The sequence below is a fragment of the Acinetobacter sp. ANC 4558 genome (genome assembly GCF_002135375.1).
Classification (GTDB): Bacteria; Pseudomonadota; Gammaproteobacteria; order Pseudomonadales; family Moraxellaceae; genus Acinetobacter.
Genome location: NZ_NEGH01000003.1, coordinates 1 through 57,671, shown reverse-complemented (window position 1 = coordinate 57,671; position 57,671 = coordinate 1). Strand labels below are relative to the sequence as shown.

Here is a 57,671-nt window from a genome sequence, read left to right as displayed (position 1 = left end):
AATGGGATAATTTCGAATAAGTTCTGCAATTGGAGATTCAACTGCAGACTGATTGTCTACAAATAATCGACATGCCTTATCTTCAAAAAAAGCAATACCAAAGCCATCTGAATGATCCGAAGTAATACCTGCACGCTGTGAAAACCCACGAAATGAAAACGTGATGTCTGTTGGCGTCGCACAATTCATTCCAAGAAGCTGGCACATAAAATTCAATCAAACATAATTATTTATAGGAATATTCTGCATGAGATCACATCTCTTTTGCAAATCACAACGCTAAATAAATAAAGATATCTATATTTCTATATCTGTTAACTCTCAATTCTAAAAGTTTTTCGCATTTTTTTTACGTCCATTAATACAAAATAATCTAAACAATTAAAATCTCGATCATAAAATGCTTGTTTGGATAACCGTCCATTCATTTTTAAATAGACATCAAATAACTTAGGTATCTTTTTTTCTTTTTGTGAAAATGAATCTGTTGAATAGGCAAGTTCAAAAGTATTTTTAGCATGTATATCACAGCTTTGTTCAGGTGGTAGTGCTTGTATCGCGTGGTGGGTATAGTAGGCTTTTGCCTCATTACCCAACATTTTTATACTCACACAACCTATTAAATAATCTGCTTTCACTTTTGTAATAAATTGATCAAAAATATGAGACCATAAAATGGATAATGCCCGACTAAAACGATATTTCGAATGTACGCAAGTTCTCCCCATTTCTACAATCCGATCTGAGCTCAAAAAAATTTGATCTATCTTAAATTCTTGCTGACTATAGCTCTGTGCAACTTCAAAACCATGAAAAAAACGAACTCGCGTATATGCAACAATTTCATTGGTCCAAGCATTCCTTAAAATGGCATGTTGACAATTGAAGTCATAATCATCTTGATCTAAATCATTTGGAAACTGAATATTAAACTGCTCTGAAAATTGAATTGCTCTAAATTTTTGAATCTCATTTAATGTATGGCGTTCATTTGCCCATTCAAAACGATATTTTATTGTTGGATGATTTCTTTTAGGAAAAGGAATATTTGAAGGTGGACGAAATGTATCTAAATCATTCAGCATCATAAAAACACCCTAAGTTTTTTATAAAACATTAGGTGAATACAATGTCAAAATGATGACAAATATAATTTAATCGATCATAAAAAAGAGCCCTATTCGGGCTCTAATACGCTCATACTCTACTATGTTTTTTTAATTTTCGCTTGATTGGTAATTAATGTTCCAACACCGTGATCTGTAAAAATCTCTAATAGTGATGCATGCGGTACACGACCATCAACAATATGAGCACTTACAACACCGCCTTTAACTGCATCTAGAGCACATCCAACTTTGGGAATCATTCCACCATAGATCACCCCAGTTTCAATTAAACGATCAACCTCTTGCGTACTCAATCCTGTTAGCAAATTTTTATTTTCGTCTAATACACCCGTAATATTGGTTAATAAAATAAGCTTTTCAGCACCCAAGGCTTCAGCAACTTTACCAGCCACTAGGTCAGCATTAATATTATACGTATTACCCTCATCATCTACACCTAAAGGCGCAATAACTGGAATAAAATCACTTTGGGTGAACATTTCAAGCACATCAGTTTTAACACTAACAACCTCACCAACCAAACCTAAATCGATTTGCTGGACTGTACCGTCTTCAGTCGTTTTTTCCATTAATAACTTTTGGGCACGAATTAAATTACCATCTTTACCTGTTAAACCAATGGCACGTCCACCATGTTGATTGATCAAGTTAACGATTGACTTATTCACGCTTCCGCCTAAAACCATTTCAACAACTTCCATTGTTGCTGCATCGGTTACTCGCATGCCATCAATTCGTTCAGATTCTCGACCCAATTGTTTTAAAAATGAATCAACTTGTGGACCACCACCATGTACAACAATAGGATTAATGCCTACGGTTTTTAATAAAACAATATCTCGAGCAAATGAACTTTCCAATGCTGGATCTGTCATGGCATTACCGCCATATTTTACAACAAGCGTTTTACCTGAAAAACGTTGAATATACGGCAAAGCTTCTGTCAAAATTTGTGCTTTGTCGACACCATGTTGCTGATGTGGCATTCACCTCTCCTTATTGAGCATCTAATATATCTAGGGCAATTTGAGGATAATCATCGCTTAACATCGCAGCAAATGCTCCTCGAATATCATTTAAACGTGCAGGATTATCCGCATCAAATCGAACAGTAAAATATTCACCCGTATTCGATGCTCGAATGATGCCAAATCCATCTTTAAAATCAAGTCGTATACCGTCTATTTTACTCATTTGTGCATCAAATGCCTGAGACTTTAAAGCGACATTATCTAAAACCAGCTGTGGCGTTATTGTATAGGTACTAATATAAGTGTCTTCTGTGCTACACCGTTCAGGGTATTGACGAAATAGTGCTGAAAGCGTTGTATGAGAAGAACAGCTTAAATATTCTAAAATTCTTAATGCTGCATATAAGCCATCATCATATCCATGACCACGGCCGTCATTAAAGACATAATGACCTGCATATTCGCCACCAAAAACAGCTTTCCCGTTTGAATGAGCTAAATATTTCCGTAAAAAAGTGCTTCCCGTTCGAATCATTTTAGGTATTCCTCCTAAATTCTGAATCGTATTTCGAACCATCGACGAACATTTTACATCGTATACAATTTCTGCATGTGGATGCTGTTCTAAACATATTTGAGCACAGAGTGACAAAACACGATCGGCCGTTATTAACTGCGCATTTTCATCAAATATAACTAGTCGATCACCATCACCATCAAGCGCAATGCCTATATCGGCATGCTGTTCTTTAATTGCGTATTTTAATTGAGTTAAATGTTGTTCTTTTGAAGGGTCTGGCGCATTATCAGGAAAATTCCCATCAATATTACATCTTAGTGAAATTACAGTGCAGCCCAACTTTTTTAGTACAGATTCAGCTAAAAAACCTGCCGAGCCATGCATCCCATCCAATACAATTTTAAATGATCGCTTTAAATGAATATCTGACAATAATGCCTGTTGATACTGTAAACACAATTCTTGATTAATTTGGTGAGAAATCGATGCATTCGTGATTTGTAACTTAGCATCATAATATTGATGAGCTATTAATGCGACCTGCTGAATCATTTCTGGCGTTGGAGGCAATCCTTTCCTCATCCATTTTAAGCCATTATCTGATTTTGGATTATGACTTGCGGTCACCATAATGCCATTTCCACCTGTTTGACGGGCAAAAAAATACATCATTGGACTAGAGCAGCATCCAATTTCAATCACTTTAAAATTCTCAGATTTAAACATATCTGCAATGATTGCAGCATAACTTGGACTTGTTAATCTTGCATCATAGCCCAATACGATTTCATATTGATTGATACTTTCAAATTGTTCAATTAACCCATATGCAATCGCCTGAACAACTTGAGCTGTGAGCACATTTATTTTTCCCCGAATGTCATAGGCTCTAAATATATGATAAGGGAAAATGGCATGTAAGGTCGTCATAGGCTGAACAATACGTAAAATGAATGGGCTTTTTGTAATTCAAAAATCAAGTACTATAAAAATATATATTTAGTTAAACTAAATATATATTTAATAATGCATTTTTAGTTACATTTCAATTAAAATCCGACAAAATTACAAAAACATATTTGTCGCACATCATCATGTAATCCTTAAATAGAATTAATTTTTACCTGTATGGCCAAATCCACCTGCACCACGCTCAGTTGCAACAAACTCTTTTACTTGCTCAAATTCAGCTTGAATCACAGGTACAAGAACATATTGCGCTAAACGCTCACCAGGTTCTAAACTAAATGCAGTTTCGCTACGGTTCCATACAGACACCATTAATTCACCTTGATAATCTGAATCTATTAAGCCCACTAAATTGCCTAAAACAATGCCATGTTTATGACCTAAACCTGAACGAGGTAAAATAAGACCGGCAAAATTGTGATCTTGAATATAAATCGCTAGACCTGTTTTGACTAAAACTGTTTGTCCAGGTTGAATCACCGTTGTTTCATCTACACATGCACGTAAATCTAACCCTGCTGAGCCTGTTGTCGCATAAGTAGGTAATGGCCATTCTGCACCTAAACGCTGATCTAATACTTTTACTTGAACTTTCATATACTCAATTCCTATTCTTTAATGGATAATTAACGTTTAATAAGCGCACGTAAGTTTTCTAAATAGTGCTGAGCTTGCAACTTAGGATCAATATTCCCTGCAAGTTTTTTCTTTCGCCCAAGCCACTCTAATTCATCTTGTGGGAGCTCATCTAAGAACCTACTTGGTGTCATTTGCTTCATTTGACCACCGGCTTTACGCTGTTCTGCCAATGTAATGGTTAAACCTTGACGGGCGCGAGTAATGCCGACATACATTAAACGGCGTTCCTCTTCTACTGTATCTGCGACAATTGAGTTTTTATGTGGCAGAATTTCTTCTTCCAACCCAATCAAATAAACATAAGGAAATTCTAACCCTTTCGATGCATGTAGGGTCAATAAATTCACTTTATCTGTATCTTCTTCTTCTTGTTGCTGCTCTAACATATCAAGCAACACCATTTTACGAATAACGCTTTCAATGTTTTTCTCATCGACATCTTCAGCTCGATTAATCAAACTTTGAATACTGCTATATAAAATTTCGATGTTATCGAGCTTGGTTTTTTCCTGTGCAGGGGTAGCAGCACTTTCTTTGATATAATCAATATACCCTGCCTCCAACATCATTTGACGGATAATTGGTACAGGCTCATCATCTTCAAGTAAATTACGGGTAAATCCTGCAATGAAATCAGAAAACTCAGCCAGTTGTGTCATGGCTTTCTTAGGTAGAACCATCGTTAACCGTTGATCACCTGCCGCAGCTAACAATGAAAGATTATTTTCCTGTGCAAATAAACCTAATTTTTCTAAAGTGACAGGGCCTATGGCACGCTTAGGTGTATTTATAATACGTAAAAATGCACTATCATCTTCTGGGTTAATAATCAGCCTTAAATAACTCATAATGTCTTTAATTTCAGAACGCGCAAAGAATGATTGTCCGCCTGATAACTTATATGGGATTTGCATTTGACGTAATTGTGTTTCCAAAATACGTGCTTGGAAATTACCACGATATAAAATCGCATAATCTTTCCAGTTTTTTCCATTCATTAATTTATGGGTGATTAAATCTTTAACAACACGCTCAGCTTCATCATCATCATTACGACAAGTGATCACGCGAATCACTTCACCATGCCCTTTATCTGACCAAAGCTTCTTATCAAAAATATGAGGATTATTCCCAATAACCGTATTCGCGGCTTTTAAAATACGACTAGTAGAACGATAATTTTGTTCTAATTTAATTACTTTCAGATTTCTAAAATCATCTTTAAGTAAGGCCATATTTTCGGGTTTTGCACCACGCCATGCATAAATAGATTGATCATCATCACCCACAGCCGTGAATTGCCCCATCACGCCAACAAGCAATTTCACCAAAATATACTGTGCTGTATTGGTATCTTGATACTCATCAACCAATAAATAGCGAACACGATTTTGCCAACGATCACGCACTTCCGCATTTTCTTGTAATAAGCGTGTTGGCATCACAATCAAATCATCAAAGTCTACCGCGTTATATGCACGTAAATTACGTTCGTACAATTGATACAAATGCGCCATTTGAATATCTTCTGGCGTCTCACATGTAGTATGCGCTTGCTCTGGTGGAATCAGATCATTTTTCCAATCTGAAATCATCTTCATCGCTCTAGCAATGAGTTCTTTACTTTCTGCACCTGATAAATTATCACGATGCATCAAATCCATTAAAATACGTTTACAATCATCTGCATCTAAAATTGAAAAATTGGCTTTTAATGGCGTATTCTTAAGTTCGATCCGCAATAAATTTAAACCAAAGGTATGAAATGTTGAAACCGACAATCCTTTCGATTCTTCTCTAGAAAGTAATTTTGTCACACGCTCTTTCATTTCACGTGCTGCTTTATTGGTAAAAGTCATTGCCGTAATTCTATGCGCAGGAATACCACAATTTTTTACTAAATAAGCAATTTTACGAGTAATCACCGATGTTTTACCCGACCCCGCGCCAGCAAGTACTAACAAGGGTCCTTGAGTATGTTTCATGGCTTCAAGTTGCTTGTCATTTAGTTGACTTGCAAGTGACATACGCTTTCCTCTTTTTTATTCGGGTTCGATTATAGACATCTCGTGACAACTTTCATAATGTAAAATCATCTTTTAATTTTCAAAAAAAAACCACCCGTAGGTGGTTCTTTAATTTAAAGCCTAATTCAAATTATTGAATCGCATAAACACTAATTTCTACACGACGGTTTTGTTCGCGACCAGCTGCAGTACTATTACTTGCAATTGGATTTGCTGAACCCATTCCTTTTACATTCACACGTGATGCAGAAACACCACGACTTTCAATATAGCTTGCAACTGCTTGTGCACGTGCTTGAGAAAGTGGAATATTGATTGAATCATTTCCAGTATTATCTGTATAACCAGTCACCAAAATACCACTCTTATTATCTTCAGCAAGTACTTGAGCAACTTTGTCTAAAGTTGAATAGAAGTTTGGCTTGATGTTTGACTTATTGGTATCAAAGGTAATATTACCTGGCATAATTAAGCCAACTGAACCATCTGGATTACGATTAACTTCAACGCCAGTACCAGCCATTTGTTGACGAAGTTTTTTCTCTTTATTATCTAAATAAAGACCTGCAGCACCACCAACGATAGCACCAATAGCCGCTGCGCGATTATTTTGACTTGACGTATTATTCGTTCCTTTCGAAACACCATAACCAGCAGCAGCACCAATTACGGCACCAAGTGCAGTTTTGTCATATTCAAAACCGCCAATGTTATTACCAGTGGTTTGGCAACCTGAAAGAATCATCGCCCCAGCTATTGCTGAAATTGCAAGTGCACGCATTGCATGCCTCCTTTTTGTGTTTTTGTCTGTAAAGTATGAACTATAATCGTGTACAGAACATAGACTTTTTGTAAAAAAGTCGTAATATTTTTATACTGTACAACACAATCTCTCCTTTATTTTCCATAGTTAACATATTTTTATTACTATAGATATCCATTAATTGCTTTTTAAAACAGCAAACAACATTTAAAATTAAATATTAAATTCAATGTATGAACAGGAAAAATATGGCAAATGTCTTACACAAACAGTCATTGTTAAAAAAAATTTCTACTGGATTTACGGTCGGCACAATTATAACGGGAAGTACTTTTATTCATGGTCCAGCTGTGGTTGCGCTCGGTTTAACCAAGCTTATTAAAAAATCTAAAAAAGTTGATGAAACTAATATTCAGATTACCAATAGCTGGTTAGGTGTTAATAACTGGCTGATAGATCATGTATTACCCAATACACAGTGGGATATTACGATCGATCCTAATTTGGACTTAAGCTTAACAGGTCGATATTTAATGACCTGTAATCACCAAAGTTGGGTAGATACAACGGTTAATCAATATTTTGGTTTAACGCGTATGCCGTTGACACGTTTTTTTACGAAATGGGAGCTAATCTTTATTCCATTCATTGGTCAAGCATTTAAAATTTTAGGTTTCCCGATGATGAAACGTCATAGTAAAACTCAAATTGCGAAAAATCCTGATTTAAAAATGCGTGACATGGATGAAGCCCGTAAAGCATGCGAACAATTACTCAGTCAACCTTTTACCTTGCTTAATTATTTGGAAGGAACCCGTTTTACTCAAGAAAAACATGCTCAACAAAAATCACCCTATCAAAATTTATTAAAACCCAAAGCTGGTGGTTTAGCACTTGCACTCAACATTTTAGGTGATCAAGTAGATGCCTTAGTCGATATGACAATTGTCTACCCTGACGGTGTTCCTGGTTATGGTGAATTTTGGTTAGGCGAAGTTCCTAGAATTGCCGTAAACTTACGTAAAATTGAAATTCCAGCATGGATTTTAAAAGGAGATTATGAAGATGATGCTGGTTTTAAAGAACGTTTTCAAATTTGGGTAGATGAACAATGGAAAGTTAAAGATCAACTCATCAGTGATATGAAACAAAAATTAAAGACCAGTATCAATTAATTAGAGTACAGCATGAGTACAAATAAGCCTCGCATCACCCCTACGTTCAATTTTGTTACAGAAGGCTCTTGGGGGTGGAAAATTGCATTAATTTATGATGTGTTCATGATATTTCTCATCATTATTAACTTATTTTGCTTAAGTTCAAATGCCATTTTAATGAGCGACTTTGCAACTTGGATCTTTGACCTATTTCGTATCTCTGACATTTTGTATTTCTATCGCGGGGAATTACATCCGTGGGTGGTCATTACCGAAAGTTGGTTTACCAGCTTATTGATTATCGAATTAATTATGCGCTGGATCATTGCAATTATTTTTAAGCAGCATCAACGTTGGTTCTTTTTTCCATTTGTACATTGGTATGAGGTCTTAGCCGTGATTCCTCAATTACGTTTTCTGCGTTTATTACGTGCTGGGGTTATCGCATACCAACTTCATGAACATGGTTATCAAATTTTCCCTAAAAGTTGGTATAAACAAGTTAACTTTTATTACAACCTCTTAATGGAGGAGCTATCTAGTCGTATTGTACTGACCGTCCTCTCTGGCATACGTACAGAACTTACGACCAGTACAACCCACAAACAACTGATTACCAATATTATTAATCAACATCGTCAGTTATTAGCATTGACTTTAACCGACATTTTACAAGAAACTTTAGGTCGAGAATTACAGCAACAGCGCAGAATGATTGCGCAAGATGTTGGTTTAATTGTCAACAAAGCGATTGAAGATACGCCTGAACTCACTCAACTATTACGTCTAATCCCGATTGTGGGTAGTCGTATTGAACAGCAAATTCAAAGTATTGGACAAAGATTAGGAGAAAATATCACCCAAGGATTACTACAGCCCTTTACAAATAATACGCAGCAAAATAATAAAAATTACCAATACATTTCAGATAAAATTAGTCAAATTCCAATTGAAAATAACCCACATCTTGAAGAACTGGTAGAATCTGTTGTATTCCAAAGTTTAGATGCGATACAACAGCAAGTGAAAATAAAACACTGGCAACAAATATTGGATGAAAGTAAAAATGAATCGAGACAAAACAAAGAGTGAACAAACGCAAAATTATTTAATCATGATGCTAGAGAATTAATTCAATTTGCTCTAGCATTTGCTCTTATTGACAACTCAACTTCGACATTAATCCAATTGTCAGAAGTCTAAAGGAATAATTATGGCTGATATCCGGATAAAGGGCAGAATGGTCAATGCTATTCGCATTAGCCTAGATACGAATGATCATAATGCAATCCGACAACAATTAGCCCCTTTGCTTGAAAAAACAGCACCACAGGGTACCTTAGCGGTCATTGAAAGTACTGTTGAGCAAGAACTCATAGCACTGATTCAATTATTAATTGATCTTGACTTACAACCAATGGCTGTCACGGAAGGTTTATTAGCAGATCAAGCGCGCGCTATTCAATTTCCTGTTATTCCACCAGAACGGAACCTTCAACAGATTAAAGCGAAAAAAGAACAGGTTGTTGAAATTAAAAATGAAGAAACAGTAAAATCTGATAACAACCCAATAGCAATAGCCACACCAAAACTATCTCATATCACCTCCTATCATGATGAAATTTTACGTACAGGTCAGTGTCTTGTACAAAATCAAGGTGATATTATTATAAATGCTGGTATTAACAGCGGTTCTGAAGTTATTGCTTCTGGAAACATACATATATATGGTAGTGTACGAGGAAGAGTTATTGCTGGTGTAGGTGGAAATACTTCTGCCAGAATATTTTGCCATTCACTCGAAGCTGAATTAGTATCCATTGCGGGGACGTATTGTGTTGCAGATGACATTCCACCAGAAGTCATAAAAAAGTCTGTACACATCTATCTCAATGATCATCAAGAGCTCATGTTCGATACTCTTCAATATTAATGTACAAATAAGCACCAACAACCCCTAATAATAAGGGGATTTCAACCATAACAGGAGTGGATTCGGTGGCGAAAATTGTTGTCGTAACATCAGGCAAAGGCGGCGTAGGTAAAACTACAACAAGTGCATCTTTTGCAACAGGTTTAGCCCAACGTGGTCACAAAACTGTTGTTATTGATTTTGACGTTGGGTTACGTAATTTAGACCTTATTATGGGCTGTGAGCGTAGAGTCGTCTATGACTTTGTCAATGTATTAAATAATGAAGCTAGATTACAACAAGCATTAATACGCGATAAAGATCTGGAAAACCTTTATATTTTACCTGCGTCACAAACACGTGATAAAGATGCGCTTACAGATGAAGGCGTTGCACGTGTTATGGATGAGCTTTCTCAGGAATTTGATTATATTATTTGTGACTCACCTGCAGGTATTGAACGTGGTGCGATCTTAGCCATGTATCATGCAGATGAAGCGATAATTGTTACAAACCCTGAAATTTCTTCTGTACGTGACTCAGATCGCATTATTGGAATGCTTGATAGTAAAACTAAAAAAGTAGAACAAAACGAAGGACGTATTCGTAAACATCTATGTATCACACGTTTTAACCCTGAACGTGCGGATAAACAAGAAATGTTAACCATTGATGATATTTCTAAAGATATTTTACGTATCCCAACCTTAGGCGTTATTCCTGAGTGCCAAAGTGTATTACAGGCATCTAACGAAGGTAAACCTGTCATTCTTTATAGTGATGCTGATGCAGGGCAAGCCTACGATGATCTCGTTGCACGTTTTCTTGGTGAAGACCGTGAATATCGCCATATTACGGCGAAACCCAAAGGTTGGTTAGCACGATTATTTGGAGCTTAAAATGGCAGGATTTTGGAGTAAACTTTTCAGTAGCGATGAGAAACCATCAAGCGCAAAAATGGCAAAAGACCGTTTAAAAGTGATTGTTGCATCAGAGCAAGGTCTAGGGCGTCGTTTAAGCCAAGACAAAATTGACCAAATGAAAAAAGAAATTATGCAAGTGGTTAACCGCTATGTACGTGGTGTGGATGAACAACATATACAAATGTCTGTTCGTTCAGAAGCAAATATTGAAATGCTTGAAATGAATATCAATTTACCTGAAGAGCGATAATTTGATTTTTGATTAGTCAAGTGCATTGAATCAAGGCAAAATATACGACAAATTTAAAGAAATATTATATTTCTTTAGTTCACAGATATTTTGCCTTTTTTAATTTTAAAAAATCTATTTGGGAGATTACGATGGCATTATCACAACCAGCAACGTTCAATGAAGAATGGTCAGATGAGCGTGTATTTGCCTATCTTAATCAACTTCCTCCTGAAGGCGTAAATGCAGATTTCCATGTACTTTATCATGCATATAAGCACATGCGCCCAACAGATTATGAGCGTTTATTGACACAATTCATTGCAGATCATCGTGACATAAATTCAGTCAATCCAGAAGGTCTAAAAATTCATGACGTGATTGCTCAATTTCCACGTCATGCTCAACCTTTTTTAGAAGTACTTGCTAAATTTTCCTAAAGCAACGTTAAAAAAAAGCCTGCTTATTGCAGGCTTTTTTATATTTAAATTAGAATAAAATTTCCATTAATAACGGATATGTCAAAATAAAGAAAATCGTCTGTAAACTAATGACTGCTGCCATTAATCGATCATCACCTTGATATACCTTGGTTAAAATATAAGATGCTGATGCAGTCGGCAATGCAAAATAGGTGATTAATACAGTCGTTTCAAACTGAGTTAATCCAAATAACAAACAAATCGCATAAGTGAATAATGGCATGAATAATAAACGTGCAAATACATTAATACTTAAACGCGTAATATCAGTTTTAATTTGATTGAACTGCAAGGCTGCCCCAACAGATAACAATCCTAAAGGTAAACTCATCGCAGCAAAAAGCTTTAATAAATTATCTAGACCTAAAAAAAGATTAATATTTAAAACATTAAATAACACACCAACAATGCAAGCTAAAATAAGTGGGTTTTTAATAATAGCAATGAAGGTTTTTCTTAAGGTCGCAATACTTACAGTAGAAAATGATAAAACTGAAATAATATTGACCAATGGAATTGCTACTGCAATCACCATTGAAAACATTTGCATACCTGGAGATCCAAATAGCATTGCAAGCAGTGAAAGACCAATATAGGTATTAAAACGAAGTTGGCTTTGAACATATACCCCAAATCGTTCAGTTGGGATATGATAAATTCTTTTTAAAATCCATAAAAATACAGCAACAACAAGAGTGACTACGATCAATACAGTTAAAAGGCTAGATACCGTCTCTAAATTTAATTCGACTTTAGAAATATTTAAAAATAAGAGTACAGGAAACAAAATATAATAGTTTAATTTTTCAGAATTCCCCCAAAAACCTTCACTTAAAAACTCAGTTCGTTTTAACGCAAATCCCACTACAATTAATGCAATAAGTGGGAATAAGGCCATTAAAATATCCATATCCTATCCATATCCTGTCTTTTGTAAAAAAGCCTGCAAGTGCAGGCTTTTTTCTTACACAATTGTACTAAACCAAAATTTCTCGTTTACCATTTGCGCCCATTGCACTCACAATACCACTTTCTTCCATTTGATCAATAATACGAGCAGCACGGTTATAGCCTAAACTGAACTTACGTTGAAGAGATGAAGTGGATGCTTTGCGAGTTTCCAAAACAAAAGCAACGCACTGATCATAAAGTGCATCTCGATCTGAAGCACCATCTCCATCTTCGAAACCACGTGAACTTGGTTCCTCATCATAGGGTGTTAAAATTTCATCAATATAATTTGGATCACCACGCTCACGCCAAGCATCACAAATACGATTTACTTCATCATCAGAAATAAATGCACCATGAACACGCTCAGGCTCAATTTTACCTGGCCCAAGAAACAACATATCCCCATGACCAAGTAAATCCTCAGCACCACCAGCATCTAAAATGGTACGTGAATCTAACTTACTGTTTACCCTTAAAGCTGCACGTGTGGGAATATTTGCCTTAATTAAACCTGTAACCACATCGACTGTAGGTCGCTGTGTTGCTAATAGTAAGTGAATACCTGCAGCACGTGATTTTTGTGCCAATCGGGTAATCATTTCTTCTGCTTTTTTGCCCACTTGCATAATCATATCTGCAAATTCGTCGGCAATAATGACAATAATCGGTAAAGGTTCTAAACGTGGCGCACGTTCTCTCATCACTGAATCACTTGGTTTCCACGTCGGATCAATAAGATCTTCACCATTTGCAATTGCTTCTTCAATTTTACGATTATAATCAGATAATTTACGAATTTTCATTAAAGACATCAATTTATAACGTCTTTCCATTTCATTCACACACCAGTTTAATGCGCTAACAGCATCTTTCATGTCTGTCACAACGGGCGTTAATAAGTGTGGAATATCATTATAATTCGCTAATTCTAATTGTTTAGGATCAATCATAATCAGACGCAGTTGTTCAGGCGTATATTTCAAAAGCATAGATAAAATCATTGCATTAACTGCAACAGATTTACCTGAACCAGTTGTTCCAGCCACTAACATATGTGGTGCTTTTGCCAAATCGGTTAATACTGGATTACCTGAAATATCTTTCCCCATTGCCATGGTAATCAGTGCATTTGGATCGCGATATGCTGGAGTATCTAACAATTCAATTAAACGAACCATTTCACGTGAACTATTTGGAACTTCAATGCCAATATATGGTTTTCCAGGAATCACCTCTACAACACGGACAGAAGCCATTGACATAGAACGTGCTAAATCACGTGAAATATTTGTTACCTTTGATGCTTTAACCCCAGGTGCTAAATCTAACTCAAAACGAGTCACTACCGGTCCTGGTTGAGCCTCAATTACCTTGGCTTTAACATTAAACTCTTGTAACTTAATTTCTAATAATTCCGATAATCGTGCTAACTGCTCAGCCGTAAAGTTTACTTTTTTATTCGGATCAACTTTATCTAAAATATCCAAACTTGGTAATGTCGGTAAATCTTTTCTTTTCTGCGCAACTTGCATTGCACGTGATAAAGGACGTCCATAAGTATCTGTTAATGGTGCATCTAAATCAAAAATTTCTGTTTCTGCTTCTTCACCCTCTATAACCCCCGTTGTTTCTTGCCATGCCTCTCTAAAAGCATCTTTGTCACGACTAATACGTGCTTTTTCATCTTCAGAAATATAAGTGCTATGAGATGAATGTAAATCAGTCTGAATCGTTGCCTTTACAAAGGGGGTTGATTGTGCATAACTTGAAAGCTGTTGTTCGGCAATTTTTGTATGTGAATGATCCTCAAGAAAATCATTTAATGACTCTATATCATCCATTTTATTTTCAGTCATATTGATTGCTGATTTTGCAGCAATTGCGGTAAGTGCATCAAGCTCATCAACTAAATGTGATTGAGTATGATGTTCAGCATCAAATGGACTATGTAGTTCTGCTGTCTTCTGCTTTGGAACAGCTGCTAATAACTCATCAAAAATTTCATCATCATGCCAATCTATATGAGTATCTGTTGAGCTTTCAGATATCTCCTTCACATTGTAATGAACCGTTGGGGATGTATCGATTGAATCTTGTGATGCCTTAAGTAACTCATGAATATCTTGATTATGCTGTTGTATAGAGTCTCCCCCGACAGCTCGCCAAACCTCACCAGTCGATACCACACGCTCAGCTTGTTCTTTTTCTAATTGATGTGCTTTTGCAATAGCTTGTTCTAACTCTAAATCATCTTCTGCATCATGTTTTACTTGAGCTTCTTGTGCAACCATATCATCAAATAAACGATGAGCTGCCGCATCAATCGTTACCTGACTTACTTCTTGTAATGTACTACTACTCTCTTCAACTGGAACATTTTCAACAGATTGAATAGGTGCTGCTGCAACTACTGTGGTATGAACAGTTGTTTTAGGTAACTCATATGCTTGATCAGGTTTAGGCACATCACGATAGAATAAATCTTGTAGATACGCAGGCGTTGCTTTCAAGGTAGCCCAGGTTTTATTCCATTTTATTCCAAATGCTAAGGTAAGCAATAAGAGCCAAAATAAAATGAGAAAAACACTTGCCCCATAAATCGTTAATACTTGACTCAAACTTTGACCAAGTTCATAACCTATAATACCGCCTGACGCATTATCTAATGCATCAGTCGGAACTTGCCAAAAAAAATAAAGTAAACTGGATGTCGCTAAAACAATAAAAAATTGTGCTGCATAGCGAAATGGACGGTTTAAAAAACTATGAGGCCACCATAATTGGATTGCTTCAACAAATAAATAAATAGGTATGAGTAAACTTGCCCATCCTAGAAAGCCAAATAATAAGTCTGCGGTCCAAGCCCCAACAACTCCACTTGCATTTGATACAGTTTGTGTATCGCTCGATATATGCATCCATCCAGGATCGAATGGTGTATATGTAACGGTTGCAAGAAAGAGGTAAATCCCAAACGAGACTAAAAATATTGTCACTAATAAGCGCTGTACATATGTACTTGACACCGCAGTCATATACTGTCCTGTAACCATTTATTCATCATATTTTTTTGCAAGGTCTAAACAATGCATATTTACAATATCTGCTATTATGCACGCGTTCACAAGAAAATGATGCAATATTCTTTAGCGATGTTGTTAACTTATTCTATATAGCTCAAATCGATTTAGATGATCAATAATATCGACTTTAATCTCGAAGCATAGTGATACACTTTCACGTATAATTTAATTAATTTTTAAATAAAAAGGATTATGCAGATGAGCGTTCGTCACTCACGTCTAATTATTTTAGGTTCTGGCCCTGCAGGTTATAGTGCAGCAGTGTATGCGGCTCGTGCCAATCTAAAACCAACACTCATCGCAGGTTTACAACTTGGCGGTCAACTTACAACGACTACTGAAGTTGATAACTGGCCTGGTGATCCTGAAGGTTTAACTGGTCCTGCACTGATGGAACGTATGCAGGCTCATGCAGAACGTTTTGGTACAGAGATTGTGTATGACCACATTAATGAAGTAGATTTAAGTGTTCGTCCATTTATCCTTAAGGGTGATATGGAAGAATTTAGCTGTGACGCCTTAATCATTGCAACAGGTGCAACCGCCCAATATTTAGGTCTAGAATCTGAAGAAAAATTCATGGGTCAAGGGGTTAGTGCTTGCGCAACATGTGATGGTTTCTTCTATAAAAATCAAAAAGTAATGGTCGTTGGTGGTGGTAATACTGCTGTAGAAGAAGCATTATATCTTTCTAATATTGCATCACATGTTACTTTAGTTCATCGTCGCGATTCGTTACGTTCTGAGAAAATTTTACAAGATCATCTCTTTGAAAAAGAAAAAGAAGGTAAAATTAGTATTCTTTGGAATCATCAGGTTGATGAAGTACTCGGTGACAATACAGGTGTAACTGCCGTACGCTTAAAATCAACGACTGATGACTCTACACAAGATATTGATGTTCAAGGTTTGTTTGTTGCAATTGGTCATAAACCCAACACCAGCATGTTTGACAGTCAATTAAACTTACGTGATGGCTATATTCAAATACACAGTGGTACTGCAGGTAATGCAACAGCTACATCAATTCCTGGTGTATTTGCCGCTGGTGATGTTGCTGATAGCGTATATCGCCAAGCAATCACTTCAGCGGGTTCAGGCTGTATGGCTGCGTTAGATGCAGAAAAATATTTAGATAATTTAGCGAAGTAAATTGCTAAACAATCAATCAAAACATCTCGATAAAACCACCTCAATTGGTGGTTTTATTTTTTGTATAAATCATTTATAAATATAACATACTCTAAACAATGATTAATCAATACAGATACTAGAAAAATCATGTGTTTAGAATATTAATTTATGATTCAAAAATTATAAAAACCCTATCACCATATAAGATTAAAACAATGTAAAGGATAAATTAATGACAACAAATTGGACAAATGGGTATCAAACAGAAGTGAATTATACCTACGGTTATTACAGAGAATTAAGCCCAAATTACCAAAAATTTTGTTTATTATTAAATGGTATTGATACACCGACAGAAAGCAATCAACATACACATTGTGAATTAGGATTTGGCCAAGGTCTAAGTTTAAATATTCATGCAACGAATCATTTAGGTCAATTTTTTGGAACAGATTTCAACCCTGCACATGCCGCGCACGCCAACATGCTGGCGGAGCATGCCAAAATTTCTCAACGTTTTTATGATCACAGCTTTGAAGAACTACTTGCAGAAGATCTTCCACTTTTTGATAGCATCAGCCTACATGGAATTTGGAGTTGGATCAGCTACGAAAACCAACTGATTATTCTAAAATTTATTCGAAAATTTTTAAAACCAAACGGAATCGTTTATATCAGTTATAACTGTATTACTGGTTGGGCAGCGAATATTCCTATTCGAGAGCTATTTTATAGTCATTTTAAATTTAATAGCACAAGTACCAACCCACATCAAAAAGTCAAAGAAGCGCTCGATTTTAGTGAGCAACTGCTGCAACATAGTCCAGCATTCGCAACCAATAATCCAAACGCGATTTATAAACTACAAGATTTAAAGAAAAATAATCCGAATTATTTAATACATGAATATTTAAACCAAGATTGGCAATGTTTTTCTTTTCAACAGATTGTTCGATTATTCGAAGATGTTAAACTCAGCTTTGCTGGATCGATTGATTTAAACACACATCTTGATAAAATTAATCTTAGCGATGAACATCAGCAATTTTTAAATACGATTGAACATCCAGTTTTTAAAGAACAATGCCGTGATTATTTTAATAATACTCAATTCCGTCGTGACTTATTCATTCGCGGGAAAGTTAGCCTAACCCTCTTACAAATTCAAGAACGTTTACGTAAAATTAAATTTGTCTTACTCATTTCTCCAGATCAACAACCTAAAACTATTCAAGGTCGTTTAGGTGAGTTTGATTTATTACAGGATATTTATCACCCATTAGGTGCGTGCTTTAAAGATAATGAATATCGACCACTTTCTTTAGAGGAGCTTGAAGCTCAACTCCCACAACTCAGTTATTCCCATTTATTAAATGCATTAATCATTGGGGTACATTTAGGGTATGTACACCCTTGTATGAATCATCCAACTAATGAAATTATTTCAAAATCACAGGCTTTAAATCATTTCATTCTTCAACAAGCCAGCTTCCATAATAATTATCAAATCTTATCTAACCCATATTCTGGCATTGGTATTTTTACAGATAATATTACACAGCTTTTTTATAGAGCTTACTTTATTCATCAACTGACTACGGTAAAAGATATTGCTCAATTTACACAAGATATATTAACCAACCTAAATTGGTATCTCCTCGATTCTTCAGGAGAATCGATTAAAGATCCAAATGAAAGCTTAAAAGTACTTAAAAATAAAGCTCAGCATTTTATTGATGGTGACAAAGTCAAAATTGCTCAACAATTACGATTATTTGAGTAAAATTTAACTTTCCGAGAATCTTTAGTTAATATGGATTGAACGATTATCTGAAATAAAGTTAAGTCCTATGTTTGCACCATCACAATATATTTTCCCAAACCCTAATGAGGCAGATCCAGACGGTGAAGGATTTATTTGTATTGGTGCAGACCTTGCCCCATCGACCTTATTTGAAGCTTACACTCATGGGCTTTTCCCTTGGTTTTCAGAAAGAGATCCGATTTGCTGGTGGTCGCCTGAACCTCGTTGTATTATTCAGCCAGAGAATTATAAACCCAGTAAATCGCTTCTAAGGAATATGAAAAAATATAATTATAAAATCACCATTAATCAAGCATTTGAAACCGTTATCCGTTCTTGCTCACTACCACGTCGTTATGCAGATGAAACATGGATCAGTGAAGATATTATTCAAGCTTACTGTCAAATGTTTGATGCAGGTTATGGCTATAGCATAGAGGTTTGGGATGAAACCAATCTGATCGGTGGTCTATATGGAATCACTATTGGTCAAGGTTGTTTTGGTGAATCTATGTTCAGTACACAAACAGATGTATCAAAAATGGCTTTTTATACACTGATGCTGATTGGAAAACAACATCGTTTACCATGGATTGATTGCCAACTTGTCAATGATCACTTACTTAGCTTAGGTGCGAGTACAATTTCTCGCCAATCCTATCTAAATTCGTTACAAAATGTTTTAAAAGCGCCATCTATTGATTGGAAAAAGTATCAAGAAGGTGTATTTTCAAGTAAAGAAATTGCTAAAAATAATTCTTTATTAATAGAATGAAAATACATGTAAAGGGAGCTTAATATGAATTCTTATGAGCCAAAATCTTTACTCAATGAATTACAGTACTATATCACTCCGCCCCATGCTTGTAGTTATATAGAAAATAAATCTTCACGTATGGTCTTTTTAGATCCATCACATAAGATTGATGTTTTGGTGCTTTCAGAATTATCACGTGTAGGTTTTCGAAGAAGTGGAGATTTTACCTATCGACCAGAATGTCACCTCTGTCGTCAATGTATTTCATCACGTATTCCAATACATGACTTTCAATTAAATAGCCGTCAAAAAAAAGTATGGAAAAAAAACCTAGATTTACGTTATACCATTACCGCGACAACTTACGCCACAGATTTACATTATCAACTCTATGAACAATATATCTGTGCTCGCCATGCAGATGGAGATATGTATCCTCCTAGTCGTGAACAATTTGATAAATTTTTAATTCAAAGTTGTACCAACAGTTTTTTTATTGAGTTTTGGCTTGGTGATAAACTGATTGCTGTTTCAACGTGCGATCAATTAGATGATGGGCTTTCTGCTGTTTACACATTCTTCGACCCAAATGAAAGTCATCGCTCCTTAGGAGTATTTGCTATCTTGCAGCAAATTGAATATGCGAAACAAGCCAATTTACAATATGTTTATTTAGGCTACTGGGTACCGCATTCCAAAAAAATGAATTATAAATCGGAATATATTCCACTTGAGTTGCTTTTAGATGGTCAATGGAGAAGACTTAATCGAATACTTACACCAGAAGAAATAGATCAACTTGGCCATTCACTCATGACCACACTTCCAACAGGATGGAATAATCCAATTATTAAATAACCTATAAAATCATTGATTATTTAAAAAGACGAGTAAAGTCATCACTACATGATTTCACCATAATAATGGCATGCTCACGCGTCCCATCCACATTTGGATAGTAATTTTTTCTTAAATCAATTTGGTGAAATCCGGATTTTTCATATAAGCCTATCGCCGCTAAGTTATTTTCGCGTACTTCAAGAAAAATTTGAATTGGATCATTTTTCAATAAATTTATAGAGTCATCAAGCAATTTAAAACCATATCCATTGCCATGAAATTTTGGATCAATCGCCATTAAAAGTAAATTAGCTTCATCAAGCACAGGTTGTAAAATACAAAATCCTATCATCTTACCCTGAATTTCAATGACTGTACTTTGATAACTTTCTACTGCTTCTGAAAACTGATGCTTTGTCCATGGATGACTTTGTACCATTGCTTCAATTTCTACAACTTCATTAATATCCGTTTTATTCATTAAACGAATCATATTGGTTAAACTTTCATTTATTGAGATAACCGACATTATAGAGCTTTATTTTAAAAAATCGAGATAAGTCATTTCACTATGAATTAGAATTATAGAAAATAAAAAAGCACCCTTTCGGATGCTTTTTTACACATTTAGTGATTATGCAATTACTTTAGCAACTACACCAGCACCAACTGTACGACCACCTTCACGGATCGCAAAACGTAGACCTGGGTCCATTGCGATTGGGTGAATAAGCTCTACTGACATTTCTACGTTGTCACCCGGCATAACCATTTCTACGCCATCTTTAAGTGAGATCGCGCCAGTTACGTCAGTTGTACGGAAGTAGAACTGTGGACGGTAACCATTAAGGAATGGAGTATGACGACCACCTTCTTCTTTAGAAAGTACGTATACTTCAGCGTCAAATTTAGTATGCGGTTTGATTGCACCTGGCTTAGCAAGTACTTGTCCACGTTGAACGTCTTCACGCTTAGTACCACGTAGAAGAACACCACAGTTCTCGCCCGCACGACCTTCGTCAAGAAGTTTACGGAACATTTCTACACCAGTAACTGTCGTTACTTGTGTATCACGAATACCAACGATTTCAACAGACTCGCCCACTTTAACGATACCAGTTTCTACACGGCCAGTTACTACTGTACCACGACCAGAAATAGAGAATACGTCTTCAATTGGCATTAAGAATGGAAGATCGATAGCACGCTCTGGCTCTGGAATATAAGTATCAAGCGCTTCAACAAGTGCAACAACTGCATCTTCACCATACTGACCAGCTTCACCATTAAGTGCAGCAAGTGCAGAACCACGGATAACTGGAGTGTCATCACCTGGGAAGTCATAAGTAGAAAGAAGTTCACGAACTTCCATTTCTACTAATTCAAGTAATTCTTCGTCATCTACAAGGTCGCATTTGTTTAAGAATACAACGATGTAAGGAACACCTACTTGGCGAGAAAGAAGGATGTGTTCACGAGTTTGTGGCATTGGACCATCAGTCGCTGCACATACAAGAATCGCACCATCCATTTGAGCAGCACCAGTGATCATGTTTTTAACATAATCGGCGTGACCTGGGCAGTCTACGTGAGCGTAGTGACGAATTGGAGAATCGTATTCTACGTGTGAAGTATTAATTGTAATACCACGTGCTTTTTCTTCTGGTGCAGAGTCAATTGCAGCGTAGTCTTTTGCTTCGCCACCGAATTTCTTCGCACAAACAGTTGCAATTGCAGCTGTTAAAGTTGTTTTACCATGGTCAACGTGACCAATTGTGCCCACGTTAACGTGTGGCTTATTACGTTCAAACTTAGCCTTAGCCATGAGATCTTCCTTTGTAAACTACTCATGAAGGATCACTTCATGAGCACTTGGTTTTAACTATATGTTAGTGGGGATTATAGTAATCGAAAGATTACTCGTCGTCACCTTTTTTACCACCAGCTTGGAATTTAGCAATAATGCCTTCAGCCACGTTACGTGGAGTCTCAGCGTATTTAGCAAATTCCATAGAATATGTTGCACGACCTTGAGACATAGAACGCATATGAGTTGCGTAACCGAACATCTCAGCAAGTGGAACTTCAGCACGAATTGCCTTAGTACCACCAGGTAAATCATCCATACCTTGAACCATACCACGACGACGGTTTAAGTCACCCATGATATCGCCCATGTAATCTTCTGGAGTTTCTACTTCAACTTTCATGATCGGTTCAAGCAAGATAGGATCTGCTTTCATGAAACCATCACGGAAAGCATAAGAGCCTGCCATTTTGAACGATAATTCGTCAGAGTCGACATCATGGTAAGAACCATCGAACAATGTCGCTTTGATGCCTACAACTGGATAGCCAGCAAGTACACCATTCTTCATACGTTCTTGAATACCTTTGTCAACAGCGCCAAAGAATTCTTTAGGTACTACACCACCAACTACTTCTTCAACGAATTCATAGTCTTTACCAGCGTCAGCATCAAGTGGTTCTAAACGTACATATACGTGACCAAATTTACCTTTACCACCAGTTTGGCGAACAAATTTACCTTCTTGTTCAACTGATTTCTTAATCGTTTCACGATAAGAAACCATTGGTTTACCAATGTTCGCTTCAACGTTAAATTCACGCTTCATACGGTCAACAATGATGTCAAGGTGAAGCTCACCCATACCCGCAATAATCGTTTGACCAGACTCTTCATCTGTACGAACACGGAACGATGGATCTTCTTTTGCCAAACGACCTAAAGCAACAGACATTTTTTCTTGGTCTGCTTTAGTTTTAGGTTCAACTGCAAGTGCAATTACTGGCTCAGGGAATTCCATACGTTCAAGAGTGATTACATTGTTTTCATCACAAAGTGTATCACCAGTCGTTGTATCTTTAAGACCTACACACGCTGCAATATCACCAGCACGAATTTCTTCGATATCATGACGATCATTTGCGTGCATCTGTACGATACGACCAACACGTTCACGCTTCATTTTAACTGGGTTATAACACGGACTACCCGCTTTAAGAACACCAGAATAAACACGTACGAACGTTAAGTTACCTACGAACTTATCGTTCATAATTTTGAATGCTAAAGCAGAGAATGGTGCTTCGTCAGATGCTTCACGAGTACCTTCACTTTCAGCTTTGTCATCAAGAATACCCTTGATTGCCTCAACGTCAGTTGGTGCTGGTAAGAATTCAATAACTGCATCCAACATACGTTGAACACCTTTGTTTTTGAATGCAGAACCACAAAGCATTGGCTGAATTTCGTTCGCAAGGGTACGTTTACGTAAACCTGCAACAATTTCTTCTTTAGTAAGTTCACCGTCTTCTAGGTATTTATCCATGAATTCTTCTGTTGCTTCAGCAGCAGCTTCAACCATGTTAGTACGCCATTCTTGCGCTAATTCTACTAATTCAGCAGGAATTTCACCATATTCGAACTTCATACCTTGAGATTCTTCATCCCAGATAATCGCTTTCATTTCGATAAGGTCAACAACACCTTGGAAGTTTTCTTCTGCACCAATTGGAACAACGATTGGCACTGGGTTCGCACCAAGACGCGTTTTCATTTGTTCAACTGCACGGAAGAAATTTGCACCTGTACGGTCCATTTTATTCACGAACGCAATACGTGGAACTTTATATTTATTCGCTTGACGCCATACTGTTTCAGACTGAGGCTGAACACCACCTACCGCACAGTAAACCATGCATGCACCGTCAAGAACACGCATAGAACGCTCAACTTCGATTGTGAAGTCAACGTGTCCCGGTGTGTCAATTACGTTAATACGGTGTTGTTCGAACTGGTTACCCATTCCTTTCCAGAAGCATGTTACTGCTGCTGAAGTAATAGTAATACCACGCTCTTGCTCTTGTTCCATCCAGTCTGTCGTTGCAGAACCTTCGTGAGTTTCACCAAGCTTATGGCTCTCACCTGTATAGAACAAAATACGTTCAGAAGTCGTAGTTTTACCTGCATCGATGTGTGCAGAGATACCAATGTTACGATAACGAGAAATTGGGGTTTGACGAGCCATGATTTCTAGCATTCCTAAATTTTATTTATTTAAAACAGGACGCATCAATGGAATATTGATGCGTACGGATACTCAGCGCAATTGTGGGCAACTTAAATACCCGCAAATCCCCCGCTTGGGTAAAATGCGATATTAAATCTTGCTGCAGTACGCATGAGTATTCTCCTGATGAGGGACTGTTTTATCCGCTTAGAAACGGTAGTGAGAGAAGGCTTTGTTGGCTTCAGCCATACGATGCACATCTTCACGTTTTTTGATCGCTGCGCCTTTACCTTCAGATGCATCAAGCAACTCACCAGCAAGACGTAAAGCCATAGTTTTTTCAGAACGCTTAGCAGCAGCATCTACTAACCAACGCATCGCTAAAGCAGTACGACGGGATGGGCGTACTTCCATAGGAACTTGATAAGTAGCACCACCAACACGGCGTGCTTTTACTTCGACCATCGGACGAACTTTTTCAAGAGTAGTCTCGAAAAATTCAACTGGGTCTACCTTAGATTTTTCTTGAACGCGGTCTAAAGCACCGTAAACGATACTTTCAGCAATAGATTTTTTACCATCTTGCATTACGTGGTTCATGAATTTAGCGATTGTTTGGCTGCTGAATTTCGGATCCGGAAGGATTTCACGAGCAGCGACTACGCGACGTCTTGGCATTTTAATACTACCTAATAAATATGACACTTCAGGTTAATCCAGCCGTAGCACAAAGTGTCATGTGCTTTTCGCTGGCCTTACTATACGTCGCTTGAATTTATACAAAAAAAATGCAGAAATCAGACAAGCGAGACGATAAAGGATTGCAGTTCTAACGTTAAGAAATATTCTTAATTAAGATTATTTCTTAGGACGTTTAGTACCGTATTTAGAACGTGACTGGTTACGATCTTTAACACCAGCACAGTCTAAAGAACCACGAACGGTATGGTAACGCACACCTGGTAAATCTTTAACACGACCACCACGAATAAGAACAACACTGTGCTCTTGTAGGTTATGGCCTTCACCACCGATGTAGCTTGAAACTTCAAAACCTGAAGTTAAACGAACACGGCAAACTTTACGCATTGCTGAGTTAGGTTTTTTAGGTGTAGTTGTGTAAACACGTGTACAAACACCACGACGCTGTGGACAAGCCTTCAACGCAGGAACTTTAGATTTTTCAACTAAAGTTGTACGACCCTTACGGATCAACTGATTTGTTGTTGCCATGTGGCAATTCTCCCGTTAATAAAAAGCCCCAAAAACTACTACTTTTTGAGGGCATGCAATTGTATTCCAAGATATGAAAATGGTCAATATTCGACATTTAAAAAGAATATCAACCATATATTCACTTAGCACATGAATTTATTAGCTTTTTCATTTTATTCATTAGCATTATCAACTTCAGTTTTTTTTGTTACTCTTTTTACTGGCTTTTTACGAACTTGCTGAACTTTCTCAGCAGTTTGCACACTTTCTTGACCCAAAGCTGTTTTCACTCGTCTTGATGTTTTCGATACAGAACGAGGTTCTTTTTTGGGCATTGCTGTTAAGTGTTCGTGTTGATCACTTTCAAGCGTTTGACCTGCAGTAACTTGTTGCTGTGTTTTCTGTTCTACTTTTTTGGGCGTTACAGCAATAAAATCTGTTACTAAAGTATCTTCTTTTATCGAAGTTTCACTTAAATATGATGGAATTGCTTGGGCAAACTGGTGTAATGATTTTTCATAAGCTGATAAAACAGATAAAGAAACATCTTTATGTTGAATAAGGTATTGACGAGCATTTGAAAAAACTTCTTGTGCTTTTTCATTCACATCTTCAATCAAAGTCCAACTGTAAGATGCACTAATTGTTGCACCGACAATTGGCGTTAATTTACGAAGAGCTGAAAATTTTAGTGCTGTATTTAACCAATCCCACTTCACCTCACCCTGTTCATTTTCAAACCATTTTTTAAATATTTCAATGTCATTACTGGAGCCCAGAAGTTGTTGTAATTGGTACACATCGTGTGTTTCCAACATCCTAGAAATTGCTCTTAAACCTACTAATAGTGTGTGCTTTTCTGCCAGAATACCTAAGTTTACTTGTTTAAAAATATATTGAATTATATCTTGTTCATCTTTTTCATTTAGTTCAAACCCATAAGATCGACCGACTTGATAAATTGTTTTTAATGCTAAAACAATAGAAACTGGAATATCTATAGATGAGCCAATGACTCCTGTTGCACCAGTGAGCGCCCCTTGTATAGACGCAATCCATTTATTTTGTTCAACCAAGGCTTGGCTAAGTCGTTTAGATCGATCTCTATCTTGTGTTAATTCCTCTAGATCACTAATTCCAGCTTGATCCAATACGGAATCAACCGAACTGATTTGATTGGTAAAATTATTTAAGCGATCAAAAAAATAATCAGAAACTTTATCGGATAACTGTGGTGAAATTACATTCGTCACTTTATTGATTGTTGAATAATGGCGTCCTAATACTTGCTGAGTTACAAGTGGGACATAGTTCCGTAATATTTGCTGAGGTGCTTCATTTTGAGTTACATCAAAGATATTTTTTGGATGTGCAATCCCTTCTATGTTTTTTGTAGCATCGGTTAATCCACTTTCTTTTTGAACTTGATTAACATGAGACTGATTGATCAACTCTAAGCCAACATTGCTCAGTTTTTTCGCTACTCCCAATGCATTTGAGAGGAATCCTCTATTAGGATTTTTATTCGATTTTCCCATGCTCCCCCAACCTTTAAAATTAAACCGATTATGTTAAATACTAGGTACAGTCAAGACTTATCTCAAGCTAATTGTGTCCATCTAAGAAAAATAGGTCAAGCGATAATTTAGTAACTTTAGTGATGTATCTCTATGTCATAATTTTTTATAGCTATTATTGACCGAGCTAAATCTTGTACCACAAATCCAATATAATCTGGATTATTTTAATGTGTAAAACGATCTGTTTTAAAAATACATCTACAGCATAATATGAGTTAAATTTTAATTTATAAAGAGTTACGCTTGAAGTTCTTATCATTTAACGTGTAATGAAGTTCTCCTAATTTTGTTAGCAACGCTATCTATATCACCGATTTAAAATTACTAATACAGATCATGAATTTAATCCAGTTTGGCAAAAAAAACACCTCGATAAAATTATTATTTATTCTCAAAATAACCCATTTAAATTTTCAAAATGGATTATTTTGCAACTATCTTGCTTCCTTTCTAAAAATAAAATGAATTAAAAAACAAACTTATCAGCACAATTGACTAAAAAATGATGTTCTAATTTGAATATCATCATTCTTTTCATAATCTATACCTTTCGCCATTGCGACATAAAACTAAAAACGCTTAAATGAGCTCATTGTATCGCTTATTTAAAAATAAAGGACTTTGTATGAATCGTCGTGTTGTAATCACGGGTATGGGCATCAACTCATGCATTGGTAATACTTTAGAAGATGTTAATCACGCATTACAAAACGGCATTTCTGGGATACGTACGAACCCAACTTATGCTGAATTAAATTTTAAAAGCCATGTAAGTGCTGCTGCTGAACAAGATTTTGACGGGATCGATCGTCGTCTTAAACGCTTTATGGGCGTTTGTGCCATGTATGCTTATAATTCTGCTGTTGCAGCAGTAGAACATGCAGGTCTTACTGCTGAACAGTTAAGTGGCAATCCACGTTATGGTATTGCTGGTGGTTCAGGTGGGAACTCTACGGCTTCTGTTGCTGAAATGATCAAATTGCTTGAAGAAAAAGGTGCTCGTAAAGTTGGACCATTCTTTGTTCCACGCAATATGTCAAATACTATTACAGCAAACCTTGGCGTAGCATTTAAACTTCAAGGTGTTGCGCACTCAATTACCAGCGCTTGTGCAACTTCTGCAGATGCAATTGGTTATGCTTATAATTTGATTCAACTTGGCAAACAAGATTTAATGCTTGCAGGCGGTGGTGAAGAAGATCATTGGTCACAAAGTTTATTATTTGATGCAATGGGTGCACTTTGTTCAAAATATAATGATGCCCCTGAAACGGCTTCCCGCCCATACTCTGCAGACCGTGATGGTTTTGTCATTGCAGGTGGTGGTGGTTTTGTTGTTTTAGAATCACTAGAACATGCTCAAGCACGTGGTGCTCATATTTTAGCCGAAGTTGTCGCTTATGCTGCCAACTCTGATGGCGCTGACATGGTTGCTCCATCTGGTGAAGGTGCGACACGTTGTGTCCTGTTAGCATTAGATGAAGCTAAACAACATGGCGTAGAAAAAATTGACTATGTTAATACACATGGTACATCTACACCGGCAGGCGACATTACCGAACTTCTTGCAATGGAGCGTGCATTTGGTGAGGGACAAGTTCCTCCACTCAGCTCAACAAAATCTATGACTGGTCATAGCTTAGGTGCTGCTGGCGTTCAAGAAGCAATTTATTCTATTTTAATGATGCAAAATGACTTTATTGCACCGAATATTAATGTGACAGAATTAGATGAAAGTGCAAAACCTTTTGATATCGTACTTGAAAAACGCGATACAAAACTGAATACTGTCATGAGTAACAGTTTCGGTTTTGGTGGTGTTAATGCTTGCCTTATTTTCAAAAAGTGGGAAGACTAATCCACCCAATATAGGGTGATTGAATGGATATACCATCGAATGCTTTCCTGTGGATGAAAGCATTTCATATTATTGCCGTGGTTTGTTGGTTTGCTGCACTATTCTACTTACCACGCTTATATGTTTACCATGCCATGAGCGATGATGAGATTAGTCATCAACGTTTTGAAATCATGGAACGAAAGTTATATCGTGGCATTATGTGGCCCTCTATGATTATTACATTAATCACGGCACATTTTTTGGTAGATTGGGGCGATGCAATCTATCATTATCACGATGCAATTTGGTTTTATTTAAAGGTTGCTCTTGTTGGTTTATTAATTATCTATCATTTCTTTTGTGGTTATTACCGTAAAAAATTGATCGGTAATGCGCATTATAAATCGCACAAATTTTGGCGATACTTCAATGAAATGCCTACGTTAATTTTAGTTGCTGTCGTCATTTTAGTCGTGGTTAAACCGATATTCTAAAGTTCAATATATTCAAATTAAAGCCTTGATGAGTTCGAGGCTTTTTTATATCTGGGCAACCGCCTTACTGACCTTAAATGATGACGATTTTTTAATTAATGGTAGATGGTGTATTCCATTTATTTTGAGTTTTGTTTTGGTGATTATTGGGTGATGGGTTCGTAAAAGCCTTTCGAAAACACCAGACGATAAAAAAGCACATATTGAAAAATCAACTGTCAAAAATTCGTTCAAAGCGATGTTAAAAATCCATATGAAAGGTTTAATGATTGTCTTTATTATTGCTATTGAATATAACGCATTGAATTTTATTTTTAAGATATTCTCCTTAGCATATCTCACTCAATCTAAGAGTATAAACTGCTCGCATCACTATCTGTCGCCATTGCAAGTTTAGTTGCAATTGGAGCAGGTATTTTGATATCAATGATATTTGCGCTACAAGAATCTTTTTTAAGTTGACAATTTACTGTAAAAAATCGCTCAACAAGAGTAATTTCTGGTCGTGATCGGTACCTTTAGGTGCTTTGTCATTAGTTGCAACAGCATCAAAAAATCAAATAGCAATAAAATGAGTTTGACATTTCATACAAGAATTTAAATACAAAATCATTGCATTCAACGATCTAACTCATTTGCTTTTCACTCCAATCTATTAATATTTCTTTAAAAACATTTGAGTAGATCAGAGAATTTTTGAATTTTTACCTGTGCATTCGCGCGCTCAAGCTCTTCTAAAGTCCCATATCCATATTCAACGGCAATGGCTTCTAATCCATTTTTTCTTGCCCCTAAAATATCATATTCACGATCACCCACCATGATTGATTCATCAGGATTTAAATTCTCTTTTTCTAAAATATATGCAATTAACTCAGCTTTACTGGTTCGTTCACCTGAGAGTTCACTACCATAAACTTCTGTAAAATAAGGCATTAATTGAAAATGTTCTAAGATTTTTCTGGCATAAATTGTAGGTTTTGCTGTCGCAAGAAAAATCCGATAATTCTTCTCTTTTAGTGTCGCCAATGTTTCTATCACGCTAGGATAGACCTTATTTTCGTATAAACCCGTGACTGAAAACCGTTCCCGATACCCTAATAATGCCTGTTCTGCCAATTCATCATGAATATCAATATTTAATATTTTGGCCAAAGAAGCCTTAAGTGGAGGACCAATAATCCAATCTATATTGAGATCATCTGCAATAGGATAACCAATTTTATTTAAACCATAACGTGCAGAGGTTGTTATCCCTACTTTAGGGTCTGTTAAGGTACCATCTAAATCCAAAAGTATATTTTTAATCACAAAACCACTCTTTTAAATAAATCAATAAGAAAAGACTATCGAGACTTCAGCAATTTTTTCCTATACTAACCTAATTTTTAAATTTAAAGGATATGCTTGTGCGTCCTACAGTAATTTGTTTTTCAGGATTAGATCCATCTGGCGGTGCGGGCCTGCAAGCGGATATCGAAGCTATTGGGCAAAGTGGTGCTCATGCGGCTATTGCATGTACAGCATTAACCATACAAAACTCTCAACAGGTATTTGGTTTTGAAGCAACGTCGAAAGAACTATTATTAGCACAAGCCAATGCGATTGTTGATGATTTACCCATTAAATGTGTCAAATCAGGCATGTTGGGAACCACAGAAAATATTGCGGCTTTAGCACAATTTTTAAGAGAACATCCCGATTATCTATACGTTCTTGATCCAGTTTTAGTGGCAAATAGTGGAGGTTCATTAGGGAATCAAGAAACCCTAGTCAAAGCATTTGCTGAACTTATTCCGCTCGCAAGCGTTCTGACACCAAATACTGTTGAGCTGCGTGCTTTAACAGGTGAAGAAAACTTAGAAAAGGCAACTGAAAAACTTTTTACAATGGGTGCGAAAGCCGTGCTTGTGAAAGGCGGGCATGAAAATACACCCGAATATATTCGCAATGCCTTATATGTTGATAATACATTAGTTTCTGAAACAAAATGTCCTCGTTTAGAGGGGGAGTATCATGGTTCAGGTTGTTCATTGGCTAGTTTTATTGCAGGTCGATTAGCGCTTGGTGATTCCTTAAAAGCAGCAGTCCATCATGCTGAAACTTGGCTTTTTACTGTGTTAAAAAATGCTGAAACCCCTGTCGTAAATGGTCAAAAAATACCAAAACGTTTTTAATACCTCAATTATTCAACTGTTATTTCTCCAAAATGTTCATTATTTTCCCCAAAGTAATGAACATTTTCAGTGCGTTTCAATAGTTTAAACACCTGTAAGCTTATTTACTCTTTAATTTCAGGTTTTCAACATGTACTCGATGAGTTTTCCAAGATTGATCTAATGCATTTTTCTCTAATTGCATTTGAATTCGCTTGAGTTTCATAATGGGAATAATTTCATCTTGAAAGCTTAATACATAATCTATCCACGCCCGCCCTTTAAACACCTGAGTTGGCATCTGTGTTTTAAATTCACAATCTGGCATAAAAACAACAATAGAATGAATCAGGCCATCTTCTATCACGCCTAAAAGATAAGTTTCAATGACTTTAATATGCTTATAATTTTGATGAATTGGATTTTGAAATTTATAATTATTTTTATAAATTTTTTGTGTCCACATTTTTTGTTTTTCCTCACCATAAATCCATCCTCTATAATTTTTTGTTTCAATCACAAATAATCCATATGGACTTAAAAGAATATGGTCAATTTGAGTGGTTCCATCTCCATCTGGTAACGTAATATTATTCAATAAAATATAACGATTATCTAAGTGATGTCGCACATGCTGTTGTACAACCCATTCACCTATTTTTCCTTTTAGTCTCGATTTAAATATTAAAAAAATGATATAAACCATAAAAAAAGCGAAAGTAATTAGGAGTAAATGACTATGCTCATTAAATAATTGCATTGATTCCACCTCCAAAAATTATGTTATAAGTTATTCTTCAGTTTTAATCTTAATTAAAAAATAATCCTTCTTTTTTCATTTATCTTCTCAATTTATTCAACTTGTTCCTATTGATCTATTTAATTTATGCTAGTTATTCAGTTTTGTAAGTTTATATATCCAAATTTAACATTTAATTGAAAAAATAAGACAGCTTTTTTCTGTCAAAATAATGAGAGGGCGATACAAGTCCTCTCATTATTACTTTATATTTAACGCTATCAAATTATTGTTTATTTTAAAACTTTTATGACTAAGCTTTGCTTTTCATTTCGATGCTTACGATTTAATTTATAAAGTAAAATAACGCCAATCAATCCCACCATAGCTAAAGTAATCAATCCAGCCATATCGTTATGCCACGCTTGATCCATCCAGTTTTTTAAATTTGGTGCAACAAAACCACCTAGATTTCCCATGGAGCCAATCAAAGCTGTTCCAATTGCTGCTGCACGACCTGATAAGTATTGTGTCGGCAAGTTCCAAAATAAAGGTTGCACCACAATAAAACCAACTACAGCAAGACTAATTGTTAAAATAAAAGCAAAAATCTGTGTCATCTGCGTTGAAAGCGCAATTCCAATCACAGCACAAGACAGCATTAAAACCGCCATATGATTCCAATTCTGTTTTTTATCTGCAAATCGAGTAATAATCGGCAATAGAATTAATGTGAAAACCCACGGAATTGCACTATAAAATCCAACTTCAATACCCACTTGTGTATTGAGTAATTCTGCAAGCTTTGTCGGTAAAAAGAACAGAACGCCATATACACTTAATTGAATGGTGAAATAAATAAAAACAAAGCGCCAAACCATCCAATCTGTAAAAACCTTTTGCGTTTTACTCTCTTCTGCATATGCAGACTGCGGTCTATCTTCAACCAGTGCTTTATTTAATATTTCCTTTTCTTTTGGGGTTAGCCATTTTGCTTCATCAGGTTTACTCACTAACATAAAAAATGCAATGATTCCCACAATAACAGTCAAACCACCTTGAACAATAAACATCCATTGCCAATTTCTAAAACCAAAGGTATAAGTTGACTCTAACAGCCAGCCTGAAAATGGTCCGCCTAACATGAGGGCGATTGGAACACCTAAATAATACCACCCATAAGCCTGACCTCTAAAGGTTTTTGGGAACCAGTAGGTTAAGAATAAAATCACTCCAGGAGAAAAACCTGCCTCAGCAACACCCAATAGAAATCTTAAAATATAGAAGCTCGTTGAATCTCGTACAAAAATCATGGCAATGGAAACAACGCCCCATGTAATCATAATTCGACTTAACCAAACACGTGCTCCTACTTTATGTAAAATCATATTGCTGGGAATTTCAAATAAAGCATATCCAATAAAAAATATGCCAGCGCCCAATGCATAGGCAGATGCGCTAATTCCTGCATCGACTTCAATGTAATGCTTTACAAAACCCACATTCGATCGATCCAACATGGCCAAAGCAAACATGAGAACAATCAGCGGCAATATACGTATCTTTACTTTACGAATTAATTGAGATAACTCTATGTGCCCTACAGGCATAATTTCCTTCACTTTCTGCATATCAATCATCCTTTGATATGAACCGTTTTAAATCTATTTCATTCGATTTAAACTGCGTTTCTTATTTGCTATGAAATAAATATTTTTGAATTGAAGATGCTTTCATTTCGATTGAAAAACCGGGCTGTTGAGGTGGCATATATGCCGCATTTTCAATTAAACATGGCTCAATAAAATGCTCATGTAAATGATCAACATATTCAGTCACACGACCTTCTTTCGATGCAGAGAACCATAAATAATCAATCATAGATAAGTGCTGTACATATTCACATAACCCAACACCGCCCGCATGTGGACAAACTTTAAGCTTGTATTTCGCAGCCATTAATAATACCGCTAATACTTCGTTAATACCGCCCATACGACAAGCATCAATCTGAACAATATCGATCGCTTCACGCATAATAAATTGTTTGAACATAATACGGTTTTGGCACATCTCTCCAGTTGCCACTTGTATCGGTTGAATTGAAAACCGAATTTTACGATGTGCTTCAACATCATCTGGTGATGTTGGTTCTTCAATAAACCATGGTTTTGCAAATGCCAACTGTTTAACCCAATCAATCGCTTGATCAGTTTCCCAAATCTGATTGGCATCAATCATTAATTGGCGATCTGGACCAATAATTTCTCTGGCAATTTTGACACGACGTTTATCCTCTTCAACATCACGCCCAACTTTCAACTTGATGTAATTAAAACCTTCATCAACCGCTTCTTGACATAGACGTGCAAGCTTTTCATCACTATAGCCTAACCATCCTGCTGAGGTGGTATAACATGGGTAACCTTCTTTTAGTAAGGTTTGTTCTCGCCCTGATTTCGTTAAAGCATTGGCTTTTAAAAGTGATAATGCTTCTTCAGGTGTAATGCAATCTGTTAAATATCTGAAATCAATACAGCCAACAACTTGCTCTGGTGTCATATCAGCAACAAGCTTCCAGACAGGTTTTCCTTCACTTTTTGCCCATAAATCCCAAATTGCATTAACCACTGCGCCCGTGGCTAAATGCATTGCACCTTTATCTGGTCCAATCCACCGTAATTGGCTATCTGACGTCAAATGTCGCCACATATATGCAGGATCTTTTTTAACCTCATCAATGTCTAAACCCACAACTAAGTGACGCATTGCCTCAATTGCTGCACAACAAATTTCATTACCTCGCCCGATAGTAAACGTTAATCCATGTCCAGAAAGCTGGTTATTTTCTGTTTTCAAAATAACATAAGCCGCTGAATAATCAGGATCTGGGTTCATTGCATCTGAACCATCTAATTGTTGTGAGGTTGGAAACCGAATATCTAATACTTCTAAATCTATAATTTTAAGCATATTTTGTGCCTATCCTTGTTTATATTTTTTAGATTTTCAGGACAAAAGTACCCTTAGGCATCAATGAAAATGCCCTGAAAATATAATGCGTAAATTAGGCTTTAAATACTATTTTGCATGAACCACACGTTGCTGCTGTTCACCTAAGCCATCAATCCCTAAACGCATCGTCTGACCCGCTTTTAAATATATGGGTGGTTTTTGACCGAGACCAACGCCTGGCGGTGTGCCTGTTGAAATGACATCACCCGCTTGTAAACTCATATGTTGACTTAAATAACTAATAATTGTCGGAATATCAAAAATCATGGTATTGGTATTTCCATTTTGGTAACGATGACCATCTACTTCTAACCAAATTGATAATTGATGTGGATTATCGATTTCGTCTTTAGTCACAAGCCAAGGACCGGTTGGACCAAAAGTATCACACCCCTTTCCTTTATCCCATGTTCCAGTTCCTTCTAACTGAAACGCACGTTCAGACACATCATTAATTACACAATAACCAGCAACATAATCCATTGCATTTTCTTGACTGATATAACGACCATTTTTTCCAATTACAACGCCAAGTTCAACTTCCCAGTCTGTTTTTTGTGAATTTTTAGGAATTTCAACATTATCATTTGGTCCAACCACTGCGCTGGTCCATTTATTAAAAACCACAGGTTCTGCAGGAACTTCTGCTCCTGTTTCAGCTGCATGATCTGAATAGTTCAAACCAATACAAATAAATTTACCAATTTGACCTACACATGCACCTAAGCGTACATCATCTTGTACAATAGGCAGTGTTGATAAATCAGTTTCACGAATTTTGTCTAATTCATTAATCAAAACATCGCCACAAATATCTGAAACGATTGAAGATAAATCACGTATCTTACCTTCTGAGTCTAAAACACCTGGCTTTTCTTGTCCTTTTAATCCAAACCGTAATAATTTCATTGTCTTATCCTTAATTATCTAAAATTAATTTGACCAACCACCATCAATCATATTGATGGTCCCTGTGGTAAAAGCAGATTCATCACTCGCCAAATATAAAGCGAGGGCTGCAATTTCCTCAGCTTTACCAATACGCCCCATCGGTTGGCGAGCAACAAATTGCTGATAAACATCTTCTACCGATTTATTTTGCTCTTTTGCTTGCATTTCAATTCGTTGATGCAATGATGGTGATTCAACTGTCCCTGGACAAATCGCATTACAGCGGATTCCTTGGGTAATATAATCAGCTGCAATCGCTTTGGTCATTCCTAATACCGCTGCTTTCGTAACACTATAAGAAAAACGATTTGGTACACCTTTAATACTTGATGCAGCCGAGGACATATTAATAATTGAACCTTTTTTATTCGCTAACATTGCAGGTAAAAATGCGCGAATCATGTCATACATAGAATCAACATTTAGTTGAAATGCTCGTTTCCATTGCGCTTCATCACATTGCAAAATCGTTCCTGCAGGAACCCAACCAGCACAATTAAAAAGAACATCAGTAGAAGGATATTTTTGTGCAAAGTGATTAATTTGCTGTGGGTCAGTGACATCTAAATGCTCAATCGAGATGTGATTGACTTCATTTTTAAGTTGTTCCAAAAGTTCCAAATTAATATCTGTTGCAATAACATGTGCCCCTTCTTGGGCAAATGCCAATGCTGTGGCTCTACCAATTCCTTGAGCTGCTGCAGTGATTACACAAGTTTTATTTCGTAATCTCATACTTATTCCTTGTTTTGCTTTATAATAACATTAAAGCCAAATTGGCTAGACCAAATAACTGGTCTAGCCAATTTATGTCATTTTTATTTTTTTGGCAAGACCAATATTTTTAAAAAAGTAAATTTTATGAAGCAAACTCGTCTTTATCAAAATATTGTAAATAAAATTCAAGATGATATTAAAAGTGGAATTTATCAAATTGGTTCCAAACTTCCTCCTGAACGCGATTTAGCCCAACAATTTGGGGTCAGTCGTACTTCAATCCGTGAGGCAATCATTGCTTTAGAAATTTTTGGAATGGTTGAAGTTAAATTAGGTAGTGGTGTTTACATTCTTAAAGAACAAGCTGATCAAATTATTCAACCTCAAAATGATTTAGACCAAAATATTCATCCACTTCTTCTGCCTCATTTAAAAGAAGAAGATTTCATTACACCTTTTGAGGTTTTAGAAGCGCGTTTACATATTGAGCCTTATCTTGCTGAACTGGCAGCAAAACATAGGACAGAAGCGCAACTAGAATCAATTAAACAAGCATTCATGATGAATGTGAACGATAACTTAGATCAATCATCCGATCATATTGGAGATCGTCTCTTCCATATTCGAATTGCTGAAGCAAGCCAAAATAATGCATATGGCTTTTTCCTAAAATATTTATTAGGACAACATTACACCAATATTTTCAGTCGCATGCGTACACTTTATACCCCAGAAGATATGCCCTTACGCTCTCAATTTGAACATCAAGAAATTTTATTTGCCATTCAAAATCAAAATGCTGTAGCCGCTAAAAATGCAATGAAAAAGCATATTCAAAATGTGATCAATATTTTTTCTCGTAAAATTTAAATAATGGCGCCATAAATTCTCAAGCTTATATTCCCTATAAAAAATATTTTAGTTTTAATATCTAAAATAATAGAAAAATTATAAAAATACAGTCATCAAGATTATTTAACATTCTGTTTTAATTTTGTAATAAAAACAGAATGTTAAATAACAAATCATCATTTTTAGTTTTCACAATTTCTACATAGTTATATTTTTTTAATAATAAATCTTTATGCACGATCCACAATCTATCCACAAATAAAGCGTAGTGTTTAACGTGGAGAATAACTCTCCTTATGAGATATTAAAATGAAAAAAACATTATCAGGTTTAGCTTTAGGTCTCACATCTATTCTGTTTGCTGGCGCTGTGCTAGCAAATCCACCAACAGATGTAAAACAGCATGCTTCAGGTCAACCAACGACTGTTGCTGTTCAACATAAAGACCAAGCAAAACCATCAAGAGATGTAAAAACTGAACATACGTCACACGCTGGCAAAGATGTCAAAGGTCAGCATTCTCAAGCAACTAAAGATGTAAAAGGGATTCAAAAGTCTCAAACATCTAGTAATGTAAAAGGTCAACAAAAAACATAAACTCTTAATTAATAATCAGGCTTGAAAAGATGAGATGCAATATCTCATCTTTTAATTTAGATCCATCTTCATATCAATATGCGGTATACCGCAATCTAAATAATCAGAACCTTCAATTTTAAAGCCTAACTTTTCATAAAATGAAACAGCATAAACTTGTGCTGAAAGTTGTAGAAACTGACGTTGGTTTTCTTTTGCAAACTGAATAATTTCTGCCATCAATCTAAAACCAATATTTTTTCCTCTACATATTTCAAGTACAGCAACTCGACCAATGCTGTTATTTGACAATAATCTTGCCGTTGCAACTGCTTTTTCATCTTCAAAAGCAATAAAATGTATACTTACCTCATCAAGTTCATCCCATTCATCCACTTCAGCAATATTTTGTTCTTGGATAAAAACTTCTTCTCGAATAGGCTTGGCATATTTTTTAAGATCTTGCCAAGATCCATTCTCTATTTTTAACGTCACAGTTTTTCCCGCTTAACATTTACGACCAATATCTTGTTGATCCCATTGATTATTTAACAACAATTCTAAAGAGTGCTTTTGAATACCATACATGTGCTTTAAGGTTCGAATTTGCTCTAAAACATGTTCATCAGCGTGTTTAAAATCCTTGCGCTTTGTTGCCAAAATCATCTTATTTTTACTGGTATGCTCCAATGCAACAAACTCAAATACTTTTGTTTCATACCCATATGCTTTCAATAATAAGGCACGAATTGTATCTGTCAGCATTTCTGCTTGCTGTCCTGCATGTATCCCAAATTGTAACATTGGTTGTAATACTGTAGGCGCTTTCAACTGTGGACGAAGTTCTTTATGGCAACACGGCGCGCACATGATCATTTGTGCATTTAATCGAATTCCCGTATGAATCGCAAAATCTGTTGCAACATCACATGCATGTAAAGCAATCATGACATCTAATTGTTCTGGATGATAACTTCGGACATCACCTTGATAAAAATCCAATTGATTAAATCCAACTTGCTGGGCAATATTTTGACAAAATTCAACCATTTTTGGATTGAGTTCTACCCCTGTCACTGTAGGTTCTTTCATCTGTTTTGCCATATAATCATATAAAGCAAAAGTGAGATAACCTTTACCAGAACCAAAATCAACGATCCTTAATTTTTGCTGTTCCGCTTGGATTTGGGTTAAGGCACCCGATAATATTTCAATGAATTTATTAATCTGTTTCCATTTTCGCGCCATACTCGGAATAATTTGAACTTTCGCATCCGTAATGCCTAAAAGTTGTAAAAAATGACTTTCTTGATCTACATAACGATGTTTAGTGCGATCATGTGCATTTAACGCTATATTCTTTGGTAAAGCTGATTGCTGTATTTTGCTCATTTTCAACATTACTTTTTTCTTATTCCTTTTCAATTGTAATTCTTGTGCTTGCGTAAATAGGTTTCCCTGCTTGCACTGCGCTAAGAATTGGCTCACGATCTTAAAAGATTCTGTCATGGCATAATTTTTTGTTACATCTTGCGTTGTGTATTTATACAAACAACTTAAATATTGTTCACCTTGCAATTGAATAACTCTAAACGTCATTTTTTCTAATTTATCTATTTCTCCTTCATATTGGCTCAAAATCATTTTATCAAAGCTTTGTGTTTCAATTGCTTGCTGAAAGGCTTCTAGAAACTGTTGTTCCTGTAATGTAAGCGTAGTCATTTGAGACATGAAATGAACCTGAAGAAAATTGACCTTAAAGTTTAAAGCTTCTTACTTTAAATTCAAAATTAAATTAATATACAGGTGTATATTTTTTAATATGAGCGAAATTTCATGAAAAATAATGCTCCATTGCTTGAAGACTATGATGTTGTAGAAGAAAAATTAAATTACTGGAGCCATGGTATTGGGGCAATCTTGTCTCTTATCGCAGGTATCCTTTTAATCATTAAAGGATCCTACCTTCATTGGGGACAATGGATGGCATTATGGATCTATGCTTTCAGTATGATTTTATTATTCTCTGCCTCAGCACTTTACCATATGTCTGTGACTGCTGATCGGAGGCATTTTTATAAAAAATTAGATCATACTGCAATTTATTATTTAATTGCTGGAACCTATACCCCTTTTCTGGCCATTGCAATTCCAACGCCTAAAGCGCATTACTTGCTAGTTGCTTTATGGATTATTGCGCTAATTGGAACATTATTTAAATTAGTCTTTATTCACTCTTTTCAAAAAATCTCCCTGTTTGCATATTTAACTATGGGATGGTTAGCTTTATTAATCATTGATGATATGCAACACTTTTTAACTGATCAATGTTTAACCTTACTCATAGCAGGAGGTGTTTCTTATACTGTTGGCGCATTGTTTTATGCGTTAAAACAAGTAAGATATACGCACGCTATCTGGCATATTTTTGTACTTTTAGGTGCAGGATTACAATTCCTGTCTATTTATTGGTACGTGATTTAATCATCTCCTCGACAGATTTGTTTAGTGACCCTAAGCGTGTTGATTTGAGAAGATTGCCGTTGTTTTTTTAAAAAATTACGCCTTTTTTTAAAAAGATTACGCTTTTAAATCTAATTTTTTATTTTTAGTAAGTGTAAGGTCCTCCATGGCGTCAGCAAATTCAGCTACAAATCAACCTGTAGCAACTAACTCTAAATTTCGTGTACTGACAGCAAGTCTTGTCGGTACGACGATCGAATTTTTCGACTTTTATATTTATGCAACTGCTGCGGTCATTATTTTCCCGCATTTATTCTTCCCTGCAAGCACCGATCCAACCACTGCAACGATTCAGTCTTTAGCAACATTTGCAATTGCATTTATTGCACGTCCAATTGGTGCTGCAATCTTTGGTCATTTAGGTGATCGAATTGGGCGAAAAGCAACTCTGGTTGCAGCGCTTCTTACGATGGGAATATCAACAGTTGCCATTGGTTTACTCCCAACCTATGCGCAAATTGGTATCGCTGCCCCACTCCTACTCGCACTTTGCCGTTTAGGGCAAGGTTTAGGTCTAGGCGGTGAATGGTCGGGTGCTGTTTTGTTGGCAACTGAAAATGCACCAGAAGGTAAGCGTGCTTGGTATGGTATGTTCCCTCAACTTGGTGCCCCTATTGGCTTTATTCTTGCGACAGGATCATTCCTTACGCTTGGTGCCTTCATGTCTGAAGAAGCATTTATGGCATGGGGTTGGCGTATTCCATTCATTTCAAGTGCTTTATTAGTGATTGTTGGTTTATGGATTCGTTTAAAACTACACGAAACGCCAGCATTCCAAAAGGTTTTAGATAAACAAAAAGAAGTCAATGTGCCTTTTAAAGAGGTTATGGTAAAACATTGGGGTGTACTTATTTTAGGTACAATTGCTGCTATTTGTACATTTGTTGTTTTCTATCTTACAACTGTTTTTGCTTTAAACTGGGGCACAACTCAATTAGGATATTCACGTTCTGAATTCCTAGAGTTACAACTTGTCGCAACACTTTGTTTTGCTGCGTTTATTCCATTATCTGCAATTTTTGCTGAAAAATTTGGTCGTAAAGCAACATCTGTTGGTGTTTGTATTGTTTCAGCCTTATTCGGTTTAGTATTCGCAACAATGCTCGATTCTGGTAATACTTTTATTGTATTCTTATTTCTATGCATTGGTTTATCGATTATGGGCTTAACCTATGGTCCAATTGGAACTGTTCTTTCTGAAATTTTTCCAACTTCTGTACGTTATACAGGTTCTGCATTAACCTTTAACCTTGCTGGAATTTTTGGAGCTTCCTTTGCGCCACTAATTGCCACAAAACTTGCAACAACTTATGGTTTATCTGCAGTAGGTTATTATTTAACAGCAGCCTCAATTCTCTCATTATGTGCCTTTTTAGCACTGCGCGAAACGAAGAATGATGATGTAAATAATCAAGTTTAAAACTCAACTATTTTAATAAAAAACCAGCAATATAATGCTGGTTTTTTTATTTTTAATAACCTAAATAAGCTCAATAATATCGATTGTCGGAGGAACTCTAAAACGAAATGGAACACCAACCATACCAGTCCCCACCGTAACCAATACGTCCGCATTTTGATGTGAGTAAAGTCCTTTTTTATGACCTAAAATAGACACTTTTTTCATCACATAATCTGTCAACCACGGTAATTCAACTTGTCCACCATGTGTATGCCCTGACAGCATTAATGCTCTATAATTTAACTTTGGTACCATATCTACAGTATCTGGATTATGCGATAAAATAATCCAAGGTTTATCTTGGGGTAAATCGGGCATAAAGCGCATATCCGTTTTACCTGCCCATAAATCACCAATTCCAATTAAGCGAAAATCATCAAATTCAACAATTTTTCCTTCAATATCCATCACATTATTTTCTTTTAATGCATGTGCCAATAACACTTGAATGGGCGGCCCAGGATATTGTTCATCATGATTACCATTCACTGAATAAATCGGTGCTTTAATTTCTTTTAATATTGCCAATTCATCTACTAATGTACGTTCAGGCTCATACGTCCAATCGCCAGAAACAACGACTAAATCTGGATTTTGTTCATTTACTTTGCTAACAATTCGCTTTAATTGTTGTTCTCGTCCAGAAAATAGCCCGACATGCAAGTCTGCAAGTAGCGCAATTTTAACTGATTTATCTAAAGATTTTTCAGGGTAAATTTGATAGCATGTTCGCTTAACATGTATAAACATCGGCTCGATGAAGCGCGCATAAATCAATATTCCTGTCAGCGCGAATATAAAAAGAGCTTCATGTAAAGAATAATGTCCAATCCAACCCGCATATGCACTGAAAAGACAAATAGGAATGAGTAAATATGATAAATAATATGCCAATAAATGAATAAAAGCTTTAAATGGATGGATTGTTTCTGTTCTTTTCTGGCTCATCCAAGCTTGAGATATTGCCCATAGCAAAAGCATGCCTAAAGCAATATAAAAATAAAATTGGATTGAATTAGATGACCACATTATTTATCTCATCCATTTAGTAAATGGCGTACGCTGATAGATTTGTTTATTTTTTCACAGCTCAAAGTTTGATACAAACCTAATTTTGTACTAATGATTAAAAACAACTGCCTGAAGGAATTAAATTTGTTATTTCATTGCACTAAGATCATCAATATCCATCGCTCAACGACAGTATGGTTGAGTTGTTTACTTGTTCTTGGCATTTCAGGCTGTTCAACATTACCCAAACAATATGCTCAACCTACGCATTACGCTTTTCAATCTGATACGAGTCAAACTGCATTAGCAAAAATGATTCAACCTTTGCGACAAATGCATCCAGATCTAACGGGCTACCATATTTTATATGATCCACTTGAAGCGCTCTCCACACGAATTCATCTGATTGATAAAGCAGAAAAAACTTTAGATTTACAATATTATATTTGGGATAATGATCGCATAGGTGCTTTGGCTTTATATTCAATTATTAATGCAGCAAATCGTGGTGTAAAAGTCCGCTTGCTCATCGATGATAATAATGCAAAAAAAATGGAAGGTGTTTTTTTAGCTCTCGATCAACATGCCAACATTGATGTCAAACTTTATAATCCTTATGGGTTTAGGCAACATAGATTGCTTGATATTGCGCTTGATCTTAAGCGTGTTAATAGACGTATGCACAACAAAAGTTTTATTGTCGACAACCAGATTGCACTGATTGGTGGTCGTAATATGAGTGATCAGTATTATAATTTAAGTGATAAATATCAATTTTCTGATGTCGATATTCTTTTAGTTGGAACAGCTGCTGATGAAATTATTCACTCATTTGATGAATATTGGAATGATGATTATGCATTCCCTGTTCGTCAGATTGTCGATCATCAACGCTATCCGCTTCGTTATGACGGCTTAAAACAACAGCTTGACGCGCACTATCAGGAAGCGTCAGTACAAAATTATTTAGATTTAGCCTATCGTTCACAAACATTTGAAAAATGGTTAAATCAAGATATCAAATTCAATTGGACCACAGCTGAAGTCGTAAAAGATTCTCCAAGTAAAATTAAAAGTCGTGCAACAAAAGAAGAACATTTAAATTTTCAATTACTTAAACATTTAAAAGAACCAAATCATAGTATTGATATTATTTCTGCCTATTTTGTTCCAGAGAAGGTTGGAACTCAAAAACTCAGTGAATTAGCTAAAAGTGGTATAAAAGTACGCGTTTTAACCAACTCATTTGCAGCAAATGATGTTTCGATTGTACATGCATTTTATTCAAAATATCGTCAAGAATTATTAGAAAATGATGTTGAGCTTTATGAGTTTTTATATGCTCCTGACCAAGAAAACTTAAATGCGAATATAGAAGAATTTTCTAAAAAAGCAAAAGTTAGCCTAAAAGGTTTAAGTCGCTCTAGTTTACATGCAAAATTAATGGCAATCGATGAAAAGCAAGTATTTATTGGCTCTTTCAACTTCGACCCAAGATCTTCATATTTAAATACAGAAATTGGTGTACTACTCGATAGCCCTGAACTTGCTGCTGGCGTCCATGAAACAATGGATAATCATCTCGCCAAATATGCCTATAAATTGGTATTAGATGCAAATCATCACATTAACTGGCAAGTTCCTAAGCCCAATGGTGAAGTTCGTACATTCACCGATGAGCCAAAATTAAAATGGTATCAAAAAGCACTTCTTAAAATCACCTCATGGCTTCCAATTGAAGGTCTCATGTAAAATTAGTATCCATTACAAATTGCCATTATTTTTTCCACGTAATACCTCATTTTGCAATTGAGCCAATCCGATAACCATTTTCTCTTGAACCAATGCGGTTAACGTATCTACTGTATGACCTTCAACAGAAATATGAGGTAATGCCATTAAATGTGCAGTAACCTGTGGCATTTCAATTACATTTTTCACATGTTGCATAAACGTAATATCACCAATAAATGGTGAAACTAAGTCTAATTCTCCTTTTTGATTTACATAACAAATCAGACAAATTTGCACTGGTTTTTGTGCCTCAATTGCAGCACCTAAGATACGACCATGCACCTTTTTAACTTTTGAACCGTCTGTTGTTGTTGCTTCTGGAAAAAATAAAACAGGAATATCTTGTTTTAAAAAACCAGCAATTTGTTCTCGAATTCGAATTGAATCCCCAGAGCCTCTTTTTATAAATAAAGTACCACCACCTTTGGCTAATTTACCAAGCAACGGCCATTGTTCAATTTCTGCTTTTGCTAAAAAGAATACTCGCGCACCTGAACCTAATACAGCAATATCTAACCAAGAAATATGATTCGATACCCATAAAGCAGGTGTTCTTGGAATTTCGCCATGAACCTGAACTTCAATATTAAAAACTTTAGATAGACGACGACAGAAATATTGTACATATCTCGTGTTTTTAGGATTATTACTGTCTTGATAAAGGCGATATCTAAAGACCAAGTAAAATCCTTGAAAGACGGCACTCATGACCGCAACTATTTTTTTTGAATATAAAAAAAATTTTGAAACGCTATTCATTGTCAATATTTTAGAGCCCATATTTATTCATTAATGATCATTGCATCAAGTTAATCTTGCTGCAATGGTTTTTATTTTCATTTTATCCTGTTCTCTATCCACTTACATTGCAGATAAAAACTGAGTATGTGTATCAAAAAATTATGAATGCGTCATTAAATAAAATCATTTTAATCAATTATCGATGAAGAAAGTTCTATATCATGAATATGATTACACTAAAATAGATATTTTATAATTGGAGCAACACCGCAGTGGTCAACGTAATGCAACAAACAGATGGTGAACGTGTCATCTTAGTCAGTGTTTCTGTTCAAAGTTTAGAAGATTTAGATGCTGATGAGTTTGCGCTACTGACGAAATCTGCGGGTGCTGAAATTCTTCAACATTTATATGTCCATAAAATCAGACCTGATGCAAAACTATTTGTAGGCTCAGGGAAAGCTGAAGAAATTGCCTTATTCGTCGAAGAGTTAGAAGCAAATCTAGTTATTTTTGATCATGCACTTACTCCTGCCCAAGCACGTAACTTAGAAAAAATAATGAAGTGTCGTGTCGTTGATCGAACAGAACTTATTTTAGATATTTTTGCTCAGCGTGCCCGTACTTATGAAGGTAAACTTCAGGTCGAACTTGCACAATTACATCATCTGTCCTCCCGTCTCATTAGAAGTCGAGGTACGTTAGATAGTCAAAAAGGGGGGATTGGACTACGAGGCCCTGGTGAAACATTACTTGAAACAGACCGTCGTTTACTCAAAATTCGCATGGGACAATTAAAAACTAAATTAGATAAGGTTCGTCAAACTCGACAACAAGGTCGAGTCGCTCGACAAAAAGCAGCCATTCCAACCGTATCTCTTGTCGGTTATACCAATGCGGGAAAATCAACCTTATTTAATATTTTAGCCAAAAGTGATGTTTATGCTGCAGATCAGCTTTTTGCCACACTAGACCCAACACTTAGACGTTTAGATTGGGATGGTATTGGATCGCTCGTATTGGCAGATACCGTTGGTTTTGTACGAAATTTATCGCACTCATTAGTTGAATCATTTAAGGCTACGCTCGAAGAAACGTTAGAAGCAACCTTACTATTACATATTATCGACTCCAGTAGTCCTGAAATGTTAGAACAGATTGAAGCCGTTGATAAAGTCTTGTCCGAAATTGGTGCAGATGTTCCTATCATTCGAGTGTATAACAAAATTGATCAAAGCCATGAAAATGCTAAAATCATTTATGCTAAAGAACACCAACCAGATCGAGTCTATCTTTCAGCACATACAGGAGAAGGATTAGACTTATTACGCCAAGCAGTTCATGAGAGCTTAATGGGGCAAATTCAAAGTTTTAATCTGTGTCTTAAACCAGCATATGGTAAACTTCGTACGCAACTTTATGCCTTAAATGTCATCCAATCTGAACAGTATGATGACGAGGGAAATTTACATATAGAGGTCATCATGGCCCCTCATAAAATTGAACATTTGATAAAAAAATTACATTTACCATTAGACGAAATATTGGGTGAAAAAGCAAAAAATTTCCAACCAGTACTTGAAGAGTTTGAACTCAAGGATTAAATTGTTCAAAACTTGATAAATAGACTTTTACAAAATCATGGACTGGCTTAAACATATAGATTGGCGTATGTGGATTGCAACCTTAGTACTTATTGTTGCATTCAGGGAAGGTGCATTATGGATCATGACCCAATTTTCACACCCAGAATTAGGTAATTTAGTCGGTTTAATGAGCTTACTTATTGTTTTATTTCTATGGCGAATATTGGGACATATTCCAACGGGTTTAATTGAAACTAATAATAAAATAATGAAAGAAAGTGCATTCGCGTTTCTTCCGATTAGTGCAGGTTCTCTCATTATGTTGGTTCATATGGGTGAAAAAATACCAACATTCTTAGCAGTTTTATTTATTAGTACATTAATCCCCTTATGGATTTACGCAAAAATTGCGAAACGTTGGTTATAGGAGATTCATTGTGCTTTCGATTATATATGCTTTTATCATCACACTGATTGCTTATTTACTGGCTAAACCATGTAATAAAAAAGTCCCTCAAGTTCCTGTTCTTGTTTTTAGCATGTTCTTTGTTCTTATTTTATTATTCTGTTTTGGCATTTCATATGAAGAATATATGAGTCAAACAGACCCCTTATTTAGTCGCTTATTAGGATATGTCACAGTAGCTTTAGCCATTCCACTCGCGACAATGCGTTATGATGATTTGCCACTAAAAATCATGATCAGCATTTTAGTTTTTGCAAGTATAAGTGCTGTTGCACTTCCAATGGGACTTGCCTACTTATTACATATGTCGAGCCCAGATATTCTTGCTTTCGCTACACGTGCAGTTACAACCCCGATTGCAATTAATATTGCGACCTTGCTTGAATCTCAAGTCAGTCTGGTCATTTTAATTGTGATTCTTTCTGGTGTTATTGGTGCGGCTTTCTCACCGTTGATACTCAGAAGAATTAATGATGAACGTGCTTCTGGTTTAGCATTAGGTTTAGCAGCGCACGCCATCGGTACTGCTCAAGCATGGCAACGAGGCAGTATCGCAGGGCGTTATGCAGCATTTGGCATGGCAGTTAATGCAGTATTTACTGCAATTTGGCTTCCGACTTTTATTTTATATTTAAGAAGCATACCCACTTAAAATATGATAGCTTTAACGTGATTTATTTATGATCAATTGTTGATTACAGCCTTTGATCATAAATAGTCTAAACCTGAAATTTTCATTTCTAAACCTTCCTTTGCACCAATTGCATTGGTTAAATTGACTTTAAGTGACTCTGCAAAATTTCCATGATAAAGCTTTGAACCTTGATGACTTAGGTCTGACTTGCCATCAATATAAATCCTCCCACCCAGTTTTTCCCATAAATAACAAAAACCATAATCTTCTGATAAATAACGTTTAGAAATTGGATGAACCATCACATCGAAAAACCGAAAATGATAACCCTTATCCTTATGTCCAATAGAATCTGGTACATACTTTAACTCTGGATAAGCAACCATCATTCGTTCAAAAACAGCTCTTTTAATCAGCATAAAACCCGTAGGTGCTTCACCCATTTCAATAAAACCATCTGTACCAATATTAATCTCAACACGATCTTCTCCTGAAGCATTCACAGTATATTTCTGATAATACGTATTAAACTCTTCTTGCTTCATCTGTGCTGGTAATCCCTCTGTTGGCCAAATCTCCTTTTTTAGAGGATAAACACCCGCAGCAATATCGTAGTCTGATAAAAGTAGCCTTAAAGCACTCTCAATGCTAAATCCAATATCGGCATCAATCCAAAATAAATGTGTCCATTCTTGATTTTCTAGAAATGCAGCAACACAATTATTTCTAGCACGCGTAACTAAACTCTCCCCTTGCATAAAATAAAACTGAAGTGGCATACCAATTTTCATCGCAATATTTTGTAAATTTAAAATTGAAATTAAATAATTATTAAAATATTTTCCATCATGACTCGGGGTCACAATAAGTGGGTAAATTTCCTTAAGCTTTTCAATTTCTAACATTTATAATTTTCCTCGATTCACATTATTGTGTTTTTAATTTTTTATTATTTATATAATAATTTAAATATATGTTTTTGAAAATAAAAAACCACTATTCAGTGGTTTTTTATTTAGTGCTTTATCTAGATATGACTGGATTATCTACTGAATATAGCTGCTTATCTTCTAAACGATAAGCCAACAATTGCTGTCCCCAAACGCAGCCTCCATCCACATTTTGAATATTGGCTGAAATTGTTTTGCCTTGAAGTGCAGCCCAATGTCCGAAAATGATGTGATGTGTCTTTGCTGTTTTGGAATCAAACTTAAACCATGGTTTAAAACCTTTAGGCATTGGGTCATTTAAAGACTCTTTAAAGCTAAATTCTAAACGCCCATCTTGGTCAGTTAAACGCATACGTGTTAAATAATTGGTAATACATCGTAACCGTGCATTTCCATCTAAACGATCATCCCATAAAGTTGGTTCTTTGCCGTACATCTCACTTAAGAATGCATCGACAATCGTAAAGTCATCATGAGATAAAACCCGTTCAACCTCCTTCGCTCGCTCTGCTGTCTGCACTGCACTCCAATTCAATGGGATACCTGCATGCGTTAAAATCGTCTGTTCATTTGGAAATAAACAGAGTGGTTGTTTACGTAACCAATCAATCAAATCATCACTTTCTAAAGCATGAATAACATCTGTAATATGATCTTTTTCTTTCGGTGCTTTAATACCACGTGCAACAGCAAGTAAAGTTAGATCATGATTTCCCAGTACGGTTGCAGCAACACCACTATCAACGAGTTTTTTGATAAATCGTAATGCACCAAGAGAGTTCTCACCACGTGCAACGAGATCTCCTGAAAACCAAATAAAATCTTGATCAGCATCAAACTGAATTTCTTTTAACAATGCTTTTAATGCTTCAAAACAGCCTTGAACGTCACCAATCACATAATTATATCGAATGGTACGAGACATTTTTAAACCACCATTTGATCAGAAAGCGCAACAAATTGAGTCAATGTTAAAGTCTCAGGTCTTGCCATAGGATCTACACCCGCTTTTTCAAAACCATCTTCGACTATCATTCCTTTAAGACTATTACGCAAGGTTTTTCGACGCTGTGTAAAAACATGTGAAACCAAGCGTGCCAATGCTTTTTCATTTTTTGCAATAATTGGCTTCGTATCATACGGCTCTAAACGAAATACTGCCGACGTGACTTTAGGAGGTGGGTTAAATGATCCTGGTGGAACCTCAAATAAAAAAGTGGGTTTACAAAAATACTGAATCATTACAGATAAACGACCATATTCTTTCGTATTCGGTACCGCAGTAATACGGTCAACAACTTCTTTTTGTAACATAAAATGCATATCTTTTACTTTATCACCAAACGTTAAGAGGTGAAAAAGTAAAGGGGTTGAAATATTATAAGGTAAATTTCCAACGACACGCAGTGGGCGACCATCTTCAAATAGTGCTGTAAAATCATATTTTAAAGCATCGGTTTCAATAATCGTTAATCGCTCTGGATGTGGAACTCGACCAGGTAACCCAGCTGCCAAATCACGGTCTAACTCTATGACCGTTAAAGCATCACACTCCCCAATTAAAGGAGAAGTCAGTGCAGCTAAACCTGGACCAATTTCGACAATATTCTCGCCTGATCTTGGGTTGACTGAACGGACTATTTTCGCAATGACACGTTGGTCATGTAAAAAGTTCTGACCAAATCGTTTTCGTGTATGATGCCCTTCATCTTTAGGGTTTAAGGCATTAATCTGATACATAAACATTTCCAACGTGTAAATAAGATAAAATCATTGACGTGCTAAATCTAAGGCTAAATCTACAGCAACGTGTAAACTTGAACTTTTTGCCAGCCCACTGCCCGCTAAAGAGAGTGCGGTACCATGATCGACTGACGTTCGAATAAAAGGTAAACCTAAAGTAATATTGATCGCTTCGCCAAAACCTTGTGATTTTAACACAGGTAAACCTTGATCGTGATACATCGCTAAAACAGCATCTGCATCTTTTAAATGATCAGGTGTAAATAATGTATCTGCTGGTAAAGTCAGGCTTATATTTATCCCTTGTGCTTGATAACTTTCAAGTACTGGATTAATCACCTCTATTTCTTCCATGCCTAAATACCCATCTTCTCCAGCATGTGGATTCAGACCACAGACTAAAATACGTGGATGCTCAATCTTAAATTTAGATTTTAAATCATGTAATAAAATATCAATCACTTGATGTAAGCGTTCTGCGGTAATCGCATCTGCAACAGCACGGAGTGGTAAATGCGTTGTGACTAATGCAACGCGTAGTTTTTTTGTTGCCAACATCATTACAACTCTGGCAACATTCGCAAATTCTTGATAGAACTCAGTGTGTCCACTAAATGCAATACCAGCTTCATTAATTACAGATTTTTGTACAGGAGCCGTGGCAACCCCTACACTTTTTCCCGACATTGCATATTCAGCAGAACGTCGTAATTGCTCAAGTACATAATTTGCATTTTGAGGGTTAAGTACACCTAAAACAACGTCCTGATTTAAGGGTAAATGTTCAATATAAAGCTGCCCCTGCTCCGAAGAAAATGACTGACCTTGATATTCAATCAATTGAATCGGCAAATTTAATAATTGAGCACGTTGTTCTAATAAATTCTTATCTGCTAAAACAACAATAGGTCGTTTATCGACCCGATCTGCCAAGCTCAAACAAATATCTGGACCAATTCCTGCAGGTTCACCACTGGTAATATATAAAGGCAGCATATCCGACTCAATTGACATAAAGTATTTTATTATAAAATGTTCAACTTGAAAGATCAGCTTTCTTTGAGATTAATTTCATCTATCTGAATAGGAATTAAATGAATCAACTGATCACATTATTTGCTAAAATACTGAATGATCAATCATTAATTAAATCAAAAAATAAGATCTTAAAAACTGAGTTTTATGATGGTATTTTATAGATCATGTAAAACCACCTTTAGATTTAACTCATCTTCAGCGTCATATCTCCCTTGATAAAATACAAATAAAGAATGATATATCTATTAATTAACACATGAGATTTTAAATTTGATCGGTCAATTTTCTAATTTCAATTTATAGATGACCTATTGTCCAAACATATTATTACGATAAAGCGTCTTAAATTTGTCAGATTTTTCTCATTCTTAAGCATTGCTTTCTATTCATACGCTTTTCCTGTAAAATATTGCATTGGAAAATCTATATTTCGATTGTGGTTCTAGTGAAAATCCGCTAGAATTCGCACTCCTTTAGTTTGGACAGATTCCATAGTCCAAACCAACTATAATAGGTAGTGGTTTAATGAAAACTCTCAGCGCTAAGCCTGCTGAAGTTCAACACGACTGGTATGTTGTTGATGCTTCTGGCAAAACTTTAGGTCGCCTTGCGACTGAAATCGCTCGTCGTTTACGCGGTAAGCATAAAACATCTTATACTCCTCACGTTGATACTGGCGATTATATCGTTGTAATTAATGCTGAAGAAATTCATGTGACTGGTAACAAAGCACTTGATAAGAAATACTATCGCCATACTGGTTTCCCTGGTGGTATCCGCGAAACTAACTTTGAAAAGTTAATCGCACACAAACCTGAAGCAGTTTTAGAAAAAGCTGTTAAAGGTATGTTACCAAAAGGTCCTCTTGGTTATGCAATGATCAAAAAAATGAAAGTGTACGCTGGTACTGAGCATCCACATGCAGCTCAACAGCCACAAGTTTTGGACATCTAAGGGATACAGCACATGGCTACTAACTATGGTACAGGTCGCCGTAAGACCGCAACTGCACGTGTTTTCCTATCAGCTGGTACTGGTAAACTCGTAATTAACAACCGTTCTTTAGAACAATACTTCGGTCGTGAGACTGCTCGTATGGTTGTTCGTCAACCTTTAGAGCTTTTAGAAGTTACTGAAAAATACGACCTTTACATCACTGTTGCAGGTGGTGGTATTGGTGGTCAAGCAGGCGCTATCCGTCACGGTATTACTCGTGCATTGATCGCTTCTGACGAAACTTTAAAACCTGCTCTTCGTCAAGCTGGTTTCGTTACTCGTGATGCTCGTGAAGTTGAACGTAAGAAACTTGGTTTACGTAAAGCTCGTAAACGTCCTCAGTTCTCTAAACGTTAATTCGTTTATCGAATCGGACAAAAAGCCTTGGATTTTCCAAGGCTTTTTTAATGGTGCAAAAAATTCATAATCTGATATTGATCCATCGCATATTTTACCTATTTTTACATGTTCCATCGCAATTGAACCATCGTGATAAAGCGTAACTTGTATTCATCTGCAATATAACCACCATACTTATCACTAGGATAGCAGGCAATACTCTCTTCATCATTACATGTATCCGTGAGAACATGGCAAGGATCGCCTTCTATACATTCATCATTAACCTGTACGACACGATGACGTATCAATGCTTTATCAGAACTTGAATAGGCATAAATTGGTTCTATAAAAATAACTGTGAATACAATGAATAGTATATGTTTTAACAGGATATATATTGTGTATAAAATATCCGATATTCAAATCAATTCAATTCCGTTATTCATTCATTTACCAATGAGTTCATTGAATCCGTGATTTTATTGCCTAAGTTTAGTATTCTATCTTATACATTTATTATTGCATCGGAATATGGCTGTCGAAACCGCTCCTCTTCAAGGAATTACGCTTTATAGTCATGTTGATGACTTACGCTCACACTGGATTCGTTATATTCTGGCTGAAAAACAGATTAAACATCATCTTATTTTGGTTGAGGATGAAGATGAAGATCTCGCAAGTCTCAATCCATACAATCAACTTCCAACATTAATAGAAAATGAATTAAAACTTTTTAATACTGCAATTATTTCTGAATACTTAGATGATCGATATCGTCAAAATAAACTCTATGCAGATGCACCAATGCCTCGTGCAGAACAACGTCAATATATTTGGCGTTTACAAAATGACTGGCTTAAGCTTGCAGAAACACTTTTATGCCATCCAGACTCCCTGAACAAAGATGCCCAAAAAGTAGCACATAAACAGCTCAGAGATACATTAATTTCTCTTACTCCATTATTTCAACACTATCCATACTTTATGTCAGAGCAATTTACAATTTTAGATTGCATGCTTGCACCTATTTTCCTAAGATTAAAAGTAATGCATATTGATCTACCTGCTCAGCATTGCCGCCCTATTCACTTGTATTGTCAACGTATTTTCAATCGCCCTGCCTTTTTGAAATCTTTAACAATTCAAGAAAAAAATAGATATGCAAAATATATTTCAAACTAATCGAGTTTTCTTATGTCTGATCAAGATTTGACTTTAAGCCCTACCCGCCCATATTTAGCACGTGCAATTTATGACTGGATTTGTGACAACAACCTTACGCCCCATATCATGGTAGATGCAACACAAAAATATATATCTGTTCCTGAACAATTCGTACAAGATGGACAAATTGTATTAAACATTGCTCCACATGCAGTACATGTCTTCTCTATGGATCAAGAAGCCATTTCTTTTTCAGCAAGATTTGGTGGTGTTTCAAGAGATATTTATGTTCCATTTAGAGCATTATTAGGTATTTATGCACGTGAAAATGGTCAAGGATTATTTTTTGATGCTTCTGAATATGAAGATATCAATGCTGAACAAATTGAATTAGAATCGGAACAGAAAGAAGATGTTAAAACTGCTAAAAAGAAATCAAATTTAAGATTATTAGATTAAAAAATGGAGCATATATAAATGGCTTTTGATTTAGTTCACTATTTTAATGATCAAATAAAAATTCAAAAGCCGCAACTTTTGAATCAATATCAAACTGATCAAAGAGATTTATATATTCTAGAACTGAATTGCTTAATATTAGGTCGTCTTATCATCCTTCTACAAGAAGATGAAAGTACTTTATATAAAGAAATTCACCAACTCAATCATTTATATATTCAAGAAGTTTCTCGTCACCTGACAACATCTTATTCAAATGAATCTGCACTTAACCCAGCTGATTTAGAATGGTCTTTAAGTGAAATTCTGTCTCTACAATTGATGGAATTAAAACAATTAGATGAAACAGGTAGTTTAGGGACTGCAGGTATTAAAGAACTATTATTAGGTCAGATTAAATACCTCTCAGGATTAGCAAATGATTGGGTTTGGACAACAAATAAGCTAGTAGAACTGTTAGGGACTAAACCTAATCATGTAGAAGAGATATCATTAGAAGAGACAATGAAGGAATTTAACCATATGATGACTCAAGATCAAACACAAGTTGTTACAGATGAAGTAACTGAAACAAAAGAACCTACATGGGCTAAAATTGTAGAACCTCTTGTTGCATTAGCAATACTATGGATTCTTGCCAATGCATTATGTAATGTATTTGCATAACATATATAAAAAACCGCTTTTGAGCGGTTTTTTAACTTTTAGCACATATAACTCATTCTAAAATAATATTTCTACCCCATACTTTCTTGATATATTTGATGTCATAACTTCCTTTTATATAAGCAGCATTGAACAAAAGATTATTCTTTTGACTGGTTTTCCCCTCAACACCCAATTTTATTTCCACCAAATCTTGTGTGCCTGATAGAGAGTATAAGATATCATTTATTTTGACAGCATAAGGTTCTATATTATAAATCCAATTTACTGAAAAGTAGGATTTATAACACATTATTTTAGTATTACTTTGAGATATTAGTATATCGAAATAAGTTTTCAAACTCATAGGACTTTGTACTTTTGCCAAACCCAAATGAGCACCTATATTTTATAGCTCTTTAAAATTATCTGCACGTATCTTTCAATAAACCGATTGGATTTATAGCTGAATTTACCACTTTTTCACAGAATGATTATTATTAAAATGATTCATGCCAATTTCTACCGAAGCATTAACTCCAGACAGCCGATGCCTTAATACTCCTTGATGAACAGTTTCTAGTTTATTCTTTAGATAATTTCAATGAAACCATATATCTATAGACCAATCTTTATGTTCTCAACAGTTTTCATACCACATACCATAAAGCCCAATACTATGATCACACCTTTTAGCTAATGATTGATATTCAGTTAGTTTTGAATTAGTTTTACTATGATGATATTTATATCCCGCATCACACCCAAAAACTATTATTTATGATCACCAATATTCACAATCAAAGAAATATCAATCTCTACGGGCAGTAAATTAATGATTTTTACTCCACCTAACAGCTGAATTAAACTAGATGTATCTGTTTGAGTCTTATTATTAAATTATTAAACCTTGTGACAATTACCTATATGTTGCTTAGCTCCAATCTGTATTGCTTCCTTAGCTGCTTTAATTTCTGTACAGGAATATCTACAAGTGTAAGATTTATCATCCTCCCTGATGCATTTAAATTTGATTAAGGAAAACCTCTCTGGATAATTCCAAAAGTTTCTTTTAATGTTGTTGTTAATTCTTTTATCAATATTCATGCTATCAACAACAAAGCCAAAATTATTTAGTGCTGTATTTATAATTAATTATTGGTGCTATTTTTAGATACAGTGCAATTACCAAGTACATTAATACAATTATTATTAACCATTACTAAACCTTAGCATATATTCCTAATACTCTTTAATATTAACCATTTAAATATATTATTTTTATTCATCATTTCCCCTTTTTTCATTCTTATATAACTGATTAATTAGTAAAATATAGTTTTTATTTTCTCTATTTATTCTCTTTAATTCTCAATATTCCATAAACAAACCCCCTTAATCTGTTGATTAAGGGGGTTAGGATTAATGAGCTGGCGATGACTTACTCTCACATGGGTAACCCCACACTACCATCAGCGCAAAGAGGTTTCACTTCTGAGTTCGGGAAGGGATCAGGTGGTTCACTCTTGCTATTGTCGCCAGCACAACTGTTATGACTTTGCATTTGGTCTTATTCGTTGTATTTCTACACTACGTGCCGTTGCTTGGTCAAAAGAGTTATTAACAGAGATATCTGAGTTTAATTAGTTTGTTC

At 35.8% G+C, this 57,671-nt stretch carries 56 protein-coding genes, 1 rRNA gene and 2 pseudogenes (1 of these 59 running past the window's edge); 26 read left to right on the top strand and 33 right to left on the bottom strand.

The annotated features are described in order from the left end of the window. The 7 genes from B9T31_RS04895 to B9T31_RS04865 all read right to left on the bottom strand — a co-directional run. A protein-coding gene (locus B9T31_RS04895; protein ID WP_086180845.1) for a class II glutamine amidotransferase crosses the window boundary here: on the bottom strand, positions 1 to 207 show its 5' portion. Its footprint begins 642 nt before the window's first position; only the first 207 of its 849 coding nucleotides appear in the window; its start codon is at positions 205 to 207; its stop codon lies off the left edge, out of view. A gap of 107 nt (positions 208 to 314) precedes the next feature. Next, the gene (locus tag B9T31_RS04890) at positions 315 to 1,088 is read right to left on the bottom strand and encodes a GNAT family N-acetyltransferase (RefSeq protein ID WP_228145981.1); all 774 of its coding nucleotides are present in this window, start codon (positions 1,086 to 1,088) and stop codon (positions 315 to 317) included. Between the two features lie 119 nt (positions 1,089 to 1,207). Then, complete coding sequence (gene argB / locus B9T31_RS04885; RefSeq protein ID WP_086180844.1) at positions 1,208 to 2,116, bottom strand: acetylglutamate kinase; 909 nt, start codon at positions 2,114 to 2,116, stop codon at positions 1,208 to 1,210. 10 nt (positions 2,117 to 2,126) lie between these two features. After that, entirely contained in the window at positions 2,127 to 3,551 is a 1,425-nt protein-coding gene (locus B9T31_RS04880; protein ID WP_086180843.1) for a phosphomannomutase/phosphoglucomutase, read from the bottom strand. Positions 3,552 to 3,734: 183 nt separating this feature from the next. Beyond that, positions 3,735 to 4,187 carry a dUTP diphosphatase gene (gene dut, locus B9T31_RS04875; RefSeq protein ID WP_086180842.1) on the bottom strand — a complete coding sequence of 151 codons (453 nt, stop codon included), beginning with the start codon at positions 4,185 to 4,187 and terminating at the stop codon, positions 3,735 to 3,737. Between the two features lie 29 nt (positions 4,188 to 4,216). Continuing rightward, on the bottom strand, positions 4,217 to 6,256 hold the full coding sequence (locus B9T31_RS04870) for a UvrD-helicase domain-containing protein (protein ID WP_086180841.1): 2,040 nt from the start codon (positions 6,254 to 6,256) through the stop codon (positions 4,217 to 4,219). Positions 6,257 to 6,386: 130 nt separating this feature from the next. Next, entirely contained in the window at positions 6,387 to 7,037 is a 651-nt protein-coding gene (locus B9T31_RS04865; protein ID WP_086180840.1) for an OmpA family protein, read from the bottom strand. A gap of 230 nt (positions 7,038 to 7,267) precedes the next feature. On the opposite strand from B9T31_RS04865, the gene B9T31_RS04860 reads away from it, so the two are divergent. The 6 genes from B9T31_RS04860 (at position 7,268) to B9T31_RS04835 (ending at position 11,680) form a co-directional block, all read left to right on the top strand. After that, positions 7,268 to 8,194 (top strand): acyltransferase, encoded by a 927-nt coding sequence (locus B9T31_RS04860; RefSeq protein ID WP_086180839.1) that lies wholly within the window; start codon positions 7,268 to 7,270, stop codon positions 8,192 to 8,194. A gap of 12 nt (positions 8,195 to 8,206) precedes the next feature. Further along, complete coding sequence (locus B9T31_RS04855) at positions 8,207 to 9,268, top strand: hypothetical protein (protein ID WP_086180838.1); 1,062 nt, start codon at positions 8,207 to 8,209, stop codon at positions 9,266 to 9,268. A 121-nt stretch (positions 9,269 to 9,389) separates the two neighbouring features. Continuing rightward, positions 9,390 to 10,109: a septum site-determining protein MinC gene (minC, locus tag B9T31_RS04850; RefSeq protein WP_086180837.1), complete on the top strand. Its 720-nt coding sequence runs from the start codon at positions 9,390 to 9,392 to the stop codon at positions 10,107 to 10,109. 65 nt (positions 10,110 to 10,174) lie between these two features. Next, the gene (gene minD, locus B9T31_RS04845; RefSeq protein WP_086180836.1) at positions 10,175 to 10,987 is read left to right on the top strand and encodes a septum site-determining protein MinD; all 813 of its coding nucleotides are present in this window, start codon (positions 10,175 to 10,177) and stop codon (positions 10,985 to 10,987) included. Between the two features lies 1 nt (position 10,988). Continuing rightward, positions 10,989 to 11,261 (top strand): cell division topological specificity factor MinE, encoded by a 273-nt coding sequence (gene minE, locus B9T31_RS04840; RefSeq protein ID WP_086180835.1) that lies wholly within the window; start codon positions 10,989 to 10,991, stop codon positions 11,259 to 11,261. 131 nt (positions 11,262 to 11,392) lie between these two features. Further along, a complete protein-coding gene (locus B9T31_RS04835) occupies positions 11,393 to 11,680 on the top strand; it encodes a PA4642 family protein (RefSeq protein ID WP_086180834.1) in 288 nt (95 codons plus the stop codon). A gap of 49 nt (positions 11,681 to 11,729) precedes the next feature. Here the strand turns inward: B9T31_RS04835 and B9T31_RS04830 are convergent, their stop codons facing one another. From B9T31_RS04830 to B9T31_RS18210, 3 genes and pseudogenes are all read right to left on the bottom strand, one after another. After that, positions 11,730 to 12,632, bottom strand: a complete 903-nt coding sequence (locus tag B9T31_RS04830) for an AEC family transporter (RefSeq protein ID WP_086180833.1) — start codon at positions 12,630 to 12,632, stop codon at positions 11,730 to 11,732. Positions 12,633 to 12,699: 67 nt separating this feature from the next. Next, a pseudogene (locus B9T31_RS04825) lies at positions 12,700 to 14,694 on the bottom strand (DNA translocase FtsK); the annotation flags it as partial. Between the two features lie 440 nt (positions 14,695 to 15,134). Beyond that, positions 15,135 to 15,711 (bottom strand): annotated as a pseudogene (locus B9T31_RS18210) (DNA translocase FtsK 4TM domain-containing protein); the annotation flags it as partial. Between the two features lie 246 nt (positions 15,712 to 15,957). Between B9T31_RS18210 and trxB the strand changes: the two are divergent. From trxB to B9T31_RS04805, 4 genes are all read left to right on the top strand, one after another. Next, positions 15,958 to 16,911, top strand: coding sequence for a thioredoxin-disulfide reductase (trxB, locus tag B9T31_RS04820; protein WP_086180832.1), 954 nt, complete (start codon positions 15,958 to 15,960; stop codon positions 16,909 to 16,911). Between the two features lie 214 nt (positions 16,912 to 17,125). Next, on the top strand, positions 17,126 to 18,676 hold the full coding sequence (locus tag B9T31_RS04815; protein ID WP_086180831.1) for a class I SAM-dependent methyltransferase: 1,551 nt from the start codon (positions 17,126 to 17,128) through the stop codon (positions 18,674 to 18,676). 67 nt (positions 18,677 to 18,743) lie between these two features. Then, on the top strand, positions 18,744 to 19,472 hold the full coding sequence (aat, locus tag B9T31_RS04810) for a leucyl/phenylalanyl-tRNA--protein transferase (protein WP_086180830.1): 729 nt from the start codon (positions 18,744 to 18,746) through the stop codon (positions 19,470 to 19,472). A 24-nt stretch (positions 19,473 to 19,496) separates the two neighbouring features. Beyond that, positions 19,497 to 20,312: an arginyltransferase gene (locus B9T31_RS04805; RefSeq protein ID WP_086180829.1), complete on the top strand. Its 816-nt coding sequence runs from the start codon at positions 19,497 to 19,499 to the stop codon at positions 20,310 to 20,312. Positions 20,313 to 20,328: 16 nt separating this feature from the next. On the opposite strand, the gene rimI is transcribed toward B9T31_RS04805, so the two are convergent. The 6 genes from rimI to B9T31_RS04775 all read right to left on the bottom strand — a co-directional run bounded on the left by rimI (position 20,329) and on the right by B9T31_RS04775 (position 27,081). Beyond that, positions 20,329 to 20,787 (bottom strand): ribosomal protein S18-alanine N-acetyltransferase, encoded by a 459-nt coding sequence (rimI, locus tag B9T31_RS04800; protein WP_086180828.1) that lies wholly within the window; start codon positions 20,785 to 20,787, stop codon positions 20,329 to 20,331. Between the two features lie 141 nt (positions 20,788 to 20,928). After that, positions 20,929 to 22,119 (bottom strand): elongation factor Tu, encoded by a 1,191-nt coding sequence (gene tuf, locus B9T31_RS04795; protein WP_086180827.1) that lies wholly within the window; start codon positions 22,117 to 22,119, stop codon positions 20,929 to 20,931. Positions 22,120 to 22,210: 91 nt separating this feature from the next. Continuing rightward, positions 22,211 to 24,346: an elongation factor G gene (gene fusA / locus B9T31_RS04790; RefSeq protein ID WP_086180826.1), complete on the bottom strand. Its 2,136-nt coding sequence runs from the start codon at positions 24,344 to 24,346 to the stop codon at positions 22,211 to 22,213. 189 nt (positions 24,347 to 24,535) lie between these two features. Further along, a complete protein-coding gene (rpsG, locus tag B9T31_RS04785; RefSeq protein ID WP_054581181.1) occupies positions 24,536 to 25,006 on the bottom strand; it encodes a 30S ribosomal protein S7 in 471 nt (156 codons plus the stop codon). Between the two features lie 180 nt (positions 25,007 to 25,186). Beyond that, positions 25,187 to 25,561, bottom strand: a complete 375-nt coding sequence (gene rpsL / locus B9T31_RS04780) for a 30S ribosomal protein S12 (RefSeq protein WP_002050319.1) — start codon at positions 25,559 to 25,561, stop codon at positions 25,187 to 25,189. 155 nt (positions 25,562 to 25,716) lie between these two features. Beyond that, entirely contained in the window at positions 25,717 to 27,081 is a 1,365-nt protein-coding gene (locus tag B9T31_RS04775) for an EcsC family protein (protein ID WP_086180825.1), read from the bottom strand. 667 nt (positions 27,082 to 27,748) lie between these two features. Here B9T31_RS04775 and B9T31_RS04770 point away from each other — a divergent pair. Beyond that, positions 27,749 to 28,981 carry a beta-ketoacyl synthase N-terminal-like domain-containing protein gene (locus B9T31_RS04770; protein ID WP_086180824.1) on the top strand — a complete coding sequence of 411 codons (1,233 nt, stop codon included), beginning with the start codon at positions 27,749 to 27,751 and terminating at the stop codon, positions 28,979 to 28,981. A gap of 23 nt (positions 28,982 to 29,004) precedes the next feature. Continuing rightward, positions 29,005 to 29,457, top strand: coding sequence for a protoporphyrinogen oxidase HemJ (hemJ, locus tag B9T31_RS04765; protein WP_086180823.1), 453 nt, complete (start codon positions 29,005 to 29,007; stop codon positions 29,455 to 29,457). Positions 29,458 to 30,123: 666 nt separating this feature from the next. Here the strand turns inward: hemJ and B9T31_RS04760 are convergent. After that, on the bottom strand, positions 30,124 to 30,768 hold the full coding sequence (locus B9T31_RS04760) for an HAD-IA family hydrolase (RefSeq protein WP_086180822.1): 645 nt from the start codon (positions 30,766 to 30,768) through the stop codon (positions 30,124 to 30,126). Positions 30,769 to 30,866: 98 nt separating this feature from the next. Here B9T31_RS04760 and B9T31_RS04755 point away from each other — a divergent pair, with 98 nt between their 5' ends. Further along, on the top strand, positions 30,867 to 31,634 hold the full coding sequence (locus B9T31_RS04755; protein ID WP_086180821.1) for a hydroxymethylpyrimidine/phosphomethylpyrimidine kinase: 768 nt from the start codon (positions 30,867 to 30,869) through the stop codon (positions 31,632 to 31,634). 100 nt (positions 31,635 to 31,734) lie between these two features. Here the strand turns inward: B9T31_RS04755 and B9T31_RS04750 are convergent, their stop codons facing one another. From B9T31_RS04750 to B9T31_RS04730, 5 genes are all read right to left on the bottom strand, one after another. Then, positions 31,735 to 32,373, bottom strand: a complete 639-nt coding sequence (locus B9T31_RS04750) for a nuclease-related domain-containing protein (RefSeq protein WP_086180820.1) — start codon at positions 32,371 to 32,373, stop codon at positions 31,735 to 31,737. Between the two features lie 272 nt (positions 32,374 to 32,645). Then, a complete protein-coding gene (locus tag B9T31_RS04745) occupies positions 32,646 to 33,983 on the bottom strand; it encodes an MFS transporter (RefSeq protein ID WP_228145980.1) in 1,338 nt (445 codons plus the stop codon). A gap of 61 nt (positions 33,984 to 34,044) precedes the next feature. Continuing rightward, entirely contained in the window at positions 34,045 to 35,325 is a 1,281-nt protein-coding gene (locus tag B9T31_RS04740; protein WP_086180819.1) for an L-fuconate dehydratase, read from the bottom strand. Positions 35,326 to 35,433: 108 nt separating this feature from the next. Next, positions 35,434 to 36,276 carry a fumarylacetoacetate hydrolase family protein gene (locus B9T31_RS04735; RefSeq protein WP_086180818.1) on the bottom strand — a complete coding sequence of 281 codons (843 nt, stop codon included), beginning with the start codon at positions 36,274 to 36,276 and terminating at the stop codon, positions 35,434 to 35,436. Positions 36,277 to 36,300: 24 nt separating this feature from the next. Then, a complete protein-coding gene (locus B9T31_RS04730; RefSeq protein WP_086180817.1) occupies positions 36,301 to 37,053 on the bottom strand; it encodes an SDR family oxidoreductase in 753 nt (250 codons plus the stop codon). Between the two features lie 126 nt (positions 37,054 to 37,179). On the opposite strand from B9T31_RS04730, the gene B9T31_RS04725 reads away from it, so the two are divergent. Together B9T31_RS04725 and B9T31_RS04720 are read left to right on the top strand one after the other, a co-directional pair. After that, positions 37,180 to 37,905, top strand: a complete 726-nt coding sequence (locus tag B9T31_RS04725) for a FadR/GntR family transcriptional regulator (protein WP_086180816.1) — start codon at positions 37,180 to 37,182, stop codon at positions 37,903 to 37,905. A 291-nt stretch (positions 37,906 to 38,196) separates the two neighbouring features. Beyond that, positions 38,197 to 38,484, top strand: a complete 288-nt coding sequence (locus B9T31_RS04720) for a hypothetical protein (RefSeq protein WP_086180815.1) — start codon at positions 38,197 to 38,199, stop codon at positions 38,482 to 38,484. 51 nt (positions 38,485 to 38,535) lie between these two features. Here B9T31_RS04720 and B9T31_RS04715 read toward each other — a convergent pair whose 3' ends face one another. Together B9T31_RS04715 and B9T31_RS04710 are read right to left on the bottom strand one after the other, a co-directional pair. Next, a complete protein-coding gene (locus B9T31_RS04715; RefSeq protein ID WP_086180814.1) occupies positions 38,536 to 38,958 on the bottom strand; it encodes a GNAT family N-acetyltransferase in 423 nt (140 codons plus the stop codon). A 12-nt stretch (positions 38,959 to 38,970) separates the two neighbouring features. Continuing rightward, entirely contained in the window at positions 38,971 to 40,194 is a 1,224-nt protein-coding gene (locus B9T31_RS04710) for a class I SAM-dependent methyltransferase (RefSeq protein ID WP_086180813.1), read from the bottom strand. A gap of 105 nt (positions 40,195 to 40,299) precedes the next feature. On the opposite strand from B9T31_RS04710, the gene trhA reads away from it, so the two are divergent. Together trhA and B9T31_RS04700 are read left to right on the top strand one after the other, a co-directional pair. After that, positions 40,300 to 40,947 (top strand): PAQR family membrane homeostasis protein TrhA, encoded by a 648-nt coding sequence (gene trhA, locus B9T31_RS04705; RefSeq protein WP_086180812.1) that lies wholly within the window; start codon positions 40,300 to 40,302, stop codon positions 40,945 to 40,947. A 145-nt stretch (positions 40,948 to 41,092) separates the two neighbouring features. After that, complete coding sequence (locus B9T31_RS04700; RefSeq protein WP_086180811.1) at positions 41,093 to 42,406, top strand: MFS transporter; 1,314 nt, start codon at positions 41,093 to 41,095, stop codon at positions 42,404 to 42,406. Positions 42,407 to 42,466: 60 nt separating this feature from the next. Here B9T31_RS04700 and B9T31_RS04695 read toward each other — a convergent pair whose 3' ends face one another. Continuing rightward, the gene (locus B9T31_RS04695) at positions 42,467 to 43,477 is read right to left on the bottom strand and encodes a metallophosphoesterase (protein ID WP_086180810.1); all 1,011 of its coding nucleotides are present in this window, start codon (positions 43,475 to 43,477) and stop codon (positions 42,467 to 42,469) included. 126 nt (positions 43,478 to 43,603) lie between these two features. On the opposite strand from B9T31_RS04695, the gene B9T31_RS04690 reads away from it, so the two are divergent. Beyond that, on the top strand, positions 43,604 to 45,211 hold the full coding sequence (locus tag B9T31_RS04690) for a phospholipase D family protein (protein ID WP_416202519.1): 1,608 nt from the start codon (positions 43,604 to 43,606) through the stop codon (positions 45,209 to 45,211). Positions 45,212 to 45,223: 12 nt separating this feature from the next. Here the strand turns inward: B9T31_RS04690 and B9T31_RS04685 are convergent, their stop codons facing one another. Then, positions 45,224 to 46,033 (bottom strand): lysophospholipid acyltransferase family protein, encoded by an 810-nt coding sequence (locus B9T31_RS04685; protein ID WP_213033221.1) that lies wholly within the window; start codon positions 46,031 to 46,033, stop codon positions 45,224 to 45,226. A gap of 245 nt (positions 46,034 to 46,278) precedes the next feature. Here B9T31_RS04685 and hflX point away from each other — a divergent pair, with 245 nt between their 5' ends. Genes hflX through B9T31_RS04670 form a run of 3 tightly spaced genes read left to right on the top strand, consistent with a single transcriptional unit; the run spans position 46,279 to position 48,698 of the window. Next, positions 46,279 to 47,598 (top strand): ribosome rescue GTPase HflX, encoded by a 1,320-nt coding sequence (hflX, locus tag B9T31_RS04680; protein WP_086180808.1) that lies wholly within the window; start codon positions 46,279 to 46,281, stop codon positions 47,596 to 47,598. Between the two features lie 37 nt (positions 47,599 to 47,635). Beyond that, positions 47,636 to 48,007: a hypothetical protein gene (locus tag B9T31_RS04675; protein ID WP_086180807.1), complete on the top strand. Its 372-nt coding sequence runs from the start codon at positions 47,636 to 47,638 to the stop codon at positions 48,005 to 48,007. Positions 48,008 to 48,017: 10 nt separating this feature from the next. Next, positions 48,018 to 48,698: an LrgB family protein gene (locus B9T31_RS04670; RefSeq protein WP_086180806.1), complete on the top strand. Its 681-nt coding sequence runs from the start codon at positions 48,018 to 48,020 to the stop codon at positions 48,696 to 48,698. A gap of 56 nt (positions 48,699 to 48,754) precedes the next feature. On the opposite strand, the gene B9T31_RS04665 is transcribed toward B9T31_RS04670, so the two are convergent. The 4 genes from B9T31_RS04665 to pdxA form a co-directional block, all read right to left on the bottom strand. Further along, complete coding sequence (locus B9T31_RS04665; protein WP_086180805.1) at positions 48,755 to 49,585, bottom strand: hypothetical protein; 831 nt, start codon at positions 49,583 to 49,585, stop codon at positions 48,755 to 48,757. 118 nt (positions 49,586 to 49,703) lie between these two features. Then, positions 49,704 to 50,555, bottom strand: coding sequence for a symmetrical bis(5'-nucleosyl)-tetraphosphatase (locus tag B9T31_RS04660; protein WP_086180804.1), 852 nt, complete (start codon positions 50,553 to 50,555; stop codon positions 49,704 to 49,706). Positions 50,556 to 50,557: 2 nt separating this feature from the next. Further along, on the bottom strand, positions 50,558 to 51,370 hold the full coding sequence (gene rsmA / locus B9T31_RS04655; RefSeq protein WP_086180803.1) for a 16S rRNA (adenine(1518)-N(6)/adenine(1519)-N(6))-dimethyltransferase RsmA: 813 nt from the start codon (positions 51,368 to 51,370) through the stop codon (positions 50,558 to 50,560). 30 nt (positions 51,371 to 51,400) lie between these two features. After that, positions 51,401 to 52,369: a 4-hydroxythreonine-4-phosphate dehydrogenase PdxA gene (gene pdxA, locus B9T31_RS04650; protein ID WP_086180802.1), complete on the bottom strand. Its 969-nt coding sequence runs from the start codon at positions 52,367 to 52,369 to the stop codon at positions 51,401 to 51,403. A 567-nt stretch (positions 52,370 to 52,936) separates the two neighbouring features. Here pdxA and rplM point away from each other — a divergent pair. Both rplM and rpsI read left to right on the top strand, forming a co-directional pair. Continuing rightward, positions 52,937 to 53,365, top strand: a complete 429-nt coding sequence (rplM, locus tag B9T31_RS04645) for a 50S ribosomal protein L13 (protein ID WP_086180801.1) — start codon at positions 52,937 to 52,939, stop codon at positions 53,363 to 53,365. Positions 53,366 to 53,377: 12 nt separating this feature from the next. Beyond that, the gene (gene rpsI / locus B9T31_RS04640) at positions 53,378 to 53,764 is read left to right on the top strand and encodes a 30S ribosomal protein S9 (RefSeq protein ID WP_054581151.1); all 387 of its coding nucleotides are present in this window, start codon (positions 53,378 to 53,380) and stop codon (positions 53,762 to 53,764) included. Between the two features lie 104 nt (positions 53,765 to 53,868). On the opposite strand, the gene B9T31_RS17660 is transcribed toward rpsI, so the two are convergent. After that, positions 53,869 to 54,057, bottom strand: coding sequence for a hypothetical protein (locus B9T31_RS17660; protein ID WP_139840899.1), 189 nt, complete (start codon positions 54,055 to 54,057; stop codon positions 53,869 to 53,871). A 223-nt stretch (positions 54,058 to 54,280) separates the two neighbouring features. Here B9T31_RS17660 and B9T31_RS04635 point away from each other — a divergent pair, with 223 nt between their 5' ends. The 3 genes from B9T31_RS04635 to B9T31_RS04625 are packed head-to-tail and all read left to right on the top strand — an operon-like array spanning position 54,281 to position 56,038. Next, positions 54,281 to 54,931: a glutathione S-transferase N-terminal domain-containing protein gene (locus B9T31_RS04635; RefSeq protein ID WP_086180800.1), complete on the top strand. Its 651-nt coding sequence runs from the start codon at positions 54,281 to 54,283 to the stop codon at positions 54,929 to 54,931. A 12-nt stretch (positions 54,932 to 54,943) separates the two neighbouring features. After that, a complete protein-coding gene (locus B9T31_RS04630; protein ID WP_086180799.1) occupies positions 54,944 to 55,372 on the top strand; it encodes a ClpXP protease specificity-enhancing factor in 429 nt (142 codons plus the stop codon). Between the two features lie 18 nt (positions 55,373 to 55,390). Beyond that, the gene (locus B9T31_RS04625) at positions 55,391 to 56,038 is read left to right on the top strand and encodes a hypothetical protein (RefSeq protein WP_086180798.1); all 648 of its coding nucleotides are present in this window, start codon (positions 55,391 to 55,393) and stop codon (positions 56,036 to 56,038) included. Between the two features lie 52 nt (positions 56,039 to 56,090). Here the strand turns inward: B9T31_RS04625 and B9T31_RS04620 are convergent, their stop codons facing one another. After that, positions 56,091 to 56,405: an autotransporter outer membrane beta-barrel domain-containing protein gene (locus tag B9T31_RS04620; RefSeq protein WP_139840898.1), complete on the bottom strand. Its 315-nt coding sequence runs from the start codon at positions 56,403 to 56,405 to the stop codon at positions 56,091 to 56,093. Between the two features lie 1,040 nt (positions 56,406 to 57,445). Next, positions 57,446 to 57,560, bottom strand: a 5S ribosomal RNA gene (gene rrf, locus B9T31_RS04615). Positions 57,561 to 57,671: the final 111 nt, after the last annotated feature.

Excerpts from the sequence above, each read along its gene's own strand:
- tuf (WP_086180827.1), bottom strand. The coding sequence starts at position 22,119 with ATGGCTAAGGCTAAGTTTGAACGTAATAAGCCACACGTTAACGTGGGC.
- B9T31_RS04745 (WP_228145980.1), bottom strand. The coding sequence starts at position 33,983 with ATGCAGAAAGTGAAGGAAATTATGCCTGTAGGGCACATAGAGTTATCT.
- trhA (WP_086180812.1), top strand. The coding sequence starts at position 40,300 with ATGAAAAATAATGCTCCATTGCTTGAAGACTATGATGTTGTAGAAGAA.
- B9T31_RS04685 (WP_213033221.1), bottom strand. The coding sequence starts at position 46,033 with ATGGGCTCTAAAATATTGACAATGAATAGCGTTTCAAAATTTTTTTTA.
- B9T31_RS04740 (WP_086180819.1), bottom strand. The coding sequence starts at position 35,325 with ATGCTTAAAATTATAGATTTAGAAGTATTAGATATTCGGTTTCCAACC.
- hemJ (WP_086180823.1), top strand. The coding sequence starts at position 29,005 with ATGGATATACCATCGAATGCTTTCCTGTGGATGAAAGCATTTCATATT.
- B9T31_RS04635 (WP_086180800.1), top strand. The coding sequence starts at position 54,281 with ATGGCTGTCGAAACCGCTCCTCTTCAAGGAATTACGCTTTATAGTCAT.
- B9T31_RS04630 (WP_086180799.1), top strand. The coding sequence starts at position 54,944 with ATGTCTGATCAAGATTTGACTTTAAGCCCTACCCGCCCATATTTAGCA.
- B9T31_RS04865 (WP_086180840.1), bottom strand. The coding sequence starts at position 7,037 with ATGCGTGCACTTGCAATTTCAGCAATAGCTGGGGCGATGATTCTTTCA.
- B9T31_RS04805 (WP_086180829.1), top strand. The coding sequence starts at position 19,497 with ATGAATTCTTATGAGCCAAAATCTTTACTCAATGAATTACAGTACTAT.
- rsmA (WP_086180803.1), bottom strand. The coding sequence starts at position 51,370 with ATGTATCAGATTAATGCCTTAAACCCTAAAGATGAAGGGCATCATACA.
- B9T31_RS04880 (WP_086180843.1), bottom strand. The coding sequence starts at position 3,551 with ATGACGACCTTACATGCCATTTTCCCTTATCATATATTTAGAGCCTAT.
- rpsG (WP_054581181.1), bottom strand. The coding sequence starts at position 25,006 with ATGCCAAGACGTCGCGTAGTCGCTGCTCGTGAAATCCTTCCGGATCCG.
- rpsL (WP_002050319.1), bottom strand. The coding sequence starts at position 25,561 with ATGGCAACAACAAATCAGTTGATCCGTAAGGGTCGTACAACTTTAGTT.
- B9T31_RS04815 (WP_086180831.1), top strand. The coding sequence starts at position 17,126 with ATGACAACAAATTGGACAAATGGGTATCAAACAGAAGTGAATTATACC.
- B9T31_RS04710 (WP_086180813.1), bottom strand. The coding sequence starts at position 40,194 with ATGTCTCAAATGACTACGCTTACATTACAGGAACAACAGTTTCTAGAA.
- B9T31_RS04720 (WP_086180815.1), top strand. The coding sequence starts at position 38,197 with ATGAAAAAAACATTATCAGGTTTAGCTTTAGGTCTCACATCTATTCTG.
- B9T31_RS04855 (WP_086180838.1), top strand. The coding sequence starts at position 8,207 with ATGAGTACAAATAAGCCTCGCATCACCCCTACGTTCAATTTTGTTACA.
- fusA (WP_086180826.1), bottom strand. The coding sequence starts at position 24,346 with ATGGCTCGTCAAACCCCAATTTCTCGTTATCGTAACATTGGTATCTCT.
- B9T31_RS04625 (WP_086180798.1), top strand. The coding sequence starts at position 55,391 with ATGGCTTTTGATTTAGTTCACTATTTTAATGATCAAATAAAAATTCAA.
- B9T31_RS04735 (WP_086180818.1), bottom strand. The coding sequence starts at position 36,276 with ATGAAATTATTACGGTTTGGATTAAAAGGACAAGAAAAGCCAGGTGTT.
- B9T31_RS04700 (WP_086180811.1), top strand. The coding sequence starts at position 41,093 with ATGGCGTCAGCAAATTCAGCTACAAATCAACCTGTAGCAACTAACTCT.
- rpsI (WP_054581151.1), top strand. The coding sequence starts at position 53,378 with ATGGCTACTAACTATGGTACAGGTCGCCGTAAGACCGCAACTGCACGT.
- B9T31_RS04775 (WP_086180825.1), bottom strand. The coding sequence starts at position 27,081 with ATGGGAAAATCGAATAAAAATCCTAATAGAGGATTCCTCTCAAATGCA.
- B9T31_RS04860 (WP_086180839.1), top strand. The coding sequence starts at position 7,268 with ATGGCAAATGTCTTACACAAACAGTCATTGTTAAAAAAAATTTCTACT.
- B9T31_RS04675 (WP_086180807.1), top strand. The coding sequence starts at position 47,636 with ATGGACTGGCTTAAACATATAGATTGGCGTATGTGGATTGCAACCTTA.
- B9T31_RS04750 (WP_086180820.1), bottom strand. The coding sequence starts at position 32,373 with ATGCAATTATTTAATGAGCATAGTCATTTACTCCTAATTACTTTCGCT.
- B9T31_RS04665 (WP_086180805.1), bottom strand. The coding sequence starts at position 49,585 with ATGTTAGAAATTGAAAAGCTTAAGGAAATTTACCCACTTATTGTGACC.
- trxB (WP_086180832.1), top strand. The coding sequence starts at position 15,958 with ATGAGCGTTCGTCACTCACGTCTAATTATTTTAGGTTCTGGCCCTGCA.
- aat (WP_086180830.1), top strand. The coding sequence starts at position 18,744 with ATGTTTGCACCATCACAATATATTTTCCCAAACCCTAATGAGGCAGAT.
- B9T31_RS04725 (WP_086180816.1), top strand. The coding sequence starts at position 37,180 with ATGAAGCAAACTCGTCTTTATCAAAATATTGTAAATAAAATTCAAGAT.
- B9T31_RS04835 (WP_086180834.1), top strand. The coding sequence starts at position 11,393 with ATGGCATTATCACAACCAGCAACGTTCAATGAAGAATGGTCAGATGAG.
- B9T31_RS04660 (WP_086180804.1), bottom strand. The coding sequence starts at position 50,555 with ATGTCTCGTACCATTCGATATAATTATGTGATTGGTGACGTTCAAGGC.
- B9T31_RS04695 (WP_086180810.1), bottom strand. The coding sequence starts at position 43,477 with ATGTGGTCATCTAATTCAATCCAATTTTATTTTTATATTGCTTTAGGC.
- rplM (WP_086180801.1), top strand. The coding sequence starts at position 52,937 with ATGAAAACTCTCAGCGCTAAGCCTGCTGAAGTTCAACACGACTGGTAT.
- minE (WP_086180835.1), top strand. The coding sequence starts at position 10,989 with ATGGCAGGATTTTGGAGTAAACTTTTCAGTAGCGATGAGAAACCATCA.
- argB (WP_086180844.1), bottom strand. The coding sequence starts at position 2,116 with ATGCCACATCAGCAACATGGTGTCGACAAAGCACAAATTTTGACAGAA.
- B9T31_RS04870 (WP_086180841.1), bottom strand. The coding sequence starts at position 6,256 with ATGTCACTTGCAAGTCAACTAAATGACAAGCAACTTGAAGCCATGAAA.
- minC (WP_086180837.1), top strand. The coding sequence starts at position 9,390 with ATGGCTGATATCCGGATAAAGGGCAGAATGGTCAATGCTATTCGCATT.
- dut (WP_086180842.1), bottom strand. The coding sequence starts at position 4,187 with ATGAAAGTTCAAGTAAAAGTATTAGATCAGCGTTTAGGTGCAGAATGG.
- B9T31_RS04730 (WP_086180817.1), bottom strand. The coding sequence starts at position 37,053 with ATGAGATTACGAAATAAAACTTGTGTAATCACTGCAGCAGCTCAAGGA.
- pdxA (WP_086180802.1), bottom strand. The coding sequence starts at position 52,369 with ATGCTGCCTTTATATATTACCAGTGGTGAACCTGCAGGAATTGGTCCA.
- B9T31_RS04890 (WP_228145981.1), bottom strand. The coding sequence starts at position 1,088 with ATGATGCTGAATGATTTAGATACATTTCGTCCACCTTCAAATATTCCT.
- rimI (WP_086180828.1), bottom strand. The coding sequence starts at position 20,787 with ATGATTCGTTTAATGAATAAAACGGATATTAATGAAGTTGTAGAAATT.
- B9T31_RS04830 (WP_086180833.1), bottom strand. The coding sequence starts at position 12,632 with ATGGATATTTTAATGGCCTTATTCCCACTTATTGCATTAATTGTAGTG.
- hflX (WP_086180808.1), top strand. The coding sequence starts at position 46,279 with ATGCAACAAACAGATGGTGAACGTGTCATCTTAGTCAGTGTTTCTGTT.
- B9T31_RS04770 (WP_086180824.1), top strand. The coding sequence starts at position 27,749 with ATGAATCGTCGTGTTGTAATCACGGGTATGGGCATCAACTCATGCATT.